This window comes from Streptomyces sp. NPDC048419, assembly GCF_043200415.1.
In the GTDB taxonomy this organism is placed as follows: Bacteria; Actinomycetota; Actinomycetes; order Streptomycetales; family Streptomycetaceae; genus Streptomyces.
This window is the reverse complement of record NZ_JBICXT010000024.1, coordinates 77848-126197: the sequence shown is the minus strand read 5'-3', so window position 1 is coordinate 126197 and position 48350 is coordinate 77848. Positions and strand designations below refer to the sequence as shown.

The window sequence follows — 48350 nt, the reverse complement described above, 5'->3', positions numbered from 1 at the left end:
CCAGTTCGTGAAGCCGGCGAACAGCGGCGTCGCGAACATCAGCAGCATGATCGTGCCGTGCATCGTGAACGCCTGGTTGAACTGCTCGTTCGACATGATCTGCAGACCAGGCCGGGCCAGTTCGGCGCGCATCAGCAGCGCCATCACGCCGCCGATCAGGAAGAACGCGAACGACGTGACGAGATACAGCGTCCCGATCGTCTTGTGGTCAGTGGTCGTCAGCCACTTGATCACGACGTTGCCGGGCTGCTTGCGCCGGACCGGCAGCTCGTCTGAGTAGTGTCCCTCAGCTGCCGCGGCACCCTGGGGTTCGTTGAGGATGCTCACAGGTTGTTCGTCTCCCGGTTCTTCTCGTGGCTCGTCTGCGCGATGCCGGCGGGAACGTAACCGGTCTGCCCCTTCTTGGCGAGGTCCTTGAGGTGCTGTTCGTAGCGCTCAGGGGAGACGACCTTCACGTTGAACAGCATCCGGGAGTGGTCGACGCCGCACAGCTCGGCGCACTTGCCCAGGAAGGTGCCCTCCTTGTTGGGGGTCACCTGGAAGGAGTTGGTGTGGCCCGGGATGACGTCCATCTTCATCAGGAACGGCACCACCCAGAAGGAGTGGATGACGTCACGAGAGGTGAGGACGAAGCGGACCGTCTCGCCCTTCGGCAGCCACAGCGTCGGACCCGGGTTGCCGGTCTGCGGGTTCTTCGTGGCGGGAGTGCCGACGTCGTAGACACCGCCGGCGTTCGCCGGGAAGTCCTTCTTGAACCGGTCCGGAATGTTGGCCAGGTTCTTGTCGGTCTTCGCATCGCCTGTGGAACCCGCGACGGGCGCGATGTAGTTGAAGCCCCAGCTCCACTGGAAGCCCACGACGTTCACCGTAACGGTGGGCTTCTTGTCGGTGAGACTGAGGATCTTCGTCTCGTCACGGGCCGTGAAGTAGAAGAACACGGAGACGATGACGAGCGGAACGACCGTGTACAGCGCCTCGATCGGCATGTTGTACCGGGTCTGCGGCGGAACCTCGATCTTGGTGCGGCTGCGCCGGTGGAAGATCGTGCTCCAGATGATCAGGCCCCACACCAGCACGCCGGTGGCGAGCGCGGCGGCCCAGGAGCCCTGCCACAGGGAGAGGATCCGCGGAGCCTCTTCCGTGGTCGGGGTGGGCATACCAAGGCGGGGGAAGTCCTTGTATGTGCAACCGGTGGCGGTCGCCAGGACCAGGCCCGCGGTCATTGCCTGCAGCAGCTTCCGCCGCATCGGGCGCCGCGGCGAGCGGTCGGAGCCGTTGGGACTCACGTAGCGCCTTCCCGAGAGTCTCGCCCGCGCGGTTGGCTGCGGCCTGCCTTCTCGGTGGTCGGTCGCCGCCCTGCGTCGGGCAGGGGTTTGGATGTTTATGCGGACCAAACCCTAGCCGACGCGTTCTCAGGGTTCGCGGGGAGGGGTGCCTAGTCACTCTGTGGGTTCGCTGGATTGGCGGCTGCGGGTTGTTTGTGGCTGATCGCGCCTTTTTCCGCGCCCCTTTTGGGCGGGCTGCAGTCCGGGCGCTCTAGCGTTTGCGTATGGCCTATTTCGATGCTGCTTCCTCCGCGCCTCTTCATCCTGTCGCCCGTCAGGCGCTGTTGGCCTCGCTCGATGAGGGGTGGGCCGATCCCGCGCGGCTGTACCGGGAGGGGCGGCGGGCCCGGATGCTGCTGGACGCGGCGCGGGAGGCGGCGGCCGAAGCGGTGGGGTGCCGGGCGGACGAGTTGGTCTTCACCTCGTCCGGGACGCGGGCCGTGCACACCGGAATCGCGGGGGCGTTGGCCGCGCGTCACCGGATCGGGCGTCACCTGATCGTGTCGGCGATCGAACACTCCTCGGTGCTCCATGCGGCTGACACGCACGAGGCAGGCGGTGGGAGCGTCACGCAGGTCGAGGTGGACCGGCAGGGCAGGGTGGCGCCGGCGTCGTACGCCGCCGCTCTGCGCCCCGGCACCGCGCTGGCCTGTCTTCAGTCGGCCAACCACGAGGTGGGGACCGAGCAGCCCGTGGCGGAAGTGGCCGCGCTGTGCCGGGAGTCCGGGGTGCCGCTGCTGGTGGACGCGGCGCAGTCGCTCGGGTGGGGGCCGGTCGAGGGCGAATGGTCGCTGCTGACGGGCAGCGCCCACAAGTGGGGCGGGCCCTCGGGGGTGGGGCTGCTCGCCGTACGCAAGGGCGTCCGGTTCGCGCCGCAAGGGCCTGCCGACGAGCGGGAGTCGGGGCGGGCCGCCGGGTTCGAGAACCTTCCGGCGATCGTGGCGGCGGCCGCCTCCCTGCGGGCGGTGCGCGCCGAGGCGGCGGAAGAGGCGCTACGGCTGCGGGAGCTGACGCAGCGGATCAGGGCGCGGGTGCCGGAGCTGGTGGCGGACGTGGATGTGGTCGGGGATCCGGAGCGGCGGCTGCCCGGGATCGTCACCTTCTCCTGTCTCTATGTCGACGGAGAGACACTGCTGCACGAGCTGGACCGGGAGGGTTTCTCCGTCTCGTCCGGATCATCCTGCACGAGCAGCACGCTGACACCCAGCCATGTGCTGAAGGCGATGGGGGTGCTGAGTGAGGGGAATGTGCGTGTTTCGCTGCCGGTGGGAACGGGCGCGGAGGACGTCGAGCGGTTCCTGGAGGTGCTGCCGGGGGCCGTGGCGGGGGTGCGCGAGAAGCTCGGGGCGCCGGCTCCGGCGGCCACCGTGCTGCAGGACGTCCTGGTCGTCGACGCCCTCGGCAAGCGCTGCCCGATCCCCGTCATCGAGCTGGCCAAGGTCATCGGGGACGTGCCGGTCGGCGGCCTGATCCGCGTCCTGTCCGACGACGGGGCGGCCCGCCTGGACATCCCCGCGTGGTGCGAGATGCGGGAGCAGGAGTACGTGGGCGAGGAGCCGGCGGAACGAGGCGCGGCGTACGTGGTCCGCCGGGCGACCTGAACCCCCTGAACGGGCGCGGGGAACTGTGCGACCAGTCCCCACGCGCCCCGACCGGGCGAATCAGGCCAGGTACTTGCGGACCTCGGCCGCGGGCTCGTCGCCGTACGCCTTCATGAAGCGGTCCATGAAGTGGCCCCGCCGCAGCTGGTACTCCTGCGTGCCCACGGTCTCGATGACGAGGGTGGCCAGCATGCAGCCGACCTGCGCGGCGCGCTCCAGCGAGACGCCCCAGGCCAGTCCGGACAGGAAGCCGGCGCGGAAGGCGTCGCCGACGCCCGTGGGGTCGGCCTTGCGCTCCTCGTCGGGGCAGCCGACCTCGATCGGGTCCTCGCCGGCCCGCTCGATGCGGACGCCGCTCGAGCCGAGCGTGGTGACGCGGTGGCCGACCTTGGCGAGGATCTCGGCGTCGCTCCAGCCGGTCTTGGACTCGATCAGGCCCTTCTCGTACTGGTTCGAGAAGAGGTACGTGGCGCCGTCCAGCAGTATCCGGATCTCGTCGCCGTCCATGCGGGCGATCTGCTGGGAGAAGTCGGCGGCGAAGGGGATGCCGCGCGAGCGGCACTCCTCCGTGTGCCGGAGCATGCCCTCCGGGTCGTCGGCGCCGATCAGGACCAGGTCGAGACCGCCGACGCGGTCCGCGACGGTCTTCAGCTCGATCAGCCGGGCCTCGCTCATCGCACCCGTGTAGAACGAGCCGATCTGGTTGTGGTCGGCGTCGGTGGTGCAGACGAAGCGCGCGGTGTGCAGCGTCTCCGAGATACGGACGGAGTCGGTGTCGACGCCGTGGCGTTCCAGCCAGGAGCGGTAGTCGTCGAAGTCGAAGCCGGCGGCGCCGACCAGGATGGGGTCCGTGCCGAGCTGACCCATGCCGAAGGCGATGTTCGCTCCGACGCCGCCCCGGCGGACGTCGAGGTTGTCGACCAGGAAGGAGAGCGAGACCGTGTGCAGCTGGTCCGCGACGAGCTGGTCGGCGAAGCGGCCTGGGAAGGTCATGAGGTGGTCGGTGGCGATGGAGCCTGTGACTGCGATGCGCACGGGGGGACTCTCCTGTGGGGAGACGGGTTGACAGTTCACGCTATCGGGTCGTGACGGGCCTCTGAAGTGGCCAAAACTACCCGATAGTAGATCTTTCTTCGCGGGCTTGTGCGTGCATACGGTTCCGTTATGACGAACCTCAAGGTCCATACTCCGGCACCGGTCGACCTCGAAGGTGACCTCGCGTCGCTGCGCGGCGACTGCGCCCGGATGGTCCCCCACTGGGCCGCCCCCGAACGGATCGTTCCCCTTCCGGTCCCCCTGTCACTCATCCACGGCGTGAAGGTGCCTCCGACCTCGGCCCGCCTGCTGGAGGCCATGTCGGACTACGGCGACTGAACACGGTCCGGCAGCTCCGTTCGGCGCGCTTGAGGGAACCGCGCGCTCCCCCGCTGCGTCCCATCGCCGTCCCCCTTCGAGGGGATGCGCGATACGACCCTCCGGCTGTCCGTTTTGACAGGGCCGGGTCAGGGTCACAGGACAGCAGTGCAGCAGAAGGAGCGATGCGGTGAACACCGAGCGACCCGACAACGACGCCGCCGACTCCGCCGACGAGCGGAGCGACGGGACGGAGCGGCGCGCCGACGGCGCCGAGGCTCCCGGCGCCGCGAAGGCCGGCCCGGACGCTCCGGAGCCGGCACGCGAGGGCGCTGCCGAGGCCCGGACCGAGGCGGACACGGCCGGATCCGACGACGACGCCGAGGCCGAGGCAGACGTCGAGGCCGACGTCGAGGCCGGCGCCGACGACGGGGCCGCCGCCTCCACCGAGGTCCCCGGCCCCCACGAGCTCGACCACGCCACGCCCTCCCGCCGGCGCACCCCCGTGCTCGTCGCCTCCGTCGCCGCCGCCGTGCTCCTCGTAGGAGGTGGTGGTGCATATCTGGCCATGGGGGCCTCCGGAGGGAACGGCTCAGGTGCGGACCCCGGGGCGTCCGGTGACGGTGGCACTCCCCCGCCGCTGGCTCTCGACGGGTACTCCGGGAGCGGTTCGAACGGGATCGCGCCCGGGGAGCCCAATCCGTACGGCGTGACGTACAAGGTCGACGGCTCGCTTCCCGGCGGTCCCGGCTCCGCGCCCGTGTACCGGGCGGGCGGTGAGGTCGGCAAGGAGGAGGTGGCGCGGCTGGCGAAGGCGCTCGGGCTGGACGGTACGCCGGTGGTGCGCGGGCAGTCCTGGCAGATCGGTCCCGCAAAGGACGGGTCCGGTCCGAGCCTGGTGGTGGACAAGCAGGCGCCGGGGACGTGGACGTTCCGCCGGTACGCGGCCGGCACCGACGACTGCAACGGCATCGCCACCTGCACGAAGGATCCCGCGAACCCGGCCGGGAAGCGGGTGAGCCCGGCGGACGCCGAGCGGGCCGCGGCCCCGGTGCTGAAGGCGATCGGGCAGGACGACGCCAAGGTGGATGCGAGCCAGGTCATGGGCGCCCAGCGGGTGGTGAACGCGAATCCCAAGGTCGGCGGGTTGCCCACGTACGGCTGGACGACCGGTCTGACGGTGAGCGCGCAGGGCGAAGTGGTCGGCGGGACCGGCCAGTTGAAGGCACCGGAGAAGAGCGACACCTATCCCGTGCTGGGTGCGCGCAAGACGCTGGAGCTGATGAACTCGGCGCCCACGACCGACCACCGCATGGGCATCGGCGGCTGCGCCAGTCCCGTACCCCTGAAGGACCGGCTGGAGCAGCCGTGCGGGCGGTCGACGGCCGGCACCGCCCCGAAGGAGACCGTCACGATCGAGAGCGCGGTGTTCGGGCTGGCCGCGCGGGCCGTGGACGGGCGGCAGGCGCTGGTGCCGTCCTGGCTGTTCCAGGTGAAGGGCGCGGGCGCGCAGAACGGCTTCACCGTGACGTATCCGGCCGTCGACCCGAAGTACCTGGCCTCGAACTCGGCCACGCCCACCCCGTCGGCCACCGCCCCGGGCGACGAGCCGACCTCGGCGCCGGCCACGCGTGACGTCAAGGTGGACGGCTGGACCGCGGACGGCAAGGAGCTGACCGTGAGCTTCACGGGCGGAGTGTGCGCGGACTACACGGCGACGGCGGGCGAGAGCGCGGACCAGGTGACCGTCAAGGTGACCGAGAAGCCCTGGAAGGGCAAGGTCTGCATCATGATCGCCAAGGAGATCCACAAGACGGTGCAGCTGGACCGGCCGGTCGGTGACCGCACGGTCAAGGGCTCGGACGGCAAGGCGCTTCCGCAGGCGAAGCAGGGGGCTCGGCTGCCCCGGACCGCCGCGGTGCAGTAGTCCCGCGCGCGGGAGGTCCCCTGGAAACGCGAAGGCGGCGGCCCTGTCGGAGGGGGCCGCCGCCTTCGGCTGCGTCAGTGGGCCGGACGGCTCAGCTGAAGGAGTCGCCGCAGGCGCAGGAGCCCGTCGCGTTCGGGTTGTCGATCGTGAAGCCCTGCTTCTCGATGGTGTCGACGAAGTCGATGGAAGCGCCGCCCAGGTACGGGGCGCTCATGCGGTCGGTGACGACCTTGACGCCGCCGAAGTCCTTCACCACGTCGCCGTCGAGCGAGCGCTCGTCGAAGAAGAGCTGGTAGCGCAGGCCGGAGCAGCCGCCAGGCTGAACGGCGACACGCAGGGCCAGGTCGTCACGGCCTTCCTGGTCGAGCAGGGCCTTGACCTTCGCCGCGGCGGCGTCGGACAGGATGATGCCGTCGGTGACGGTGCTGGTCTCGTCCGATACGGACATCTACATCTCTCCCGGGTTGTACGGACACTGCTTGCCGACGAGTGCAACCGGCAAGGCCGCGGATTCATTCCGGGCCGGGCGCCTTACTTTCGGCTCCTCCTTCATGCTCGCACATGCTCCCGGAAGCGGAAAACGGCTCATGGGGATTCACGTCACATCGACGCAATGACCATCGTCAAACTGACGTGAACCGGGTTATGATAGATAACGTCAATTCGACGAAAAGTAGAAAGGGTGCGTGTCGTGACCACCGCCCAGACCCCGGAGCTCGACGTACAGCCGACTCCTCTTGCCCTGCTGCTCCTCGGCCGCGAGGCCGACCCGAAGAGCGAGCGCGGCGTCGAGTGTCCCGGTGACCTGCCCTCGCCGTCCGATCCCGATCTCGTGGCCCGCGCCCGCGCGGCCAAGGAGAAGCTCGGCGACAAGGTCTTCGTGCTCGGCCACCACTACCAGCGCGACGAGGTCATCCAGTTCGCCGACGTGACGGGTGACTCCTTCAAGCTGGCCCGGGACGCGGCGGCGCGCCCGGAGGCCGAGTACATCGTGTTCTGCGGTGTGCACTTCATGGCGGAGTCCGCGGACATCCTGACGTCGGACGACCAGAAGGTGATCCTCCCCGACCTCGCCGCCGGCTGCTCCATGGCCGACATGGCCACGGCCGAGCAGGTCGCCGAGTGCTGGGACGTGCTGACCGAGGCCGGCGTGGCCGAGCAGGTCGTGCCGGTGTCGTACATGAACTCCTCGGCCGACATCAAGGCCTTCACCGGCAAGCACGGCGGCACGATCTGCACCTCCTCCAATGCCCGGCGGGCGCTGGAGTGGGCCTTCCAGCAGGGCCAGAAGGTGCTGTTCCTGCCCGACCAGCACCTGGGCCGGAACACCGCCGTGCGGGACATGGGCATGTCCCTGGAGGACTGCGTCCTCTACAACCCGCACAAGCCGAACGGCGGGCTGACGGCCGAGCAGCTGCGCGACGCGAAGATGATCCTGTGGCGCGGCCACTGCTCGGTGCACGGCCGCTTCTCGCTGGACTCGGTGAACGACGTCCGCGAGCGCATCCCGGGCGTGAACGTCCTGGTCCACCCCGAGTGCCGGCACGAGGTCGTCGCGGCCGCCGACTACGTCGGCTCGACGGAGTACATCATCAAGGCCCTGGAGGCGGCCCCGGCCGGTTCCAAGTGGGCCATCGGCACCGAGCTCAATCTCGTACGCCGGCTCGCCAACCGTTTCGCCTCCGAGGGCAAGGAGATCGTCTTCCTCGACAAGACGGTCTGCTTCTGCTCGACGATGAACCGCATCGACCTCCCCCATCTGGTCTGGGCCCTGGAGTCCCTGGCCGAGGGCAACCCGGTCAACCGGATCGAGGTCGACAAGGAGACGGAGGCGTTCGCGAAGCTGGCGCTGGAGCGCATGCTGGCGCTGCCGTAGGACGTACGAAAGGGCCGGGTCTCGTGCGAGACCCGGCCCTTTCGCGTTCCGTCAGACGCCGGCCGGCTCCGGCGCCCTGTCCGCCTTCTCCGGCTTCTCCGCCTTCGCCTGCCTCTTCGCCGCACGCTTCTTCGCGCGCCGCTCCTTGCGGAGCTCGAGCATCGCGTAGAGCGTCGGGACGAGGAGCAGGGTCAGCAGGGTCGACGTGATCAGGCCGCCGATGACGACCACGGCGAGGGGCTGGGCGATGAAGCCGCCCTCGCCGGTGACGCCGAGGGCCATCGGGAGCAGGGCGAAGATCGTTGCCAGGGCCGTCATGAGGATCGGGCGCAGCCGGTGACGGCCGCCCTCGATGACGGCCTCGACGACGCCGTGACCCTGCTTGCGGTACTGGTTGATCAGGTCGATCAGCACGATCGCATTGGTCACCACGATGCCGATCAGCATCAGCATGCCGATCATCGCGGGGACACCCATGGGGGTGCCGGTGGCGATCAGCAGGCCGATCGCGCCCGTCGCCGCGAACGGGATGGAGACCAGCAGGATCAGCGGCTGGGCCAGCGAGCGGAAGGTCGCGACCAGCAGCATGAAGACGATCGCGATCGCCGCCAGCATCGCCAGGCCCAGGTTCTTGAACGCGTCGTCCTGGTCGGAGGTGACACCGCCGATCTCGGCCGTGGCGCCCGCGGGGAGCTTCAGCGCCTTGATCCTGGCCTGGAGCTTGGTGCTGACCGCCCCGGTGTTGTCACCGGTCGGCTTCGCGGTGATGGTGGCGGCCCGCTGACCGTCGATGCGGGTCATCGACACCGGGCCGTCGACCAGCTTCACCGTGGCGATGTCGCCGAGCTTCACCGGGCCGAGCCGGAGGTTCTTCAGCTGGTCCAGGGTCGTTGCCGGCTTCGCCGACCTGATGACGACGTCGCGCTCGGTGTCGTCCAGGACCGCCTTGGCGGCGGTGGTGCCCTTGACCGTCTCGGCGACGGCCGCGCCCAGGGTCTGGTCGCTGAAGCCGGCCGCGGCCGCCTTGGAGGTGGCCTTGACCGAGATCCGCGGCACGCTCTGCGAGAGGTCGCTGCTGACGTCGGTGACATGGGCGAGGCCCGCCACGGCGGAGCGCACCTGCTCCGACGCCTTGCTCAGCACCGCCCCGTCGGCCGCCTTCACGACGACGCTCAGGTCCTGGTTGCCGAAGCCGTCACCGGCCGAGACGGTGGTCGTGCCGATGCCGGAGAGCTTCTTCAGACCCGACTCGATGTCGTTCTGCACGTCGTCGGACGACGCCTTGTCGTCCAGCATCACCTGGTACGACGCCTGGTTGGTGCCCGTGCCGCCGCCGAAGGCCGCCATGAAACCGGACGAGCCGACCGTGACCTGGTAGTCCTTGACGCCCTTGACGCCGGCGAGCAGCTTCTCGACCTGCTGCGCGGAGGCGTCGGTGGCCGCCAGGCTGGTGCCGGGCCTCAACTCCTGCTTGACGGTGAGGACTTCCTGGTCACCCTGGTCGAAGAAGTTGGTCTTCAGCAGCGGCGCCATGCCGAACGTGCCGACCAGGATCACCGCCGCGAGCAGCACGCTGGTCAGGCGGCGACGGGTGGCGAAGCGCAGGACGGGGACGTAGAGGCGCTGGAGTCTGCTCCTGGCCTCCTTCTCCTCGGCCGTGCGGCGGGCCTCGTCGGCGTCCTCGGGCGTGCCCTTCGGGGCGCGCAGGAACCAGAACGACAGCACCGGCACGACCGTCAGCGAGACCAGCAGCGACGCCAGCAGGGCCGCCGTCACCGTGATGCTGAACGAGCCGAACAGCTCGCCCACCATGCCGCCGACCAGGCCGATCGGGAGGAACACGGCGACCGTGGTGAGGGTGGAGGAGGTGACCGCGCCGGCGACCTCGCGGACCGCCTTGAGGATGGCCTCCTGGCGCTCCTCGCCGTAGCCGAGGTGCCGCTTGATGTTCTCCAGGACCACGATCGAGTCGTCGACGACCCGGCCGATGGCGATGGTCAGGGCGCCCAGCGTCAGCATGTTGAGCGAGAGGTCCCGCGTCCACAGCACGATCAGGGCCAGGACGACCGAGAGCGGGATGCTCACCGCGGTGACGAGCGTCGAGCGGACCGACGCGAGGAAGACCAGGATGACGAGGACGGCGAAGAGCAGGCCGAGGCCGCCCTCGGTGGTGAGGCCGCTGATGGCCTTGGAGACCGCAGGGCCCTGGTCGCTGACGACCGTGATCTTCGTCTCGGAGCCCAGGTCCTTGCGCAGGGCGGGGAGCTTGTCCTTGACCGCGTCCGAGATGGCCACCGCGCTGCCGTCGTGGTCCATGGTGACCATCACGGCGAGGGACGGCTTGCCGTCGGTGCGGGTGATGGAGTCGGCCGCGGCCTGCTCCTGCTCGACCGTGGCGATGTCGCCGAGGCGTACGGGCTTTTGGGCCTGGGCGCCCTCGCCCGTGACCATCAGGTCCTTGATCTGCTGCAGCGAGGTGAAGCCGCCGCCGACCTGGACGGTGCGGTTGTGGCCGCCCTCGTCGAAGGAGCCCGCGGGGACGGTCGCGCCGCCCGCCTGCAGGGACTGCGACAGCGCCTGCGCGGTGAGGCCGGCCGCCGCCAGCTTCTTGCCGTCCGGCGTGACGGAGACCTGGAGGTCTCGTACGCCGTCGACGGTGACCTGGCCGACGCCGTCGACGTCCTTCAGATCCGGTACGACGGTCTTGTCCAGCTGGTCGGCGAGGGCCTGCTGGTCCTTGCCGGAGGTGACGGCGAGGACGACGGTCGGCATGTCGTCGGTCGAGCCGGCGACGACCTGCGGGTCGACGTCGTCCGGGAGCTGGACACGGGCCCGGTTGACCGCCTGCTGCACGTCGGCGACGAGCTGCTTGGTGTCGCTGCCGTAGTCGAAGGACGCCATGATCACGGCGTTGCCCTCACTGGCCTTGGAGGTGACGCCCGAAATGTCGTCGACGGCCTCGAGGTTGTCCTCGATGGGCTCCACGACCTGCTTCTCGACCACGTCCGGGGAGGCGCCCTGGTACGGCACGAGGACGGAGACCATGGGCAGTTCGATGGAGGGCAGCAGCTGCTGCTTGAGCTGGGGTATCGCTATCGCCCCGAAGGCGAGCGCGATGATGGACATCAGCCCGATCAGGGCCCGTTGCGCGAGGCTGAACCTGGACAGCCAGGACATGGGTGAGGGTCTCTCTTCGGTGAGCGGCAGAAGGCAGGTGCGGCGCACATGTGAGCGCCCGCCCCTACACCCTGAGCCATCACTGAGAGGTGATCCGTAGGCCCCAGGTCCACTTTCCTTATCCGGCGCATACTCCGGGCGCAGTACGGAGGGTTGAGTTCACTCCACCCTCGGACGTACCAGTCCGGACTCGTACGCGATCACCACCAGCTGGGCCCGGTCGCGCGCCCCCAGCTTGGACATGGCCCGGTTCACATGCGTCTTCACGGTGAGCGGGCTGACCTCGAGGCGTTCGGCGATCTCGTCGTTGGAGTGGCCGCCGGCGACCTGGACCAGGACCTCGCGCTCACGGACGGTGAGCGTGCCGAGCCGTTCGGAGCGGGCGGGGTCGCGGCCGTCGTCGGCGGAGTCGCCCTGCGCGAGGAAGCGGGCGATCAGGCCCTTGGTGGCGGCCGGGGAGAGCAGCGCCTCGCCGCCGGCCGCGACGCGGATGGCGCTCAGCAGCTCGTCCGGTTCGCTGCCCTTGCCGAGGAAGCCGGAGGCGCCGGCGCGCAGCGACTGGACCACGTAGTCGTCGACCTCGAAGGTCGTCAGGATCACCACGCGGACCTGGGCGAGGGAGGGGTCGGCGCTGATCATGCGGGTGGCGGCGAGGCCGTCCGTGCCGGGCATCCGGATGTCCATCAGGACGACGTCGGCCCGCTGCTCCTTGGCCAGGCGCACTGCCTCCGCGCCGTCGGACGCCTCGCCGACGACCTCCATGTCGGGCTCGGAGTCGACGAGCACACGGAACGCGCTGCGGAGCAGGGCCTGGTCGTCGGCGAGCAGGACGCGGATGGTCGTCATGCAGGGTCCTTCGCAGGGGGCGGGGTGGTGGGTGTCCGGTGTGCCGTCCGGCGGAGGGGCGTGCGGCGGCGGGTCATACGGCTTCTTCCGCGGCGCGGGAGCGGGTCTTGACCGGAAGGATGGCATGGACGCGGAAGCCGCCGCCGTAGCGGGGGCCGGTGGTGAGGGTGCCGCGCAGGGCGGTGACGCGCTCGCGCATGCCGAGCAGGCCGTGTCCGCCGCCGCTCACCGGCTCGTCGTCCTCGGCGGCGCCGTTGTCGAGGACGGTGATCTCCACGTTCGGGCCGACGCGCACCACGCTGACCTCGGCCTTGGCCTCCGTACCGGCGTGCTTCTGGACGTTGGTGAGGGCTTCCTGGATGACGCGGTAGGCGGCCAGGCCGACGGCGGCGGGCAGGTTGGTGCCCTGGTCGGCGCGGGCGACGTCGACGTGCAGGCCCGCGCTGCGGAAGGTGCCGACGAGTTCGTCGAGGCGGTCCAGGCCGGGAGCCGGTTCGGTCGGGGCCTCGGGGTCGCCGGACTGGCGCAGCAGGCCGACGGTGGCGCGGAGTTCGTTGAGCGCGGAGCGGCTGGCCTCACGGACGTGGGCGAGGGCCTCCTTGGCCTGGTCGGGCCGCTTGTCCATGACGTGCGCGGCGACGCCGGCCTGCACGTTGACCAGGGCGATGTGGTGGGCGACCACGTCGTGCAGGTCGCGGGCGATGCGCAGGCGTTCCTCGGCGACGCGGCGCCGGGCCTCCTCCTCACGGGTGCGTTCCGCGCGCTCGGCGCGCTCCCGTATGGCCTGCACCACGGCTCGGCGGCTGCGGACGGCGTCGCCCGCGGTGGCGCCGATGCCGGTCCAGGCGAAGGTGGCGAGGTTCTCCTGGGCGTACCAGGGAAGGGGCCCGGCGAGCATGGCGGCGCCGGTGAGCACGGTCATCGTCAGCAGGCCGAGACGCCAGGTGGTGGGGCGGTCGGTGGTGGCGGCGACGGTGAACAGGGCGACGACCGCGGACATCGCGACCGGTGCCCTGGGGTCGTCGACGACGCTCTCGATCACCGAGAGGGTGCCGGTGAGGGCGAGGACCGTCCGCGGGACGCGGCGGCGGAAGACCAGGGCGAGGGCGCCGAGGGTCATGAGGACCAGGGCGAGCGGGTCGGGGGTGCGGATGCCCCACTCCACGCCGTTCCTGCCGTTCGGGTCCACGAAGGAGCCGGCCACCATGCAGGCGAGCACGCCGGCCGCGAGGGCCGCGTCCAGTGCCAGCGGATGGGCCTTGAGCTGGCATCTGGTGCGGTCTAGTGTGCTCACGCTCTGACAGTACGGGGGTGTACGCCGGGCCGGAACGGGTGGTGCCGGTGCCTTGCGACGGCCGTCGGGGGCTGCGCGCCCGGACCCCGGTGTCAGCCCGGGATCAGGCCGTCGTCGCTGAGCAGTTCCCGGACCTCCTCCAAGGTGGCGTCCGGGGACGGCAGGATCAAATCCGACGGTTCCAGGGAGTCGTCGGGGACGGGGGTGCCGAGTTCGCGGACCTTGCCGAGGAGGGCCTCCAGGGTGCGGCGGAAGCCGGGACCGTCGCCGTTCTCCATCTCCCTCAGGAGTTCGTCGTCCAGCTTGTTGAGTTCGGTGAGGTGGCTCTCCGCCAGCCTCACCTGCCCCTCCCCCATGATCCGTACGATCATGTCGCCCATGTCGGCCTCCTAGGCGTGGCCCCTACTGCTTGTCGAAGCGCGGGGTGTCCGTCGGCTGCTGCTGGGACTGACCCTGACCGGTGCCGCCCTCGATGGCCTGCTGCGAGCTCGACCCTCCGGCCAGCTCCGCCTTCATGCGCTGCAGTTCCAGCTCTACATCCGTACCACCGGAGATCCGGTCCAGCTCGGCCTGGATCTCGTCCTTGTGCATGCCGGACTGGTCGTCCAGGGCGCCGGAGGCGAGCAGTTCGTCGATGGCGCCGGCGCGGGCCTGGAGCTGCGCCGTCTTGTCCTCGGCGCGCTGGATCGCCAGGCCGACATCGCCCATCTCCTCGGAGATGCCGGAGAAGGCCTCGCCGATCCGGGTCTGGGCCTGGGCCGCCGTGTACGTGGCCTTGATGGTCTCCTTCTTGGTACGGAAGGCGTCGACCTTGGCCTGCAGCCGCTGGGCCGCCAGGGTGAGCTTCTCCTCCTCGCCCTGCAGCGTCGCGTGCTGCGTCTCCAGGTCGGTGACCTGCTGCTGGAGGGCGGCACGGCGCGACAGCGCCTCGCGGGCCAGGTCCTCACGGCCCAGCGCCAGCGCCTTGCGGCCCTGGTCCTCCAGCTTGGACGACTGCGACTGCAGCTGGTTCAGCTGGAGTTCCAGCCGCTTGCGGGACGTGGCCACGTCCGCCACGCCTCGGCGCACCTTCTGGAGCAGCTCCAGCTGCTTCTGGTACGAGTAATCGAGGGTCTCGCGCGGGTCCTCGGCCCGGTCAAGGGCCTTGTTCGCCTTCGCGCGGAAGATCATCCCCATACGCTTCATGACACCGCTCATGGGCTTCGCGCGCCCCCTTCTGACCGACTCCGGCTCCAGCTCTGCGACAGAACCCACAGTACGGGCCCTGCATCCATTGACGCACTGTTCGGGGACGGATGCGCTCATCCGCAAGGACGACTGCTGCCGATCCCGATCCGGCGTAGGGAGTAGGTGGCCCCCCAGGGAACCGCAACGTGCGCAACGTCCCCTCTGTCCCTTACATGACGACTGGTGTTGCCGGATCGTTCCCCGCGGGGCTGTGGTCCAACCCCGGCCACCCCGTACCCTTGGGTTTTGTGTTCCGTAGCCGTGCCAAGGAAGAGAAGGTCAGCACCTCCAAGGTGTCCGTGACCGACTCCAAGCAGCCCAGAGACCCGCAGGCCCCGAAGGGTCGGCCCACGCCCAAGCGCAATGAGGCCCAGTCCCAGCGCCGCAGCGTCGCCAACACTTCGATGACGCGCAAGGACGCCTCCAAGCGCCAGCGCTCGGATCGCCGAGCCGCGCTGGAGCGACAGCGTCAGGCGCTGGCGGGCGGTGACGAGCGGTACCTGCCGGCCCGCGACAAGGGCCCGGTCCGCAAGTTCGCCCGCGACTGGATCGACTCCCGGTTCAACGTGGCGGAGTTCTTCCTGCCCATGGCCGTGGTCATCCTCGTGCTGAGCATCGTCCGGGTGCCCGCGCTGCAGAACATCGCGCTGCTGCTGTGGCTCATCGTGATCGTGCTGATCGTGCTGGACGCGGTCGTCAGTGCCGTACGGCTGCGCAAGGCGCTCGCCGCGCGCTTCCCCGACCAGAACACGAAGGGCGCCACCCGCTACGCCCTGATGCGCTCCCTGCAGATGCGTCGCCTCCGGCTGCCGAAACCGCAGGTCAAGCGCGGAGAGCGGCCCTGAGCACGACATCTTTCTCCGGGGGCGCGGCGGATGCCTGGCTGAGCAGGCTGGGCGGGCTGCGGGATGTCGTACGCCAGGAGCTGGTGGCCCGGCAGCTCGACGAGCAGATGGCGGCGCGGTTCCCGGTGGGGCAGCGGCTGCGGGTGCTCGACGTGGGCATGGGCCAGGGCACGCAGGCGCTGCGCCTGGCGCGGGCCGGGCATCAGGTGACCGGCCTCGAGCAGGACGCCACGATGGTCGCGGTCGCGCGCGAGGCGCTCGCCGGTGAGCCGGAGGGCATCCGGGAACGGATGCGGATCATCGAGGGCGACGGCCGGGACACCGGCGTGCACTTCCTGCCGGGCAGCTTCGACGTGGTCCTGTGCCACGGCGTGCTGATGTACGTCGAGGAGCCGGACCCGCTGCTGGCCGGGCTGGCCCGGATGCTCGCCCACGGCGGGCTGCTGTCGCTGCTCGTGCGCAACGCCGACGCGCTGGCGATGCGGCCGGGGCTGTCCGGGGACTGGCCGGCCGCGCTCGGCGCCTTCGACACCGTGTCGTACACCAACCGGCTGGGGCTCGACGTGCGCGCCGACCGGCTGAAGACGCTGACGGCCACGCTCACCGGGATCGCCGCGCCCCTGCACGCCTGGTACGGGGTGCGGGTGTTCACGGACACCGCGGCGGACGGGGCGCAGCTCCCGGCCGACGTGGAGACCCTGCTCGCGGCCGAGGAGCGGGCCGGGCGGACGGATCCCTACCGCGGGGTGGCGGCGCTGCTGCACCTGTGCGGGGTGCGCGGCTGAGCCCCATTCGGGCGTGCACCACGAGCCGGGCATCCGGCCCGCCGTGAGACTCGGGGCATGGACGTTTCCCGTACCCCCGCCTTCCGGCTGCTCGTCTCGGCGGCCGCGCTGTGCTGTTCCCTCGCGCTCGTCTCGGGCTGCTCCGGCTCCGCGCCCCAGGGCGGGAAGGAGAAGTCGACCACCCGGGCCGCGCAGGCGGCCGTACCCATGTCGGGCGAAGACCTGCAGAGCGACTACCAGAAGGTGATCAAGGACGTACTGCCGTCGGTGGTGCAGATCCAGGCGGGCAACGACCTGGGCTCGGGGATCGTCTACGACGACCAGGGGCACGTCGTCACCAACGCGCACGTCGTCGGGGACCAGAAGACGTTCCAGGTGACGACCGCCAACAGCGAGGACACGCTCACCGCCAGGAGCGTCTACTCCTACCCGGCGCAGGACCTCGCCGTCATCAAGCTGGACACGATGCCGAAGGGGCTGAAGCCCGCCGCCTTCGCGGACTCCTCGAAGGTCCAGGTCGGGCAGATCGTGCTGGCGATGGGCTCGCCGCTCGGGCTGTCGTCCAGCGTGACGCAGGGGATCGTGTCGGCGACCGGACGGACCGTCACCGAGAACAGTTCGGGCGGCGGTACGGGCGCGACGATCGGGAACATGATCCAGACGTCGGCGGCCATCAACCCGGGCAACAGCGGCGGCGCCCTGGTCAATCTCGACGGGCAGGTCATCGGCATTCCGACGCTCGCCGCCACCGACCCGAACCTCGGCAACAGCGCGGCGCCCGGCATCGGGTTCGCGATCCCGTCGTCGATGGTGAAGACGGTCGCCGACCAGATCATCAAGAGCGGCAAGGTCACCGACTCGGGCCGGGCCGCGCTGGGCATCACGGGCCGTACGGTCGTCGACGACCAGCTTCAGCCCGCCGGGGTCGCGGTGGTCGAGGTGAAGAGCGGCGGGGCGGCCGACAAGGCCGGTCTGCGGGCCGGGGACGTGATCACCCGGCTGGGCCACACGGACGTCACCACGATCACGTCGCTGACCGAGGCGCTGGCCGCGGAGAAGCCGGGTGACAAGACGTCGGTGACGTACACCCGCAATGGGCAGGAGAAGAAGGCGGACGTGACGCTGGGCGAGCAGTGAGAGCTCGGCGGGCAGTGAGAGCTCGGCGGGCAGTGGAGAGCTCGGCGGGCAGTGGAGAGGGGGGGGGGGGGGGGGGGGGGCCCCCCCCCCGCCCCCCCCCCCCCGCGGGGGGGTGGGGGTGGGGGGGGGGGGGGGGGGGGGGGCGCCCCCCCCCCCCCCCCCCCTCTCCGAATCCCCCGTACCGCCTATGCCTCCTCGGCGTGCAGGCTCATCGGTCCGTAGATCTGCGCGGAATCCTCGAACAGCCGCACCTGGTCGGCGCCGCCTTCCTGAAGGGCCTTCCAGTGCTCCCCGATCCAGGACTCGGCGTCTCCCTGCGTGGTGAACTCCTCGGGCTGCACCGCGGGCTGGACCTCAGCCCCGTCCGCCTTCTCGAAACGCCACGTCCATGCCGCCATGTACGCCTCCCGTGTCTGGGGCACCTGCAGAGCAGAAGCCGGATCTTGGTCCGGCTCCTGCCCAGAAGACTAGTCGGACGGGCAGCACCTGCGCAGACACGCGAAAATCACTGTCGTGGAAGTGACTCTGCTCGGCACCGGTGCCCCCGCGGGCCTGCCCCGCCCCGACTGTCCCTGCGCCGCCTGCGCGACCGCGCTCGGCGGTGACGCGCGGGCGGCGACTGCCGTGCTCGTGGACGGGACGCTGCTGCTCGACCTGACGCCGGGCGCCGCGTTCGCGGCCGCGCGGTCCGGTCATTCGCTGGGCGGCGTACGGCAGGTGCTGCTCTCGCACCCGCACGACGGACCGCCGGTCGAGGTGCCCGCGGGGCTGCCCCACCCCGGACGGGTACCGGACGGGCGGGAGTTGGCGCTCCTGACGGGGCATCGGGTGCGGGCGGTGGCGATGGACGCGCCGGGCACCGGGTACGCGGTGACCGGGCCGAACGGGCAGCGGCTGCTGTATCTGCCGCCCGGCGGCGCACCCGCCGGCCTGGAGAACGGGTCGGCCGAGTCGTACGACATGGTGCTCGTCGACGCCGTGGGGCGCCCCGACGCGCTGGCGAAGCTGCGGGCGGTGGGGGCGCTCGGCCCGACCACGGACGTCGTCGCCGTCCACCTGGACCACGACGTGCCGCCGGGACGCGAGTTGGAGCGGCGGCTCGCCGCCGCGGGGGCACGGGCCGTGCCGGACGGGACGACGCTGACGGTGGGGGTGTACGAGGACGTGCCCGACGTACCGCGGCGGACACTGGTGCTGGGCGGGGCCCGGTCCGGGAAGTCCGTGGAGGCCGAGCGGCGCCTGGAAGCCTTCCCCGGAGTGCTGTACGTGGCGACGGGCGGCTCCCGGGGCGACGACACGGAGTGGGCCTCACGGGTCGCCACCCACCGGGAGCGGCGTCCGGGGTCCTGGCGGACGGAGGAGACCTGCGACCTGGTGCCGCTGCTGAAGGCGGACGGGCCGCCGCTGCTGATCGACTGTCTGTCCCTGTGGCTGACGGACGCGATGGACTCCGTCGGGGCATGGGACGACGCGGAGTGGGCGGACAGCGGGGAGCGCGCGCTGCGTGAGCGGGTGCGGGAGCTGACGGAGGCGGTGCGTGCCACCCGGCGGACCCTGGTCGCCGTGTCGAACGAGGTGGGCTCGGGCATCGTGCCGGCCACGGCGTCCGGGCGGCGCTACCGGGACGAACTCGGCCGCCTGAACGCGGCGTTCGCCGGTGAGTGCGAGCACGTGCTGCTGGTGGTGGCGGGCCAGGCGCTGGTGCTACGCGGCTGACCGGGGCCGGCGCGCGATGATCCGGTACGTGTACGGGAGCCGGTCCAGGACGTGCCGGCTCGCGGCCACGATCACGCAGTCCTGGGCCTCGAGTCGGCGGCGCAGTTCGTACGAATCCTGCGGGGCCGCCTCCACCAGGAGGAGGCCGCCGGGGCGCAGGAGCGTGAGGGCGGCGTGGAGTTCGGTGCGGGGGTCCGGGACGGGTGAGCGGCGGTCGAGGAGGGTGACGACGTCGTAGCGGCCCCGCAGGATCGCCGTGATGTGCCGGTCCGTCACATGGCCCGCGTACGCCTCCTCGATGCGCTCCAGATGGCGGGCGTAGGCCACGCGCGGGCCCGGGTCGAGGCCGTCGATGGAGGTGTACGGGAAGAGTTCCCGCGCCGTCTCGGGGAAGTGGGCCTCGCCCGTGCCGACGTCCAGCCAGCTCTCCGGCTCGGGCAGCAGCCGCTGGATCGCGCGGGCCGTCGAACGGTGGCGTCTGTGCCGGTCGACGGCGCTGACGCGTCTGCGCAGGCTGTTCATGGCGGCTCCCGGAGGCGTACGACAATCCGCTGCAAAACGGAACGTAAGGGATCAAGAACCTGGGGGCAACGACGTCGTGTGCGCGTGGTGCCCCTGTGGCGCTGTCCTGTTCGACCGGTGCCGGTACTGTTCGGCGAATGAGCTCGCTTAATCTCGACGACTTCACCGATCTGATCGAGCGCCCGGACGGCGGGGTGCGGCGCGACGCCGAGGCGCGCAGGGAGCGCCAGATCGTGCCGCCCGGATCGCTGGGCCGGCTCGACGACCTGGGTGAGTGGCTGGCCGCCGCGCAGGCCGCCGTGCCGGTGCGGCCGATCGAACGGCCGCGGGTGGTGCTCTTCGCCGGTGACCACGGAGTCGCCGAACTGGGCGTCTCGGCACGGCCCGCGGGCAGCGCCGGCGAGTTGGTGCGGGAGGTCCTGGAGGGCGGCCGTCCGGTCTCGGTGCTCGCGCGCCGGCTCGGCGTGCCGGTGCGCGTCGTCGACATGGCGCTGGACTGCGACCCCGAGACGCTGCCCGACGAGGTCGTGCGGCACCGGGTGCGGCGCGGCAGCGGGCGTATCGACATCGAGGACGCGCTGACGGCCGAGGAGGCCGAGGCGGCGTTCCGCGCCGGGATCGCGGTGGCCGACGAGGAGGCCGACTCCGGCACGGACCTGGTGGCGCTCGGCGATGTGAGCGTGGGCGGGACGACGGTGGCCGGCGTGCTGATCGCCGCCCTGTGCGGGACCGACGCCTCGGTCGTCACCGGGCGGGGCGGGCTCGCCATCGACGACCTGGTGTGGATGCGCAAGTGCGCGGCGATCCGGGACGCGCTGCGGCGGGCGCGGCCCGTGCTGGGCGACCAGTTGCAGTTGCTCACGGCGGTGGGCGGCGCCGATCTCGCCGCGATGACGGGTTTCCTGCTGCAGAGCGCGGTGCGCAAGACGCCGGTGATCCTGGACGGGGTCGTGGCGGCCGCCTGTGCGCTGGTGGCGCAGCGGGTCGCGTTCCGGGCGCCGGACTGGTGGCTGGCCGCGCACGACAGCGGGGAGCCGGGACAGGCCAAGGCCCTGGACCGGATGGCGCTGGAGCCGCTGCTGTCGCACGGGGTGACCGTGGGCGAGGGCGCGGGCGCCCTGCTCGCGCTGCCGCTCGTGCAGGCCTCGGCGGCGCTCGCCGCGGAGTTGCCGGAGAAGCCGGAGCCCTCGCGCGAGGGTGACGGCGACAAAGACACCGTGAGCGAGAAGAAGGACGAGGAGACCGAGGCGGAAGAGATCGGCTAGGCGGCGCGCCAGAGCCGAAAGTCGACCGACCGGCGACCAAAGATGGAGGGGTTCATCAGGGCATCGCCCATATGATCCTTATCCATGGGAGATGCCCGAATTGCCTCGCGGCGGTCCGCCGCATTCGCCGTCTGGTATTTGCGGGCCGTCGCGTTCGTCAACTTTCTCAGTGCCGTGTGGGTGTCGCTGGGACAGGACGTGCGACGGCACAACCAGGAGAACTTCTTCACGCCGTACCTCCTGACCGCGGGCTTCGCCTCCGGGGTGTTCACGGCCTTCCTCGCCGTCACCATGCGGCGCCGCAAGCGCGCCGCGTGGATCCTCAACCTGGCGCTTGCGGGCCCCTTCCTCGGGCTGTTCGGCTTCGCCATGGTGTTCCCGGAGATCCGGCAGTACGCCCAGAACTGGGTCTCGCTCGGCCTCACCGCCGCCTTCGTCGTCGCCCTGCTGGTCGGGCGGCGGGAGTTCTACGCCAAGGGCGACCGCTCTAATCCGAAGCTCGCCGCCGCGGTCGCGGTGGGCGGCACGCTGGCCGCCTCGCTGTTCGCCGGCCTGCTGGTGACGCTCACCAACCAGGCGCCGGACGCGGCGAGTTCGACGTTCCTGGAGCGCTGGCGCTACGGCACCTTCCGGCTGGTCTCCATCGCCGTCGACGAGTCCCGCTTCCCCGGCGTGGACGCGCCGAACTGGGCCAACGTCGCCATCAACGTCCTCAGCACGGTCCTCGTCCTCGCCGTCTTCTACGCCGCCTTCCGCTCCCGGCGCGCCGTCGACCCGCTCACCGAGGACGACGAGAAGCGGCTGCGGGAGCTGCTGGAGCGGCAGGGGGAACGGGACTCGCTCGGGTACTTCGCGCTGCGCCGGGAGAAGAGCGTGGTGTGGTCGCCGACGGGCAAGGCCGCGGTGGCGTACCGGGTCGTCGGGGGCGTCTCGCTGGCCTCCGGTGATCCCATCGGCGACCCCGAGGCCTGGCCCGGCGCCATCGAGCCGTGGCTCGCCGAGGCGCGGGCGCACGGGTGGATCCCGGCCGTGATGGGGGCGAGCGAGGAGGCCGGGACCGTGTACACACGCCACGGTCTCAACGCCCTGGAGCTGGGCGACGAGGCGATCGTGGAGGTCGCCGAGTTCACGCTGGAGGGCCGGGCCATGCGCACCGTGCGGCAGGCCTACAACCGGGTCAAGCGGGCCGGGTACGGCGTGCGGATCCGGCGGCACGAGGACATTCCGGCCGACGAGATGGCGTATCTGCTCCAGCGGGCGGACGACTGGCGCGACGGGGCCACCGAGCGCGGGTTCAGCATGGCGCTGGGGCGGCTCGGGGACCCCGAGGACGGACGGTGCGTCATGCTCGAATGCACCGACGGAAAGGGCGAGTTGCGGGCGGTGCTGTCCTTCGTGCCGTGGGGCCCGCACGGCCTCTCCCTCGACCTCATGCGGCGCGACCGGGACTCCGAGAACGGGCTGATGGAGTTCATGGTGCTCGAACTGCTGCGCCGCGCCCGGGACATCGGAATCACCCAGGTCTCCCTCAACTTCGCCATGTTCCGCTCGGTCTTCGAACGGGGGGCGCGGCTCGGTGCCGGGCCGGTGCTGCGGCTGTGGCGCTCGCTGCTCAGCTTCTTCTCGCGCTGGTGGCAGATCGAGTCGCTGTACCGCGCCAACGCCAAGTACCGGCCCATCTGGGAGCCGCGGTTCCTGCTCTTCGAGAAGAGCGCGGACCTGCCGCGCATCGGCATCGCGTCGGCCCGGGCGGAGGGGTTCCTGGAGGCGCCGGGACTGCCGAAGTGGCTGCACCGCAAGCATCTGGAGACGCACAGATGAGGACCACCGCGTGAGGGCACTCGCCCGCTGGGCCCGTGGCGAATGGGGTCTCCTGTACGTCACGGCGCGCGAGCCGCTGCTGAAGCGGCGCTGGCGGGCGGTCCCGGCAACGCTCGGGGCGGTGGGGCTGACGGCTCTCGTGCAGCTGGCGCAGAACCAGTCCTGGGGCTACCGGCTCGTGCAGAACGCCGGTGCGGTGCGCGCCGAGGACCCCCTGTGGCTGGCCCTTCTGCGCACACCCCTCTCGCTGTTCGTCCCGGCCCTGGACCTGCCCGTCTGGGGCGCGCTCGTCCAGGTCCTGTTCGTCTTCGGCATCGCGGAACTCTGCCTGGGCCGCCGGCGCACCCTCGTCATCGCCTACGCCGCCACCCTCGCCGGCACGCTCTACGCCCGGGCCGGCATCCGGCTCGGCTTCGACAACCCCCTCGGCCTCCCGCACTCGGACGCCGCCGTGGTCGACACGGGCCCCTCGGCGGCGGTGGTGGGCCTGGCCGTCTTCCTCGGCTGGCGCTACGGCGCCTACACCACGGCCGGCGCCGTGACGGCCGCGATGGCGATCGAGGTCATGCTGAAGGGCAACCTGGCCGGCAAGGAGCATCTGGCGGCGATCGCGGTGGTGATCCTGCTCTGCGCGGTACCGGCGCTGCGGCACCGTCGCCGCAGGCCGGCGCGGGGTGGGCTGGGGGCGGGGTCGCTGCGGAGCGGATTCTGCGGCTTGCGGCGGGCCTGGCTCTCCCGCCGAGGAGCCCTCGGCGAGATCGATCACGTCCGCCGGAGGACCCGGTGCCGGCGCCTGGACCCGCGGGGCTACGCGCACCGTCACCGGCTCAGCACGCGTCCCGGTGCCGGGTCGGGTTTTCCGCCCAGGAAATCCTGGAACCTGCGGCGAGGGCCCAGCCAGCGGCGGTCGTGGTGGTAGGCGCGCAGGAGGGACCTGGCGCGGGCGCGGGGGCGGCGGCGGTAGAAGCGCCTGGCCCAGGGTGAGGTGGGGCGGGCCAGGCGGATGACGCCGATCAGGCCGATGAACGGGACGATCACACTGAAGATCGCCATCCGCGCCTTGCCCTTGCTGAGCACGGCCAGGGAGAACAGGAAGTTGATGACCACGGTCGAGATCACGCTGCCGCGGTCCTGGAGTTCCTGCTGGGTCATGTCGTTGACGCCGAACGGTGAGAAGCCCACGAGGCCCAGGCCCACCAGGGCGGCCGTGAGGACGACCACCTCCACGCTCTTGCGGCCCTCCTCGCTCCAGTAGACGTCGTCGAGGTGCAGGATCAGCGCGAACTCGTCGAGGACCAGTCCCGCGCCGACGCCGAAGACGACCGCGAAGACGGCGGCGCCGAACCCGTACCGGCTGCTGGTCACCGCGCCGAAACCGCCGAGAATGGTCAGGACGACGCCGGGCACCACGTGGTGGATGTGCACGCCGCCCGCGTTGACGTTGCCGAAGGGCCCCTTGCCCGCCCGGATGAGGCGCGTGACGACCCGGGTGACCAGGAACGTCAGCACGAACGCGGTGAGCGCGAGCAACAGAGGCAGCTTGCCCGGCTCGATGATGTTCCGCTGGAGCCAATGTCCCATATGTGCACTGTATCCAGGCCCGTCGCAGCCCTCTCGCCGACTGCCCGGTAACCTGCGCCGGTGCCCGAACCCTCCAAGACGCCCTGGCCCGACGGACTGCGTTTCGCCTTCGGCACGCTCACCGTGCTGCCCGTCCCGGTCACCCGCTGGGACCGGTCCGCGGCCCGCGCCGGCATGCTCTGCGCCCCGCTCGCCGGAGTGGTCGTGGGCGGCTGCGCGGCCCTGATCGGCGTGGCCCTGCTGGCACTGGGCGCGAGCGCCCTCGTCGCCGCCGTCGCCTCGGCCGCCGTCCCCGCAGCCCTCACCCGCGGCCTGCACCTGGACGGGCTCGCGGACACCGCCGACGGCCTGGGCAGCGGCAAGCCCGCCGAGGACGCGCTGCGCATCATGAAGCAGTCGGACATCGGCCCCTTCGGCGTGATCACGCTCGTCCTCGTCCTGCTCGCCCAGGTGGCCGCCCTGGCCCAGGCCTACGGCGGCTCATGGGCCCGCGGCGCGCTCGCCGCCGTCGTCTCGGCGACCGCCGCCCGTCTCGCGCTCACCCTGGCCGCCCGCTCCGGGGTGCCGGCCGCCCGCCCCGAGGGCCTCGGCGCGGCGGTCGCGGGCGTGGTGCCGGTACGGGCGGCGGCGCTCACCGCGGTCCTCGTCACCGGCGCGGCCGCCGCCGCGGGCGCGCTCCTCGGGACGTACGACATCGTCCGCACGGCGGTCGCGGTCGTCGCCGCGCTGCTCGTCGCCGAACTGCTCCTGCGGCACTGCACGCGCCGCTTCGGAGGAGTGACCGGCGACGTGTTCGGCGGGCTGGCCGAGACGGCGGCGACCGTTTGCCTCCTGGTGCTGTCACTGGGGCAGTAGTCTCATCGGCCGTACGGACACAGGGATTTGATCGGGGGACGTTCGTGCCGAAGCTTCGCCGTGCCACGGCCTGGTTCATCGACTTCGCACTGGTGCTGGCGCTGGCCGCCGCACTGGCCGTGCTCACCTTCCACCGCATCTCCGCGCTCGTCGCCGACGTGCCCGAACTCGCCACCCGCGGCGGTCTGGACCTGCTGACCTCGCGCGGCGACGTGATCGGCGCCTCCGAGGGCTTCGGGGTGTCGCTGTGGGACAAGGCCGTGCTCTACGTGGAGGAGGCGTTCGGTCTGCTGATCGTCGTCACCTTCCTCTACCAGTGGGCCTGTCTCTCCTTCGCCGGGCGCACCATCGGCAAGGGGCTCCTCGGCCTGAAGGTCACCCCGAGCCTCCCGCGCCGTGCCGCGGTGCGCGCCGCCGTCACCACCGCCGCCGACATCGCCGTCTACGCCGTCGCCTGCGTGCTGCTCATCGAGGGCGAGTTCCTGCTGTCGGTCGCCGTGTGGGCGCTGGCCGTCGCCGTGTTCTTCCTCAACGCGCTCCCGGTCTTCTCGCCCACCCGCCGCTCCCTCGCCGACCGCCTGGCCGGTACCGCCGTCACCGGCCTCGGCATCCGAACCGGCGCCGCCGCGCCCCCGGTTCGTACCTTCTGAGCGACGCGCGGCCGATGCGAGGACGGCGCGGGGAATGAGCCCGAGCGCGCACGCGCGTAGTCTCGACCCGAGTGTTCGCCGTACCGGGGAAGGCCCCGCTGAGACCGCACCCTGACGTCGGATCTAGGGTCGGCTGTCGGGCCCGGTCGACCCACACAGATCGACCACAGGAACTTCACATCGGAAGCGAGATTTCACCACCGTGACTGCTCTCACTCTCAGCACCGCCGCGGCGCCCGGTCTTCGGGCCGACGCGATCGTGATCGGTGTGGCCAAGGGCGCGAAGGGCCCGGTCGTGGCGCCGGGCGCCGAGGCCGTGGCCAAGGCCTACGACGGCGGGCTCGCCGGCGTCCTGGAAACCCTCGGCGCGTCCGGCGCCGAGGGCGAGGTGACGAAGCTGCCCGCGCCCTCCGGCTTCAAGGCCCCGCTCGTGGTGGCGGTGGGCCTCGGCCAGGAGCCCGACAAGGACGCGCAGGCAGCATTCGACTCCGAGGCTTTGCGCAAGGCCGCGGGCTCCGCCGCCCGTGCCCTCACCGGCGCCAAGAAGGCCGCCTTCGCCCTGCCCGTCGGCGACGCCGCCGACGTGTGCGCGATCGGCGAGGGCGTGCTGCTCGGCGCGTACTCGTTCGACGCCTACAAGGAGAACGGCAAGGACGCCAGGAACGGCAAGGCCCCGCTCGCCGAGGCCGCGCTGCTCGGCGCCAAGCCCCGCGACAAGGAGCACAAGGCGGCCGTCCAGCGCGCCGTCGCCGTCGCCGAGGAGCTCAACCGCGCCCGCGACCTGATCAACACCCCGCCGAACGACCTCAACCCCGAGGCGTTCGCCGCCGTGGCGCTGGCCGCGGCCAAGGAGCACGGCATCAAGGTGCAGGTGCTCGACGTCAAGGCCCTGGAGAAGGGCGGCTACGGCGGCATCCTCGGCGTGGGCGCCGGTTCGGCGTCGGGGCCGCGGCTGGTCAAGCTGTCGTACACCCCCTCCAAGGCGAAGAAGCACCTCGCGTTCGTCGGCAAGGGCATCACCTACGACTCGGGCGGCATCTCGCTGAAGCCGGCGGGCCACAACGAGACGATGAAGTGCGACATGAGCGGCGCGGCGGCCGTCTTCGCCGCCGTGGTCGCCGCAGCGCGCCTGGGCCTGGACGTGAACGTCACCGGCTGGCTGGCGCTCGCCGAGAACATGCCCTCGGGTTCCGCGACCCGGCCGGGTGACGTGCTGCGCATGTACAGCGGCAAGACGGTCGAGGTCCTCAACACCGACGCCGAGGGCCGGCTGGTGCTGGCGGACGCGCTCTGGGCGGCCTCCCAGGAGAAGCCGGACGCCATCGTGGACGTCGCGACCCTCACCGGCGCGATGATGCTGGCGCTGGGCAGCCGGACCTTCGGGATCATGGCGAACGACGACGCGTTCCGCTCCGCGGTGCACGAGGCGGCCGAGGAGGTCGGCGAGCCGGCCTGGCCGATGCCGCTGCCGGAGCACCTGCGTAAGGGCATGGACTCCCCCACCGCCGACATCGCCAACATGGGCGAGCGGATGGGCGGCGGTCTCGTCGCGGGTCTCTTCCTGCGCGAGTTCGTCGGCGAGGGCATCACCTGGGCGCACCTGGACATCGCGGGCCCGGCCTTCAACGAGGGCGGCTCGTTCGGCTACACCCCGAAGGGCGGCACGGGTACGGCGGTGCGCACCCTGGTCCGCCTTGCGGAGCTGACCGCCTCGGGCGACCTGGGCTGATGCAGAAATGAGTGAGGGGGCTCCGCGCGCGGGTAGGGCGGAGCCCCCCTTTTTCCGTCGGGTGCTCAAGTGAACGTGGGACGTCTCACACACCGGCCCGGCGTCTCGTTCACCTCCGACAAGTGCGAAGATGGGCCACGGCAGGACAGGGCCCCCACCACAGGGCCGAAGAAAGAGCGGCCGGACACCAGCCGCCGCCCGGTCACTGCTGACCGGCGTACGGCGCACAGCATGGAGGACGTGACGTGGCGAACGACGCCAGCACCGTTTTCGACCTAGTGATCCTCGGCGGTGGTAGCGGTGGTTACGCCGCGGCCCTGCGCGGGGCGCAGCTGGGCCTGGACGTCGCCCTGATCGAGAAGGACAAGGTCGGCGGTACCTGCCTGCACAAGGGGTGCATCCCCACCAAGGCCCTGCTGCACGCGGGCGAGATCGCCGACCAGGCCCGCGAGAGCGAGCAGTTCGGCGTGAAGGCCACCTTCGAGGGCATCGACGTCCCCGCCGTCCACAAGTACAAGGACGGCGTCATCTCCGGGCTCTACAAGGGCCTGCAGGGACTCATCGCCTCCCGCAAGGTGACATACATCGAGGGTGAGGGCCGGCTGTCCTCGCCCACCTCGGTCGACGTGAACGGCCGGCGCGTCGAGGGCCGGCACGTCCTGCTGGCGACCGGCTCCGTGCCGAAGTCGCTGCCGGGTCTGGAGATCGACGGCAACCGCATCATCTCCTCGGACCACGCGCTGGTCCTGGACCGCGTGCCGCAGTCCGCGATCATCCTGGGCGGCGGCGTCATCGGCGTCGAGTTCGCCTCCGCGTGGAAGTCCTTCGGTGCGGACGTCACCGTCATCGAGGGACTCAAGCACCTCGTCCCGGTCGAGGACGAGAACTCCTCCAAGCTTCTTGAGCGCGCGTTCCGCAAGCGCGGCATCAAGTTCAACCTGGGCACGTTCTTCTCCAAGGCCGAGTACACCCAGAACGGTGTCAAGGTCACCCTCGCCGACGGCAAGGAGTTCGAGGCCGAGTACCTGCTCGTCGCGGTCGGCCGCGGCCCGGTCTCGCAGGGCCTGGGCTACGAGGAGCAGGGCGTGGCCATGGACCGCGGCTACGTCCTGGTCGACGAGTACATGCGCACCAACGTGCCCACCGTCTCCGCCGTCGGTGACCTTGTGCCCACGCTCCAGCTCGCGCACGTCGGCTTCGCCGAGGGCATCCTGGTGGCGGAGCGTCTGGCCGGCCTGAAGACCGTCCCGATCGACTACGACGGCGTGCCGCGGGTGACCTACTGCCACCCGGAGGTCGCCTCCGTGGGCATCACCGAGGCCAAGGCCAAGGAGATCTACGGTGCGGACAAGGTCGTCGCTCTGAAGTACAACCTCGCGGGCAACGGCAAGAGCAAGATCCTCAACACCGCGGGCGAGATCAAGCTCGTCCAGGTCAAGGACGGTGCCGTGGTCGGCGTCCACATGGTCGGCGACCGCATGGGCGAGCAGGTCGGCGAAGCCCAGCTGATCTACAACTGGGAGGCGCTGCCCGCCGAGGTCGCGCAGCTCATCCACGCCCACCCGACGCAGAACGAGGCGATGGGCGAGGCGCACTTGGCCCTGGCCGGCAAGCCCCTGCACTCGCACGACTGACCCCTCGGTCGAACAAGCGACGACTCAGACTTCCGCAATTCGTAAGGAGCAACCGAAACCATGGCGGTTTCCGTAACCCTTCCGGCGCTCGGCGAGAGCGTCACCGAGGGCACTGTCACCCGCTGGCTGAAGGCCGAGGGCGAGCGAGTCGAGGCCGACGAGCCGCTGCTCGAGGTGTCGACCGACAAGGTCGACACCGAGATCCCCTCGCCCGCCGCCGGTGTCCTCGCCAGCATCAAGGTCGCCGAGGACGAGACCGTCGAGGTCGGCGCCGAGCTCGCCGTCATCGACGACGGCACCGGCGCGCCGGCTGCCGCGCCCGCCCCGGCCGCTGCGGAGGCTCCGGCCCCCGCCGCCGAGCCCGCCCCGGCGCCCGCCGCCGAGGCCCCGGCCGCCCCTGCCCCCGAGCCTGCCGCCGCCGCTCCGGCCGCTCCGGTGGGTGGCGCGTCCGGCACGGATGTGGTCCTGCCCGCGCTCGGCGAGTCCGTCACCGAGGGCACCGTCACCCGCTGGCTGAAGTCGGTCGGCGACTCCGTCGAGGCCGACGAGCCGCTGCTCGAGGTCTCCACGGACAAGGTCGACACCGAGATCCCGGCGCCCGCCTCCGGCACGCTGCTGGAGATCGTGGTCGGCGAGGACGAGACCGCCGAGGTCGGCGCCAAGCTCGCCGTCATCGGCGCCGCCGGTGCCGCTCCCGCGGCCGCTCCGGCGCCCGCCGCCCCGGCGCCCGCACCCGCCGCCGAGGCCCCGGCCCCGGCCGCCCCCGCGGCCCCGCCGGCGCCCGCCGCTCCGGCTCCCGCGCCCGCCCCGGCCGCCGCTGCTCCGGCTCCGGCCGCCCCGGCGCCCGCGCCGGCCGCTCCGGCTCCGGTCGCCCCGGCCGCTCCCGCGCCCGCCGCGGGTGCCACGGACGAGGGCGCCTACGTCACCCCGCTGGTGCGCAAGCTCGCCGCCGAGAACGGCGTCGACCTGGCCGGCGTCAAGGGCACCGGCGTCGGCGGCCGTATCCGCAAGCAGGACGTCATCGCCGCCGCCGAGGCCGCGAAGGCCGCCGCTGCCGCCCCGGCTCCGGCCGCCGCCGCTCCGGCCGCCAAGAGGGCGCCGGCCCTGGAGGCCTCTCCCCTCCGCGGCCAGACCGTCAAGATGCCGCGCATCCGCAAGGTCATCGGCGACAACATGGTCAAGGCGCTGCACGAGCAGGCGCAGCTGTCCTCGGTCGTCGAGGTCGACGTCACGCGTCTGATGAAGCTGCGCGCCCGCGCCAAGGACGCGTTCGCGGCTCGTGAGGGCGTCAAGCTCTCCCCGATGCCGTTCTTCGTCAGGGCCGCGGCCCAGGCGCTGAAGGCGCACGCGCCCATCAACGCCAGGATCAACGAGGGCGAAGGCACGATCACCTACTTCGACACCGAGAGCATCGGTATCGCGGTGGACTCCGAGAAGGGCCTGATGACCCCGGTCATCAAGCACGCGGGCGACCTCAACATCGCCGGCATCGCGAAGGCCACGGCGGAGCTGGCCGGCAAGGTCCGCGCCAACAAGATCACGCCCGACGAGCTGTCCGGCGCGACCTTCACCATCTCCAACACGGGTTCGCGCGGCGCGCTCTTCGACACGATCATCGTGCCGCCGGGCCAGGTCGCGATCCTCGGCATCGGTGCCACGGTCAAGCGCCCGGCGGTCATCGAGACCGAGGAGGGCACGGTCATCGGCGTCCGCGACATGACCTACCTGACCCTCTCCTACGACCACCGTCTGGTGGACGGCGCCGACGCGGCCCGTTACCTGACCTCGGTCAAGGCGATCCTGGAGGCGGGCGAGTTCGAGGTCGAGCTCGGCCTGTAAGGCTTCCAGCAGGTCCTGCAGACGCGCCCCCGTCCGGAACTCCGGACGGGGGCGCCGTCCTAGTGCGGTGCCAGGGAGTGGTCGCTCCAGTCCCACAGTGTCTCCACCCACACGTTCGGGATGTCCAGGTGCGGCGCGTAGGTGAGGTGCCGCGCCCGGTAGGCGTGCAGTACGTCGTAGGTGGCGTCGAGGCAGTCCCGCGAGGTCAGGTCGCCGGTCGTCCGGTCGGGGCCGACGAGGAAGCCGCGGCTCTCCACGGTGCGGATCATCTTCCGGGCGGCGTCCACGTCACCGGCCGGGGACGAGACGCAGCGGTAGCGGCTGTACGGGTGCGTGGACTTCCCCGGGTAGTGCGCGTCCCGGGACATCTCACCGAGCATGCGGGCGTACGAGCCCTGCGCGTGCCAGGCGCCGATGTAGCCGCCGGGCGGGGTGTAGAGCTCGTTCGTGGGGTTCTCGACGGCGCCGTAGACCCATCGGTCCGTGCCCGTGACCCGGAAGCCCCAGCCGACGTGGCCGAACTTCTGCGCCCCGTCCGGCTTGACGAAGACGCAGGCCCCGCCGGGCCCGGCGGGCCGTCCGGGGGCCACGGCCGAGCCGGCCATGCCCTGGACGTGCTCGCCGTTCGCCGCCGCGGCGGTGGCCGCCGGACGGGTGCCTCCGCCGGACGCCGCGGTGGGGGTCGGCCGGCACCCCGTGACGCCGATGACGGTGCCCGCGAGGGCCACCGCGACCGTCCAGCCGAGCCTGCTGCGCCGTTCCCCGATGTTCATGCCGTCCCCCAGATGGTGCGGGGGCGCCCCGTCCGGACACCCTTGCCGACCGCGACGGCACGGGGCGCCCGGGGGTTCTCGCCGTGACACGGCGGTGACGGCTCCGGGTCGGGTCCGGTACGGGTCTTTACACGCGACAACGCTCTGTTCGGCGTGTAAGTCTCGTCTCACCTGCACGAAAGCGCCCCCGTGCGCCCCTCCCGAGAGGCCTCGCGGCCTTATTGTCTAAACGTCAAACGCCCGCGGGGCCGATGGGCGGCCCCTCCCTAAGGAGCCCTCATGACCGCGCCCGTCATCCACTCGCTGCGCGAACAGATCCGCGAGCACATCGTGGAAGGGATCGTCAGCGGGCGCTGGCAGCCGGGCGAGCGGATCGTGGAGCGGCGCATCGCCACCGAGCTGGAGGTCAGCCAGACGCCGGTGCGGGAGGCGCTGCGCGAGCTGGAGTCGCTGCGGCTGATCGAGTCGGCGCCCAACAAGGGCGTGCGGGTGCGCAATCTGACGGCCGCCGACCTGGAGGAGAGCTACCCGGTCCGGGCCGGCCTGGAGGCGATCGCGGCGGAGCTGGCGGCGGACCGCCTGGCCGAGGACTGCTCGGCCCTGGAGCCGCACGTCGCCGCCCTCTACCAGGCCGACCGCGCCGCCGACGGCACCGGCCAGGTGCGGCACACGGTCGGCTTCCACCGCGAACTGGTGCGCGCCGCCGGGAACTCCGTGCTGCTGCACACCTGGGAGGGCCTGGGCATCGAAGTCTTCACGGCACTGTCCATCCGCTGGCTGGGAACCGTTCAGCAGTCGTACGCGGAGGAGCACGAGGAGCTGGTGCAGGCGTTCCGCAGGAGGGACCCGAGGATCGCCGAGCTGGTGAAGTCCCACGTGCTGGGCTGCGCGCCGCGGGCTTGACACAGCCGAGCATCCCCTCGCTCACCTGCGGAAACCCTTCCAACACGCGGCACCCGGTGCCACCGACCAAGGCACCGCATGCCGACTTTCTCGTAATCAAGAGATTTTGCCCTGGAACCCTTTGATCGATCATCGATCAGGGAGTTATTGTCGCCCTCGGGCCTGAACCGAGGCCCAGCGCCCTGTCCTGCCAAAGACAAAGGGCACCCCCGAACCCTTACCGATGAGGGAACCCCCTTCGACTGAGGAAGGCGGCGACATGACCGACCCCAACGCCATCCAGCCGAGCGAGCTCGACCAGCTCCCCGACCGGGACCCCGAGGAGACCGCCGAATGGCAGGCCTCGCTGGACGCGGTCGCCAAGGCGGCGGGCCCGCACCGTGCCGCATACCTGATGCGCCGCACGCTGGAGCGCGCGGAGGGCAACGGCATCGCGCTGCCCAAGCTCCTGGAGACCGACTACGTCAACACCATCCCGACCGCCACCGAGCCGAGCGTGCCCGGTGACGAGGAGATGGAGCGCCGTATCACCGCGTGGAACCGCTGGAACGCGGCCGCGATGGTGACCCGGAGCAGCAAACTCGGCGTCGGCGGCCACATCGCCACCTTCGCCTCCGCGGCCTGGCTCTACGAGACGGGCTTCAACCACTTCTTCAAGGGCAAGGAGGGGGACGGCTCCGGCGACCAGCTGTACATCCAGGGCCACGCCTCCCCCGGTATCTACGCCCGCGCCTTCCTCGACGGCCGCCTCACCGAGGCGCATCTCGACAGGTTCCGCCAGGAGGCGGGCGGCGGCGGCCTCCCGTCGTACCCGCACCCGCGGCGCCTGCCCTGGCTGTGGGAGTTCCCGACGGTGTCGATGGGCCTCGGCCCGCTGTCGGCGATCTACCAGGCGCGCTTCAACCGCTATCTGACCGCGCGCGGCATCAAGGACGTCTCCTCGTCCCACGTCTGGGCGTTCCTCGGTGACGGCGAGATGGACGAGCCGGAGTCCACGGCCGCCCTCGCACTCGCCTCCCGCGAGGGCCTGGACAACCTGACCTTCGTCATCAACTGCAACCTGCAGCGCCTCGACGGCCCGGTGCGCGCCAACTTCAAGATCGTGCAGGAGCTGGAGGCCCAGTTCCGCGGCGCCGGCTGGAACGTGGTCAAGTCCCTGTGGGGCTCCGCCTGGGACGAGCTGTTCCAGCTGGACACCACGGGCGCGCTCGTACGCCGCCTGCGCGAGGTACCCGACGCCCAGGTGCAGACGTACCAGACGCGCGACGCCGCCTACATCCGCGAGGACTTCTTCGGCAAGGACCCGGCGCTCGCCGAGATGGCGAAGCTGCTGAGCGACGACAAGATCCTCGAGTGCTTCCACCTCTCCCGCGGTGGCCACGAGGCGCGCAAGGTCTACGCCGCCTACAAGGCCGCCGTCGAGTTCAAGGGCGCGCCGACCGTGATCCTGGCCCAGACGGTCAAGGGCCACACCCTCGGCGAGGGCTTCGCGTCGAAGAACGCCAACCACCAGATGAAGAAGCTGACGGTGGACGAGTTCAAGACGATGCGCGACCTGCTCGAACTCCCCATCTCGGACGCGCAGTTCACCGACGGCCAGGTTCCCTACGGCCACCCCGGCGCCGACTCCCCCGAGGTCCGCTACCTCCAGGAGCGCCGCGCGGCCCTCGGCGGCCCGGCCCCGGCCCGCCGCTCGCACGCGCTCGCCCCGCTGCCCGCCCCCGCGGACAAGGCCTTCGCCGCCTTCGACAAGGGCTCCGGCTCGCAGAACGTGGCGACCACGATGGCCTTCGTCCGCCTGGTCAAGGACCTGGTCCGCGACAAGGAGACGGGCAAGCGCTGGGTGCCGATCGTCCCGGACGAGGCGCGCACCTTCGGCATGGAGTCGCTGTTCCCCTCGCTCGGGATCTACTCCCCCAAGGGCCAGACGTACGAGCCGGTCGACCGCGACCAGCTGATGTACTACAAGGAGGCCAAGAACGGCCAGATCCTCAACGAGGGGATCACCGAGGCCGGTTCGATGGCCGACTTCATCGCCGCGTCCAGCGCGTACGCGACGCACGGCGAGGCGATGATCCCGTTCTACATCTTCTACTCGATGTTCGGCTGGCAGCGCACGGCCGACCAGATGTGGCAGCTCGGCGACCAGCTCGGCCGCGGCTTCCTGGTGGGCGCCACCGCCGGCCGGACGACGCTGACCGGTGAGGGTCTGCAGCACGCCGACGGTCACTCGCCGGTCATCGCCGCGACCAACCCGGCGGCGCTGACGTACGACCCGGCGTTCGCGTACGAGATCGCGACGATCGTCAAGGACGGTCTGCGCCGTATGTACGGCGAGGCGGCACCGGGCGAGGACCCGAACGTCTTCTACTACCTCACCGTCTACAACGAGCCGATGCCGCAGCCGGCGAAGCCGTCCGCGGCGGGTATCGACCAGGGCATCGTCAAGGGCCTGTACCGCTTCAACACGGCCGAGGAGGCGGGGCTCGCGCCGGCGGCCAACGCCCCGCGCATCCAGCTGCTCGGCTCCGGTACGGCGATCCACTGGACCCTCGAGGCGCAGAGGCTGCTCGCCGAGGAGTGGGGCGTGGCCGCGGACGTCTGGTCGGCGACCAGCTGGACCGAGCTGCGCCGCGACGCGATGGAGGCCGACGAGGCCCTCCTGCGCGGCGAGGAGCGTGTCCCCTTCGTCCGCCAGGCGCTGAACGGCGCCGAGGGCCCGGTGCTCGCGGTCTCCGACTACATGCGCCAGGTCCCGGACCAGATCGCCCAGTGGGTCGAGCAGGACTACTCCTCCCTCGGCGCCGACGGGTTCGGCCTCTCGGACACCCGTGACGCGGCCCGCCGCCACTTCGGCGTCGACGCCCCGTCGATCGTCGTCGCGGCGCTCGCCCAGCTGGCGCGGCGCGGCGAGGTCAAGGCGACGGCGGTGAAGGAAGCGCGCGAGAAGTACGGGCTGTAACAGGCGGAGCCTGCACGGACCCGAGTGACGAGGCCCCCGCCGCGGCGGGGGCCTCGTTGCATCATGACCGTATGCGCGCTGCCCGCCTCATCAAGATGGTCCTGCTCCTGCAGGCACGGCATTCCATGACCGCCGCCGAACTCGCGCGGGAGCTGGAGGTGTCCGAGCGGACCGTGACGCGGGACGCGCAGGCGCTGTCCGAGGCGGGGGTGCCGGTGTACGCGGACCGGGGGCGGGCCGGCGGGTACCGGCTGGTCGGCGGGTACCGCACGCGGCTGACGGGGCTCGCGCGGAGCGAGGCGGAGGCGCTGTTCTTGAGCGGGGTGCCGGGGGCGCTGCGCGAGATGGGCCTGGAGGACGCGGCCTCGGCGGCCCGGCTGAAGGTGTCGGCGGCGCTGCTCCCGTCGCTGCGGGACGCCTCCCGCAGCGCCGCGCAGCGCTTCCACCTGGACGCCCCGAACTGGTTCACCGAGCCGAAGGCGCCCGGCCTGCTGCCCGCCGTCGCGGACGCGGTGTGGGACGACCGCCGGATCACCGCGCGCTACCGCAGCCGGGAGGCGGAGGTGGAGCGCGAGCTGGAGCCGTACGGGCTCGTGCTCAAGGCCGGGGTCTGGTACCTGTGCGCGCGGGTGCCGGAGCGGGAGTCGCACCGGGTGTACCGCATCGACCGGTTCACGGCCGTGGAGGCGGCCGGGGAACGGTTCGCGCGGGACGAGGGGTTCGACCTGCCCGCCTTCTGGGAGGAGCGGGCCGAGCAGTTCGCACGGTCGATCCTGCACGCCGAAGTCGTCGTACGTCTGTCGCCGGCCGGGGCGCGAAGACTGCCGTACGCCGTCGATCCGGCCTCCGCCCGGGACGCCCTCGCGGTCGCGGGCGCTCCGGACGAGGACGGGTGGCTGACGCTGACGCTCCCCGTGGAGTCCGAACAGGTCGCCCACGGCCAGCTCGCCGGGCTCGGCCCCGAGGTGGAGGTGCTGGCCCCCGAGAGCCTGCGGACGCGTTTCGCCGACGACACGGCACGGCTGGCCCGCCTGTACGGGACATAACAATCCGTTGCACTCCACGTGCGCCCCACCCGCCCAGGGCCGATGCTGGACCCGTGATGGACGAGACGGAGTTCTGGGAGCTGGTGGACGCCACCCGCGCGGGCGCCGAGGGCGACCCCGAGGAGCAGGCCGACCTGCTCGTGGACCGGCTGCTCCAGCTGGACCCGGACATGGTCCTGGACTTCGCCCGTCACTTCGAGGCCCGCTACAACCGCGCGTACACCTGGGACCTGTGGGGCGCGGCATGGGTCCTGCTCGACGGCGCGAGCGACGACGCGTTCGACTTCTTCCGGTGCTGGCTGATCGGCCAGGGACGCGAGGTGTACGAGGGCGCCGTGCACCAGCCCGACACACTGGCCGAACTCCTCGGCGACTTCGACGAGGAGATCGACGGCGACGGCGAGGAGCTGGGCTACGCGGCGGACGAGGCCTACGAGCAGCTCACCGGGACCGTCGCGCCCGACCTAGGCATCCCGCCCGCGGCCTCCGAGCCTCAGGGCACGCCCCTCGACTTCGAGAACGAGCGGGTGCTGGAACAGCGCTATCCCAAGCTCTGGGACCGGTTCAGGGCTTGACGACCGCCATTTCGACGTCAGGGGGATCAGTGGCCCGCATTCCGTACCCGGAACGTGTCGCCGACGCCGTCAGCAAGCTGCCCGTGCAGCTCAACGCCTTCCGTATGCTCTCGCACGCCCCGCCGATGACGGGCCCGGCGATCGACCTGGGCCTGGCCGTGCTGCTCGAGTCCACGCTGCCGGTCCGGCTGCGCGAACTGGTCGTGCTGGCGGTCGCGTCCGGCACGCAGTGCACGTATCTGTCCGTCCAGCACAGCCCGATCGCGCTCAACGCGGGTGCCACGCCTCAGCAGTTGGCGGCGATCGCCGAACAGCGCACCGACGGGCGGGAGTTGGACGCCACCGAGTCGGCGGCGGTGACCGCGGCGTTCGAGCAGGTGTCCCGGCACACCCTGTCCGAGGGCACGCTGGCGGCTCTGCGTGCCCGGGTCTGTGACCGGCAGGTGATCGAGATCGTGACGACGACCGGCTACTACGTCATGCTGGCGGGCCTCATGAACGGGCTGGCTGTGGACGTCGATCCGTCGGGCGAGCAGTTCCTGGGACTGGTCGGCGGCGGCCCGGCTGAGCGTCAGGCCCCGGCTGTCCGCCTGCGGACGGAGTCCGAGGGGATGTAGGCCTGCGTCCGGTCCGCCTTCACCGCGTGGTGCATCGGGGCCGCGTTGGCCTGGTCGAGCGCGGACGCGGTGACGGCCGCCGGGCCGAGCACGACGGCCACGGCCGCGCAGAGCGCCGCCCAGGGGCCGCGGGCGGCCCGGGCCGTACTGCCGTTGCGACTGCTGTTCATGTCTTCCCCACCTCCGGTCAGTGCGTGTGCATGACCATAGGGAGGCAGTCTCGGCGCGTTCGGTGAGGCGGCTACGAGAAGCCTGTGAGCCGGGACTTGCGCGACAGCCCAGGGGGTGTCTGACAATTCCCGCCCTCCGGGCGGACGACGGGAATTGTCAGACACCCCCTAGGAGGTCCGCCCCTGCAGCCGCGCCGCCTGCCGTCTGATCCCCGGGAGGCGGGAGCTCAGCGCCTCGCCCGGGCAGGACGTCATGTAGGCGTCCTTGTGGCCGGCGAGCGCCGGGAGGGTGGCGGCGGTGCCCGAGGGGTAGCGGCTGAGGCTGTTGCTGGAGACCAGGTGCGCCTCGCTGCGCGGGTCGACGTCGGCGAGCCCCAGCTTCCAGGCGGCCAGGGCGGCGATCGCGTTCGTCATGGCCTTCGGCACCGGGACGCCCGCCGTGAAGGTGCCGATCGCGGCGATGCCGGCCGTGCGGTGGTTGAAGCCCTGCGTGTGGGCGCCGGTGACGGCGCGGTCGACGCCGCCCGCACGGCCCTCGTAGATGGTGCCGCAGCGGTCGACGAGGAAGTTGTAGCCGATGTCGTCCCAGTTCCGGGCGCCGGTCTGGCCGGCGTAGAGGTAGCGGATGATGCGGGGCACGTCGGCGCAGTCGTAGCCGTTGGGCGAGTCGGTGTGGTGGACGAAGACCGCGACGACCTCGTCGTCGTAGCGCGGGGGCGGTTGGGCGTGCCGGGAGAGCGGGTCCAGCCAGGCCGACCGGGGCACGATGTGCGGCTTGGGCGCGGCGTGCCGGGTGAGGGCGCGTGCCTCGACGGGCGGGCCGCCACCCGGGCTCCGGTGTCCGACGCCGTCGGCGCACAGGATCAGTCCGAGGACGGCGGCCAGTCCGGGCAGCCAGGAGAGCAGCATGAGCGCGGGGCGGGGTATATGCGCTGTGTGCGCCCGCCCTGATCCGCGCGGTCTTCGGACACGCATGACTTCACTTTCGGTCCGATCCGCCCCGTCCGCGATGTGTGCTGTGCCACCCGGTGGAACCATCGTCCTGGTCCGAGGCGTTTCTCCCGATGCACGCACGCCTGCGGCCGGTTCCCGGCTCCGCGTGCGCGTAACTGATCACTGGGCCCGTCCCGCCCGTAATAACGCGTAACAAGGGGTCTGAGAGGAAGGCGGCTCCGTGGACCTGCTCGACATCCTGCTGCTGCTGGTGGTTGTGGCCTACGCGGCGTCCGGCTACCGGCGCGGGCTGGTGGCCGGCTGCGTCTCGCTCGCCGGGTTCGTGGGCGGTGCGGTCCTCGGCGTGTGGATCCTGCCGTGGGTGATGGACCTGGTGACCCCGGGCACCACCCGGGCGACCGTGACCGCGGTGCTGACGGTGCTGGTCCCGGCCGCGGTGGGGCACGAGCTGGCCGGGCGGCTGGCGCTGCGGCTGCGCCGGGAACTGGACCGGGGCCCGCTGCGGGTGGCCGACGGGGTCGGCGGCGCCGCGGCCAACTCGGTGGCGGTGCTGATCGTGGCGTGGGTCGCCGCGAGCGTCCTGGGCGCGTCCTCCTCACCGCTGGTCACGAGCGCGATCCGGGACTCGGCGGTGCTCGGCGCGGTCCAGGACGCGATGCCGGACACCACCCCCGCCTGGTTCTCGCGGGCCACCTCGGCGCTCACCCAGGCGGGCTTCCCGCAGGTCTTCAATCCCTTCGAGAACGAGTCGACGGCCCGGGTCGCCAAGCCCACCGGCGACAGCGTCACGGCGAGCGCCACGAACGCCGCCAAGCTGAGCACGGTGAAGATCGAGGGCGTCTCCGGCGACCAGGGCCGCGAGGGCAGCGGGTTCGTGTACGCGCGCGACCACGTGATGACCAACGCGCACGTGGTGGCCGGCATCGACGACCCGAACGTGCGCATCGGCGGGGTCGGGCGGTCGTACGACGCGCGGGTGGTGCTCTTCGACCCCGACCGTGACGTGGCGGTGCTGTACGTGCCCGGGCTGCGCGCCCCCGTGCTGCACTTCGACCACGGCGCGGCGCGCGGGGACACGGCGGTGGTGGCCGGCTATCCGCAGGACGGCGACCTGAACCTGCAGGCGGCGACCGTCGCGGGCCGGGTGCAGGCGACCGGCCAGAACATCTACAGCGACGCCACGGTGACGCGCGAGATCTACTCGATCCGCTCGACGGTCCGGCCCGGCAACTCCGGCGGCCCGCTGCTGACGACCGGCGGCCGGGTCTACGGCGTGGTGTTCGCCCGCTCGACCACCGACGACGAGACGGGCTACGTGCTGACGGCGGACGAGGTCTCCTCCGACGCCCGGCGCGCGGCGGCCTCGACGGCGGCGGTGGACACGGGCGACCTGGTCACGTCGTAGCGCGATCCGCCCGCGTCAGAGGCTGCACCCCATGAGGACGTCGTCCACGTACGCGCCCTCCAGCAGGAACTCGCCCGGCAGGACGCCCTCCACGGCGAAGCCCTCGGTCTCGTAGAGCTTGCGGGCCGGGGTGTTGTGGCCGAGGACGCGCAGGGTGAGCCGGCGCGCGCCGTGGCGGCGGGCCTCCTCGCGCACCGCCCGCAGCAGCGCCCGCCCGGCGCCGGCGCCCCGGGCCTCCTCGGCGACGACCAGTCCCTGGATCTGGCGGACGTGGGAGTTGCAGACGAGCGGAGTGGGCGAGCCGAGGCGGATGTAGCCGACGACCTCGCCGTCGATCTCCGCGACCAGATGGTCCCGCGGCCCGAACCGCTCGTTGTAGAAGGGCTCGTACGGGGGCTGGGGGCGCGGCTGCACGGAGTGCAGCGAGGACCAGGTGTCACGGTCGAGGCGGCCCAGCGTCTCCTCGTCGTCGAGGGTGGCGTGGCGTATGTACGGAACGGGCATGACAGTCACCTTATGAGGCCGGTGCGCCGAGCAGAATGGGTCCATGGAACGTTCCCGAATCGCGGTGGCAGGTGCGTCCGGTCTCATCGGTGCTGCTCTGGTGCGGTCCCTGACCGCCGACGGGCACGAGGTGGTGCGGCTGGTGCGCCGGCCGCCGCGGGCTCGGGACGAGGTCCGCTGGGACCCGGAGGGCGGAAGTGTGGACGCGGCCGGGCTCGCCGGGTGCGACGCCGTGGTCAACCTCGCGGGCGCCGGCGTGGGCGACCACCGCTGGACAGACGCCTACAAGGCGCGCATCCGCGGCAGCCGGGTGTTCGGCACCACGGCGCTGGCCGAGGCGATCGCCGGGCTGGAGGAGAAGCCGCGGGTGTTCGTGAGCGGCAGCGCGATGGGCTACTACGGGGAGACCGGCGGGCGCGCGGTCGACGAGAGCGCGCCGCCCGGAGAGGGCTTCCTGCCGGAGCTGTGCGTGGAGTGGGAGGCGGCGGCGGCGCCCGCGCGGGAGGCGGGCGTACGGACCGTGTTCCCGCGGACGGGGCTGGTGGTGGCCCGCGGGGGCGGGGCCTGGGGCAGGCTGTTCCCGCTGTTCGAGGCGGGGCTCGGGGGACGCATGGGCGACGGGCGCCAGTACTGGTCGTACATCGCGCTGCACGACGAGGTCGCCGCGATCCGCCATCTCATCGACACCGACGGGCTGTCGGGGCCGTTCAACCTCACCGCCCCGGACCCGCTGACGAACCGCGAGGTCACCGCGGCCATGGGGCGCGTGCTGCACCGGCCCACGCTGTTCGCGGTGCCCGCACCGGTGCTGCGGGCCGCGCTGGGCGAGCTGGCCGGGGATGTCCTGGGCAGCGCGCGGGTGCTGCCGAAGCGGCTGCTGGAGTCCGGCTTCACGTTCGCGTTCCCGGACATCGAGGGGGCGCTGCGGGCGGCGTAGCGACGCCTGCGGCGGCGGCGCGGCGAACCCTCACGACCGTATGCGACCGCTGTGCGACCGTGCCCTGTCCATGCGCGACTGCCCTTGACCGATCACAGCCCTAACCTCGACCCGAACTCGGGTATCCCTGGAGCCTGTTGGGGGCATGACGTCTCCACCGGCCGCGCAACCTCGAGGAGGGGCACGTGCTTGAGCCCGCGTACCAGGCAGACGTCGTGATCGTAGGAGCCGGGGTCGCCGGACTCTCGGCGGCACATCGGCTGACCAGCGCAGGAGTGTCGACGGCGGTCCTGGAGGCCGCCCCCTGGGCCGGGGGCCGGATGTCGACGGAGAAGGTCGACGGGTTCCGGCTCGACCGGATCGGGCAGCTGCTGTCCACGGCGTATCCGGAACTACGCCTGACACCCGGGCTCGACGCGCTGGTACTGCGCCGGTTCGCGCCGGGCGTGCTCCTGCACAGCGACGGACGTCACTGCCGTGCGGTCGCTCCGGCGGCCACGGGGGGCGCAAGGGGCGCACTCCACGCGGTACGCGCCCTGGCGAGCGCCCCCGCCATGAGCGCCCCCCGGGCCGGTGCCCCGCTCGGCAGTGCCGTCGACCAGGCCCGGCTCGGCACCGCGCTCGCCCGGCTCGCGGCCACGCCCGTCGAGCGGCTGCTGTCCCGGCCGGAGCTGCCCGCGGCACAGGCCCTCGCGGCCCGCGGTCTGCCCGCGCGCACGGTCGAAGGCTTCCTGCGCCCGCTGCTCGCCGCCCTGTTGTGCGACCCGGAGCTGGCGACCTCCAGCCGGTGCGCCGACCTCGCGCTGCGCGCCTTCACCTGCGGTCGGCTGTGCCTGCCGGAGGGCGGTGCGGAGATGCTGCCGGAGCTGCTGGCCCGGGCGCTGCCGCCGGGCACCGTGCACACCGGCGTCCGCGTCACCTCCGTCTCCACGAGCGCGGTGACCACCGCCGAGCTCGGCGAGATCCGCTGCCGCGCCGTGCTGCTGGCGACGGACGCGCGCGCCGCCGCCGAGCTGCTCCCCGGCCTGCGCGTACCGGACTTCCACCCGCTGACGGTGCTGCACCACACGACGGACGAGCCGCCGCGGACCGGTGCGGCCCTGCTGCTCGACGCGGACCGCGGCGGCCCGGTCGCGCACACGTCCGTGGTGAGCGCGGTCGACCCCAGCCGCGCGCCCGCGGGCCGCACGCTCATCTCCTCCACGGTCCTCGGCCCGCCCCCGCCGGAACTCGACACCGCCGTACGCATGCATCTCTCACGCCTCTACGGCACCTCGACCGCGCGCTGGGAGACCCTCGCCGTCCACCACACCCCGGAGGCCGTCCCCGCGATGCGCCCGCCCCACGACCTGCGCCGCCCGGTCCGCCTCCTGGCCGGCCTCTACGTCTGCGGCGACCACCGCGACACCAGCACGGTCCAGGGTGCCCTCCACTCCGCCCACCGCGCGGCGTCGGCGATCCTCACGGACCTGGGGGCGGGCTCCATGCACCGGGCGGACCCGCCGCGCAGCGCGGTGAAGGAGGCGGCCTGAGCGGTCAGCCGAAGGCCGCGACCCGATCGCGATAGCCGCGCACGGGCGCCGCGTCCTTGTACGGCTCCAGCCGCCGCTCGAAGTCCCGCACATACTCCACGGCCCGCACCGACCGCATCTCCACGGCGGCAGCGGCGGCCTCCGCGCCGAGCGCACAGGCCTGATCGAGCTCACCGAGCCCGAGCCGCGCGGAGGCGAGGACGACGCGGCAGAAGAGCCGGCTCCGGGCGAACGCCGGCGCGCGCAGCTGCAGAGACCGCTCCGCGTGCTGCGCCGCCGCCCGGAACTGCTGCAGGTCCCGGTGGCAGTGGCCGAATTCGTCCGCGAGCTGCGCCTCGTCGAAGAACCGCGCCCAGAACGGCACTTCGTCGCCGGTCCGGACCGCTTCCAGCGCCCGCTCGGCCCGCACGAGCGAGGCGGTGCAGTTGCGCACCTCGCCCAGCACGCCGTGCCCGCGCGCCTCGGCGCAGTGCAGCAGGGCCTGCACGACGGGCGGGGCGTTGGTCGCGACGCCCTGCTGGGCGACCCGCGCGAGCTGCACCGCCTCCCGGCCGTGGCCGAGATAGACGGCCTGGCGGCTCATGGTGACCAGCACGTACGAGCCGTACGCCCGGTCGCCCGCCGCCTGCGCGAGGCGCAGCGCCTGCACGAAGTAGCGCTGGGCGAGCCCGTGCGCCGCGATGTCGTACGAGGTCCAGCCGGCCAGCCTGGTCAGGTCGGCGGCGGCGCCGAACAGCCGGCGTCCGGTCTGCTCGCCGTAGGTGCCGCGCAGCATCGGCTCGCACTCGTGCTCCAGGTAGCGCACGAGGGCCTGGCGGGCGTGGCCGCCGCCGTACATGTTGTCCAGGGTGCGGAAGAGCTCGCCGACCGAGCGGAGTGCCGCGATGTCGCCGGAGGTGACCTTCTGGCCGGGGCCGCGTTCGGCCTGGCCGCGCTGGCGGGGCACCACCGCGCGGCCCTGGGCGGGGACGGTGGGGGTCCCTCCCGCTCGAGCGAAGCCGAGAGGGGGGGAGGGCTGCTCGCCGCGGGCCACCCGGTCGTCGGCGCGCCCGATCAGCCAGTCGCGGCTGGGCACCACCAGCCCCGCCGGGGTGAACGCGATCTTGCGGAGCTCGGCGTGCGAGCCGGAGTCCTTGCGCCACAGGCCGCCGACGATGTCGACGGCCTCCTCGGGGCCGGCGGCGAACTCCAGTCCCGCGTAGACGGGGGCGCAGGCGTCGAGCCCGAGGTCCTGGGCGGTGAGTCTGCGACCGAGGCGCCGGGTGAAGACCTCGGCGATCAGGGCGGGCGTGGTGCCTCGGGGCTGCTGGCCGCGGAGCCAGCGGGTGACCGACGTCTTGTCGTAGCGCAGATCAAGTCCGTGTTCGAGACCGAGCTGGTCGACCCGACGGGCGAGACCCGCGTTGGAGAACCCGGCTTCTGCGATGAGCGCGGCGAGCTGGCGGTTGGGAGTGCGCTGCGCGGGTCGTTCCGTCATCTGCGGTGCGGTCTCCTGCCTTTCGGGCCTTCTGGGACCGCCATCGGCCCTGTTGTGCCCGGATTGCCTGTGAGCTGCCCTTATGGACCTCTGCGAACGGCGCGAATGTAGCGGAGAGTGAGCGGCCGATCGCACACTTCGACGCTCGTTCATCCGATCGTGTGAGGATTGCCCGCAGGGCTGACGCGAAGCCGACGGTCGTACAGTGGCGTAGGCACGTTTCGTGCCTTACCACCTTCTAGGGAGGCGCTTGCCGTGAGTGAGCTGCGGTTCGTCCGCATGGGATTCGGTGCCGAGGCGGTCGAGTACCAGGTGGCGTGGGACGAGCAACGCCGGGTGCACGCGGCACGCTTCACCGACGAGATCCCCGACACCGTGCTGCTCCTGGAGCACCCGCCGGTCTACACGGCAGGCCGGCGCACGGCGGACAACGAGCGGCCCCTGGACGGCACCCCGGTCATCGACGTGGACCGCGGCGGCAAGATCACCTGGCACGGCCCGGGCCAGCTGGTGGGCTATCCCATCCAGAAGCTCCCGCGCCCGGTGGACGTCGTCGCCCATGTACGGCGCCTGGAGGACGCGCTGATCCGCACCTGCGCGGAGTTCGGCCTGGAGACCACGCGCGTCGAGGGCCGCAGCGGGGTGTGGGTGCTCGGCGACCCGGTCGAGCAGCGCCCGGCGCTCGGCGGGCTCTCCCTCGACTTCGACCCCCGGCTCACCGACGAGGAGTTCGACCCGCGCCTGAACGGCCCCGAGTACGCCCCTTCCAACGCCGGCCAGCGCCGCGAGGACCGCAAGATCGCGGCGATCGGCATCCGCGTGGCCAAGGGCGTGACCATGCACGGCTTCGCGCTGAACGTGAACCCGGACAACAAGTGGTTCGACAAGATCATCCCGTGCGGCATCCGGGACGCCGGAGTGGCCTCGCTGGCGAACGAGCTCGGCCGGGACGTGACCATCGCCGAGGTGCTGCCGGTCGTGGAGCGGCACTTGACGGACGTACTGGAGAACGCGGACCTTCAGCCGAGGGTGATCGAGAAGACACCGGCAGCCTGAACACCACGCCGGGCATTCAAATCAACGGGCGTACCCTTGAGCACGCCGAAGAATCAATCGCTAGGGAGCCGGTCGTGTCCGCAGTCGCACCCGACGGACGCAAGATGCTGCGCCTGGAGGTCCGCAACGCTCAGACCCCCATCGAGCGCAAGCCCGAGTGGATCAAGACCCGGGCGAAAATGGGTCCCGAGTACACGAAGATGCAGAACCTCGTGAAGAGCGAGGGGCTGCACACCGTCTGCCAGGAAGCCGGCTGCCCCAACATCTACGAGTGCTGGGAGGACCGCGAGGCGACCTTCCTCATCGGCGGCGACCAGTGCACCCGGCGCTGCGACTTCTGCCAGATCGACACGGGCAGGCCCGAGGCGCTCGACCGCGACGAGCCGCGCCGCGTCGGCGAGTCCGTGGTCACCATGGACCTGAACTACGCCACCATCACCGGCGTCGCCCGCGACGACCTGGAGGACGGCGGCGCCTGGCTGTACGCCGAGACCGTGCGCCAGATCCACGCGCAGACGGCCGGCCGCGAGGGCGGTCACACCAAGGTCGAGCTCCTCGCCCCCGACTTCAACGCGGTCCCCGAGCAGCTGGCCGAGGTCTTCTCATCCCGCCCCGAGGTCTTCGCGCACAACGTCGAGACGGTGCCCCGGATCTTCAAGCGCATCCGCCCCGGCTTCCGCTACGACCGCTCGCTGAAGGTCATCACCGAGGCCCGCGACGTCGGCCTGGTCACGAAGTCGAACCTCATCCTCGGCATGGGCGAGACCCGCGAGGAGGTCAGCGACGCGCTGCGGCAGCTGCACGAGGCCGGCTGCGAGCTGGTCACCATCACGCAGTACCTGCGCCCGTCGGTGCGCCACCACCCGGTGGAGCGCTGGGTCAAGCCGCACGAGTTCGTGGAGCTGAAGGAGGAGGCCGAGCAGATCGGCTTCTCCGGCGTGATGTCCGGACCGCTGGTGCGTTCCTCGTACCGCGCGGGCCGCCTCTACCAGATGGCCATCGAGAAGCGGGGCAGCTACGTCGCCTCGCAGGCCGTCTGAGTCCTGACGCACCGTCACCCGCCTTGCCACCCCGGCGCGAGGCAAGCGTGTGAAGTCGCGCACAAGAAGCTACCGCCGAGTAGTGACTGATTTGACGCGGCCCTGACCGTCCGCCCTGATGAGGGCGTACGTCAGGGCCGCGTCAGGGTTCGGCGGCCGCGCATCAAGGCTTCATTCGCGTTTGACCGGTCGGTCACGCCCTGGTAACACCAATCAGTGACGCTGGACTCACGCCACGTACACCCACGCCGAGCCCGTACCCGAGGGGGGACCTCCACCATGCAGGCCGCGCCGGTTCGCGCCACCGCAATCCCGTCGTTCACCACTGCACTGCGTGCAGTCGAGTCGCTGCTGATGAGCGGGGGCCAGCGCACCGCCCGTCGCAACGCCTGGACCTCCGTCCTGGAGGACCGCCGCCGCGCCAAGGACCGCGTCGAGACCCAGCGCGTCCTGGACCAGAGCGTCCTTCGCCGCCCCTGAATCCCGTCTTGCGGATACTGCCGTCGTACGGCGCTCCCCGGGCCACGTAGACTTCGTGCCATGGCGAGGAAGGAACCTGCAGCGGACGCTGCAAACCCCGGGCGACTGAAGCAGATCGCTCTGACCTACAAGATGACGCGCAAGGTCGACAAGAAGATCGGTCTTGTACTCGCGGCGATCGGCATCGTCACCTTCGGTGTCTTCCTCGCGATCGGTTTCTTGATCGGTCACCCCATCTATCTCGGCATCCTGGGCCTGCTGCTCGCCTTCCTCGCGTCGGCGATCATCTTCGGGCGCCGGGCCGAGCGGGCGGCCTTCGGGCAGATGGAGGGCCAGCCGGGCGCGGCCGCCGCGGTGCTGGACAACATCGGCCGGGGCTGGACGACGACGCCCGCGGTCGCCATGAACCGCAGCCAGGACGTGGTGCACCGGGCCGTCGGCAAGGCCGGCATCGTCCTGGTCGCCGAGGGCAACCCGAACCGGGTGAAGAGCCTGCTGGCCGCCGAGAAGAAGAAGATGAACCGCATCGTCGTGGACGTCCCGGTGCACGACATCATCGTGGGCGGCGGCGAGGGCCAGGTGGAGCTGAAGAAGGTGCGCACCACCATGCTGAAGCTGCCGCGCGTGCTCACCGGCCCGCAGGTGACCGCGACCAACGACCGGCTGCGCGCCATGGGCGACCTGATGAGCAACATGCCGCTGCCGAAGGGGCCGATGCCGAAGGGCATGAAGCTGCCCAAGGGCGGCGGCAAGGCCCGCTGATTTCCTTCTACGGCAGAGGGGGGGGGGCGGGGGGGGGCGGGGGGGCCCCCCCCCCCCCGGCTGGACCACCAGCCCCAAGCCCGCGCCGACGGGCGGCACCTAGACGCACTCGTGCCCCCCGAGCCCACCCTCGGGGAGGAACTCTTGAAACA

45 protein-coding genes are annotated in these 48350 nt (G+C 71.6%); 28 read left to right on the top strand and 17 right to left on the bottom strand.

Annotated features, from left to right (window positions below; translation table 11 throughout):
• Both ACGFYN_RS36915 and coxB read right to left on the bottom strand, forming a co-directional pair.
• A partial coding sequence (locus ACGFYN_RS36915) for a cbb3-type cytochrome c oxidase subunit I (RefSeq protein WP_393870327.1) occupies positions 1 to 327 on the bottom strand: 327 nt, incomplete at its 3' end.
• Positions 324 to 1286 (bottom strand): cytochrome c oxidase subunit II, encoded by a 963-nt coding sequence (gene coxB / locus ACGFYN_RS36910; RefSeq protein ID WP_393870326.1) that lies wholly within the window; start codon positions 1284 to 1286, stop codon positions 324 to 326. The genes ACGFYN_RS36915 and coxB, both read right to left, overlap by 4 nt.
• A 263-nt stretch (positions 1287 to 1549) precedes the next feature.
• Between coxB and ACGFYN_RS36905 the strand changes: the two genes are divergently transcribed.
• Positions 1550 to 2926, top strand: coding sequence for a cysteine desulfurase/sulfurtransferase TusA family protein (locus ACGFYN_RS36905; RefSeq protein WP_393870325.1), 1377 nt, complete (start codon positions 1550 to 1552; stop codon positions 2924 to 2926).
• A 60-nt stretch (positions 2927 to 2986) separates the two neighbouring features.
• On the opposite strand, the gene ACGFYN_RS36900 is transcribed toward ACGFYN_RS36905, so the two are convergent.
• Positions 2987 to 3961 (bottom strand): carbohydrate kinase family protein, encoded by a 975-nt coding sequence (locus tag ACGFYN_RS36900; RefSeq protein WP_393870324.1) that lies wholly within the window; start codon positions 3959 to 3961, stop codon positions 2987 to 2989.
• Positions 3962 to 4090: 129 nt separating this feature from the next.
• Here ACGFYN_RS36900 and ACGFYN_RS36895 point away from each other — a divergent pair, with 129 nt between their 5' ends.
• Both ACGFYN_RS36895 and ACGFYN_RS36890 read left to right on the top strand, forming a co-directional pair.
• The gene (locus ACGFYN_RS36895) at positions 4091 to 4300 is read left to right on the top strand and encodes a hypothetical protein (RefSeq protein ID WP_393870323.1); all 210 of its coding nucleotides are present in this window, start codon (positions 4091 to 4093) and stop codon (positions 4298 to 4300) included.
• A gap of 169 nt (positions 4301 to 4469) precedes the next feature.
• Complete coding sequence (locus ACGFYN_RS36890; RefSeq protein ID WP_393870322.1) at positions 4470 to 6206, top strand: hypothetical protein; 1737 nt, start codon at positions 4470 to 4472, stop codon at positions 6204 to 6206.
• A gap of 91 nt (positions 6207 to 6297) precedes the next feature.
• On the opposite strand, the gene ACGFYN_RS36885 is transcribed toward ACGFYN_RS36890, so the two are convergent.
• Positions 6298 to 6654 carry an iron-sulfur cluster assembly accessory protein gene (locus ACGFYN_RS36885; protein WP_030582488.1) on the bottom strand — a complete coding sequence of 119 codons (357 nt, stop codon included), beginning with the start codon at positions 6652 to 6654 and terminating at the stop codon, positions 6298 to 6300.
• 243 nt (positions 6655 to 6897) lie between these two features.
• On the opposite strand from ACGFYN_RS36885, the gene nadA reads away from it, so the two are divergent.
• Positions 6898 to 8082 (top strand): quinolinate synthase NadA, encoded by a 1185-nt coding sequence (gene nadA / locus ACGFYN_RS36880; RefSeq protein WP_393870321.1) that lies wholly within the window; start codon positions 6898 to 6900, stop codon positions 8080 to 8082.
• 51 nt (positions 8083 to 8133) lie between these two features.
• Here nadA and ACGFYN_RS36875 read toward each other — a convergent pair whose 3' ends face one another.
• From ACGFYN_RS36875 to ACGFYN_RS36855, 5 genes are all read right to left on the bottom strand, one after another.
• Positions 8134 to 11259 carry an efflux RND transporter permease subunit gene (locus ACGFYN_RS36875; protein ID WP_393870320.1) on the bottom strand — a complete coding sequence of 1042 codons (3126 nt, stop codon included), beginning with the start codon at positions 11257 to 11259 and terminating at the stop codon, positions 8134 to 8136.
• Positions 11260 to 11418: 159 nt separating this feature from the next.
• Complete coding sequence (locus tag ACGFYN_RS36870; RefSeq protein WP_393870319.1) at positions 11419 to 12105, bottom strand: response regulator; 687 nt, start codon at positions 12103 to 12105, stop codon at positions 11419 to 11421.
• A gap of 73 nt (positions 12106 to 12178) precedes the next feature.
• Positions 12179 to 13399, bottom strand: coding sequence for a sensor histidine kinase (locus ACGFYN_RS36865; RefSeq protein ID WP_393870318.1), 1221 nt, complete (start codon positions 13397 to 13399; stop codon positions 12179 to 12181).
• A 92-nt stretch (positions 13400 to 13491) separates the two neighbouring features.
• A complete protein-coding gene (locus ACGFYN_RS36860; RefSeq protein WP_393870333.1) occupies positions 13492 to 13770 on the bottom strand; it encodes a hypothetical protein in 279 nt (92 codons plus the stop codon).
• A gap of 31 nt (positions 13771 to 13801) precedes the next feature.
• Positions 13802 to 14596: a PspA/IM30 family protein gene (locus tag ACGFYN_RS36855; RefSeq protein WP_393870317.1), complete on the bottom strand. Its 795-nt coding sequence runs from the start codon at positions 14594 to 14596 to the stop codon at positions 13802 to 13804.
• A gap of 203 nt (positions 14597 to 14799) precedes the next feature.
• Between ACGFYN_RS36855 and ACGFYN_RS36850 the strand changes: the two genes are divergently transcribed.
• The 3 genes from ACGFYN_RS36850 to ACGFYN_RS36840 all read left to right on the top strand — a co-directional run bounded on the left by ACGFYN_RS36850 (position 14800) and on the right by ACGFYN_RS36840 (position 17393).
• On the top strand, positions 14800 to 15471 hold the full coding sequence (locus ACGFYN_RS36850) for a DUF3043 domain-containing protein (protein WP_393870316.1): 672 nt from the start codon (positions 14800 to 14802) through the stop codon (positions 15469 to 15471).
• A gap of 83 nt (positions 15472 to 15554) precedes the next feature.
• Positions 15555 to 16256, top strand: a complete 702-nt coding sequence (locus ACGFYN_RS36845; protein ID WP_393870315.1) for a class I SAM-dependent methyltransferase — start codon at positions 15555 to 15557, stop codon at positions 16254 to 16256.
• 57 nt (positions 16257 to 16313) lie between these two features.
• Positions 16314 to 17393 (top strand): S1C family serine protease, encoded by a 1080-nt coding sequence (locus ACGFYN_RS36840; RefSeq protein WP_393870314.1) that lies wholly within the window; start codon positions 16314 to 16316, stop codon positions 17391 to 17393.
• 185 nt (positions 17394 to 17578) lie between these two features.
• Here ACGFYN_RS36840 and ACGFYN_RS36835 read toward each other — a convergent pair whose 3' ends face one another.
• Entirely contained in the window at positions 17579 to 17791 is a 213-nt protein-coding gene (locus ACGFYN_RS36835) for a hypothetical protein (protein ID WP_393870332.1), read from the bottom strand.
• A gap of 115 nt (positions 17792 to 17906) precedes the next feature.
• On the opposite strand from ACGFYN_RS36835, the gene ACGFYN_RS36830 reads away from it, so the two are divergent.
• Positions 17907 to 19109, top strand: a complete 1203-nt coding sequence (locus ACGFYN_RS36830; RefSeq protein WP_393870313.1) for a bifunctional adenosylcobinamide kinase/adenosylcobinamide-phosphate guanylyltransferase — start codon at positions 17907 to 17909, stop codon at positions 19107 to 19109.
• Here ACGFYN_RS36830 and ACGFYN_RS36825 read toward each other — a convergent pair.
• Complete coding sequence (locus tag ACGFYN_RS36825) at positions 19098 to 19631, bottom strand: class I SAM-dependent methyltransferase (RefSeq protein WP_393870312.1); 534 nt, start codon at positions 19629 to 19631, stop codon at positions 19098 to 19100. The two genes, ACGFYN_RS36830 and ACGFYN_RS36825, sit on opposite strands and share 12 nt — an antisense overlap.
• Positions 19632 to 19768: 137 nt before the next feature.
• Between ACGFYN_RS36825 and cobT the strand changes: the two genes are divergently transcribed.
• From cobT to ACGFYN_RS36810, 3 genes are all read left to right on the top strand, one after another.
• Positions 19769 to 20896 (top strand): nicotinate-nucleotide--dimethylbenzimidazole phosphoribosyltransferase, encoded by a 1128-nt coding sequence (gene cobT, locus ACGFYN_RS36820; RefSeq protein WP_393870311.1) that lies wholly within the window; start codon positions 19769 to 19771, stop codon positions 20894 to 20896.
• 84 nt (positions 20897 to 20980) lie between these two features.
• The gene (locus ACGFYN_RS36815) at positions 20981 to 22717 is read left to right on the top strand and encodes a phosphatidylglycerol lysyltransferase domain-containing protein (RefSeq protein WP_393870310.1); all 1737 of its coding nucleotides are present in this window, start codon (positions 20981 to 20983) and stop codon (positions 22715 to 22717) included.
• Positions 22718 to 22727: 10 nt separating this feature from the next.
• The gene (locus tag ACGFYN_RS36810) at positions 22728 to 23636 is read left to right on the top strand and encodes a hypothetical protein (protein ID WP_393870309.1); all 909 of its coding nucleotides are present in this window, start codon (positions 22728 to 22730) and stop codon (positions 23634 to 23636) included.
• On the opposite strand, the gene ACGFYN_RS36805 is transcribed toward ACGFYN_RS36810, so the two are convergent.
• Entirely contained in the window at positions 23537 to 24298 is a 762-nt protein-coding gene (locus ACGFYN_RS36805) for a hypothetical protein (RefSeq protein ID WP_393870308.1), read from the bottom strand. The genes ACGFYN_RS36810 and ACGFYN_RS36805 overlap by 100 nt on opposite strands.
• Positions 24299 to 24358: 60 nt before the next feature.
• Between ACGFYN_RS36805 and ACGFYN_RS36800 the strand changes: the two genes are divergently transcribed.
• The 5 genes from ACGFYN_RS36800 (at position 24359) to sucB (ending at position 31005) form a co-directional block, all read left to right on the top strand.
• On the top strand, positions 24359 to 25153 hold the full coding sequence (locus ACGFYN_RS36800; protein WP_393870307.1) for an adenosylcobinamide-GDP ribazoletransferase: 795 nt from the start codon (positions 24359 to 24361) through the stop codon (positions 25151 to 25153).
• 44 nt (positions 25154 to 25197) lie between these two features.
• Positions 25198 to 25803 (top strand): RDD family protein, encoded by a 606-nt coding sequence (locus tag ACGFYN_RS36795; RefSeq protein WP_393870306.1) that lies wholly within the window; start codon positions 25198 to 25200, stop codon positions 25801 to 25803.
• 202 nt (positions 25804 to 26005) lie between these two features.
• Complete coding sequence (locus ACGFYN_RS36790) at positions 26006 to 27532, top strand: leucyl aminopeptidase (protein WP_393870305.1); 1527 nt, start codon at positions 26006 to 26008, stop codon at positions 27530 to 27532.
• 245 nt (positions 27533 to 27777) lie between these two features.
• Positions 27778 to 29166: a dihydrolipoyl dehydrogenase gene (gene lpdA / locus ACGFYN_RS36785; protein WP_393870304.1), complete on the top strand. Its 1389-nt coding sequence runs from the start codon at positions 27778 to 27780 to the stop codon at positions 29164 to 29166.
• Positions 29167 to 29226: 60 nt separating this feature from the next.
• Positions 29227 to 31005, top strand: coding sequence for a 2-oxoglutarate dehydrogenase, E2 component, dihydrolipoamide succinyltransferase (gene sucB / locus ACGFYN_RS36780; RefSeq protein WP_393870303.1), 1779 nt, complete (start codon positions 29227 to 29229; stop codon positions 31003 to 31005).
• Between the two features lie 59 nt (positions 31006 to 31064).
• Here sucB and ACGFYN_RS36775 read toward each other — a convergent pair whose 3' ends face one another.
• Positions 31065 to 31778: a hypothetical protein gene (locus ACGFYN_RS36775; protein WP_393870302.1), complete on the bottom strand. Its 714-nt coding sequence runs from the start codon at positions 31776 to 31778 to the stop codon at positions 31065 to 31067.
• Positions 31779 to 32057: 279 nt separating this feature from the next.
• Here ACGFYN_RS36775 and ACGFYN_RS36770 point away from each other — a divergent pair, with 279 nt between their 5' ends.
• The 5 genes from ACGFYN_RS36770 (at position 32058) to ACGFYN_RS36750 (ending at position 37881) form a co-directional block, all read left to right on the top strand.
• Complete coding sequence (locus tag ACGFYN_RS36770) at positions 32058 to 32681, top strand: GntR family transcriptional regulator (protein WP_393870301.1); 624 nt, start codon at positions 32058 to 32060, stop codon at positions 32679 to 32681.
• Positions 32682 to 32940: 259 nt separating this feature from the next.
• On the top strand, positions 32941 to 35643 hold the full coding sequence (aceE, locus tag ACGFYN_RS36765) for a pyruvate dehydrogenase (acetyl-transferring), homodimeric type (RefSeq protein WP_393870300.1): 2703 nt from the start codon (positions 32941 to 32943) through the stop codon (positions 35641 to 35643).
• A gap of 71 nt (positions 35644 to 35714) precedes the next feature.
• Complete coding sequence (locus ACGFYN_RS36760) at positions 35715 to 36689, top strand: helix-turn-helix transcriptional regulator (RefSeq protein WP_393870299.1); 975 nt, start codon at positions 35715 to 35717, stop codon at positions 36687 to 36689.
• Between the two features lie 56 nt (positions 36690 to 36745).
• On the top strand, positions 36746 to 37264 hold the full coding sequence (locus ACGFYN_RS36755) for a DUF4240 domain-containing protein (RefSeq protein WP_393870331.1): 519 nt from the start codon (positions 36746 to 36748) through the stop codon (positions 37262 to 37264).
• A 29-nt stretch (positions 37265 to 37293) separates the two neighbouring features.
• Entirely contained in the window at positions 37294 to 37881 is a 588-nt protein-coding gene (locus ACGFYN_RS36750) for a carboxymuconolactone decarboxylase family protein (protein ID WP_393870298.1), read from the top strand.
• On the opposite strand, the gene ACGFYN_RS36745 is transcribed toward ACGFYN_RS36750, so the two are convergent.
• Positions 37836 to 38051, bottom strand: coding sequence for a hypothetical protein (locus ACGFYN_RS36745; RefSeq protein ID WP_393870297.1), 216 nt, complete (start codon positions 38049 to 38051; stop codon positions 37836 to 37838). The two genes, ACGFYN_RS36750 and ACGFYN_RS36745, sit on opposite strands and share 46 nt — an antisense overlap.
• 168 nt (positions 38052 to 38219) lie before the next feature.
• Complete coding sequence (locus ACGFYN_RS36740) at positions 38220 to 38960, bottom strand: peptidoglycan recognition protein (protein WP_393870296.1); 741 nt, start codon at positions 38958 to 38960, stop codon at positions 38220 to 38222.
• 265 nt (positions 38961 to 39225) lie between these two features.
• Here ACGFYN_RS36740 and ACGFYN_RS36735 point away from each other — a divergent pair, with 265 nt between their 5' ends.
• On the top strand, positions 39226 to 40410 hold the full coding sequence (locus ACGFYN_RS36735) for a MarP family serine protease (protein WP_393870295.1): 1185 nt from the start codon (positions 39226 to 39228) through the stop codon (positions 40408 to 40410).
• A gap of 15 nt (positions 40411 to 40425) precedes the next feature.
• Here the strand turns inward: ACGFYN_RS36735 and ACGFYN_RS36730 are convergent, their stop codons facing one another.
• Positions 40426 to 40914, bottom strand: coding sequence for a GNAT family N-acetyltransferase (locus ACGFYN_RS36730; RefSeq protein ID WP_393870294.1), 489 nt, complete (start codon positions 40912 to 40914; stop codon positions 40426 to 40428).
• Between the two features lie 43 nt (positions 40915 to 40957).
• Here ACGFYN_RS36730 and ACGFYN_RS36725 point away from each other — a divergent pair, with 43 nt between their 5' ends.
• Both ACGFYN_RS36725 and ACGFYN_RS36720 read left to right on the top strand, forming a co-directional pair.
• Positions 40958 to 41851 carry a TIGR01777 family oxidoreductase gene (locus ACGFYN_RS36725; RefSeq protein WP_393870293.1) on the top strand — a complete coding sequence of 298 codons (894 nt, stop codon included), beginning with the start codon at positions 40958 to 40960 and terminating at the stop codon, positions 41849 to 41851.
• A gap of 185 nt (positions 41852 to 42036) precedes the next feature.
• Complete coding sequence (locus tag ACGFYN_RS36720) at positions 42037 to 43383, top strand: NAD(P)/FAD-dependent oxidoreductase (protein ID WP_393870292.1); 1347 nt, start codon at positions 42037 to 42039, stop codon at positions 43381 to 43383.
• 4 nt (positions 43384 to 43387) lie between these two features.
• Here ACGFYN_RS36720 and ACGFYN_RS36715 read toward each other — a convergent pair whose 3' ends face one another.
• Positions 43388 to 44860 carry a regulator gene (locus tag ACGFYN_RS36715; RefSeq protein ID WP_393870291.1) on the bottom strand — a complete coding sequence of 491 codons (1473 nt, stop codon included), beginning with the start codon at positions 44858 to 44860 and terminating at the stop codon, positions 43388 to 43390.
• A gap of 255 nt (positions 44861 to 45115) precedes the next feature.
• On the opposite strand from ACGFYN_RS36715, the gene lipB reads away from it, so the two are divergent.
• The 4 genes from lipB to ACGFYN_RS36695 all read left to right on the top strand — a co-directional run bounded on the left by lipB (position 45116) and on the right by ACGFYN_RS36695 (position 48198).
• Positions 45116 to 45916: a lipoyl(octanoyl) transferase LipB gene (lipB, locus tag ACGFYN_RS36710; protein WP_393870290.1), complete on the top strand. Its 801-nt coding sequence runs from the start codon at positions 45116 to 45118 to the stop codon at positions 45914 to 45916.
• 74 nt (positions 45917 to 45990) lie between these two features.
• A complete protein-coding gene (gene lipA / locus ACGFYN_RS36705) occupies positions 45991 to 46956 on the top strand; it encodes a lipoyl synthase (RefSeq protein ID WP_393870289.1) in 966 nt (321 codons plus the stop codon).
• 279 nt (positions 46957 to 47235) lie between these two features.
• Positions 47236 to 47436: a hypothetical protein gene (locus tag ACGFYN_RS36700; RefSeq protein ID WP_393870288.1), complete on the top strand. Its 201-nt coding sequence runs from the start codon at positions 47236 to 47238 to the stop codon at positions 47434 to 47436.
• 60 nt (positions 47437 to 47496) lie between these two features.
• On the top strand, positions 47497 to 48198 hold the full coding sequence (locus ACGFYN_RS36695; protein WP_393870287.1) for a DUF4191 domain-containing protein: 702 nt from the start codon (positions 47497 to 47499) through the stop codon (positions 48196 to 48198).
• Positions 48199 to 48350: the final 152 nt, after the last annotated feature.

What these genes read in the sequence shown, in the direction of transcription:
- ACGFYN_RS36730 (WP_393870294.1), bottom strand. Translation starts at nt 40,914, where the DNA reads ATGCCCGTTCCGTACATACGCCACGCCACCCTCGACGACGAGGAGACG.
- ACGFYN_RS36695 (WP_393870287.1), top strand. Translation starts at nt 47,497, where the DNA reads ATGGCGAGGAAGGAACCTGCAGCGGACGCTGCAAACCCCGGGCGACTG.
- ACGFYN_RS36875 (WP_393870320.1), bottom strand. Translation starts at nt 11,259, where the DNA reads ATGTCCTGGCTGTCCAGGTTCAGCCTCGCGCAACGGGCCCTGATCGGG.
- ACGFYN_RS36885 (WP_030582488.1), bottom strand. Translation starts at nt 6,654, where the DNA reads ATGTCCGTATCGGACGAGACCAGCACCGTCACCGACGGCATCATCCTG.
- ACGFYN_RS36725 (WP_393870293.1), top strand. Translation starts at nt 40,958, where the DNA reads ATGGAACGTTCCCGAATCGCGGTGGCAGGTGCGTCCGGTCTCATCGGT.
- ACGFYN_RS36895 (WP_393870323.1), top strand. Translation starts at nt 4,091, where the DNA reads ATGACGAACCTCAAGGTCCATACTCCGGCACCGGTCGACCTCGAAGGT.
- ACGFYN_RS36855 (WP_393870317.1), bottom strand. Translation starts at nt 14,596, where the DNA reads ATGAGCGGTGTCATGAAGCGTATGGGGATGATCTTCCGCGCGAAGGCG.
- ACGFYN_RS36825 (WP_393870312.1), bottom strand. Translation starts at nt 19,631, where the DNA reads ATGAACAGCCTGCGCAGACGCGTCAGCGCCGTCGACCGGCACAGACGC.
- ACGFYN_RS36745 (WP_393870297.1), bottom strand. Translation starts at nt 38,051, where the DNA reads ATGAACAGCAGTCGCAACGGCAGTACGGCCCGGGCCGCCCGCGGCCCC.
- ACGFYN_RS36850 (WP_393870316.1), top strand. Translation starts at nt 14,800, where the DNA reads ATGACGACTGGTGTTGCCGGATCGTTCCCCGCGGGGCTGTGGTCCAAC.
- aceE (WP_393870300.1), top strand. Translation starts at nt 32,941, where the DNA reads ATGACCGACCCCAACGCCATCCAGCCGAGCGAGCTCGACCAGCTCCCC.
- ACGFYN_RS36860 (WP_393870333.1), bottom strand. Translation starts at nt 13,770, where the DNA reads ATGATCGTACGGATCATGGGGGAGGGGCAGGTGAGGCTGGCGGAGAGC.
- ACGFYN_RS36840 (WP_393870314.1), top strand. Translation starts at nt 16,314, where the DNA reads ATGGACGTTTCCCGTACCCCCGCCTTCCGGCTGCTCGTCTCGGCGGCC.
- ACGFYN_RS36700 (WP_393870288.1), top strand. Translation starts at nt 47,236, where the DNA reads ATGCAGGCCGCGCCGGTTCGCGCCACCGCAATCCCGTCGTTCACCACT.
- ACGFYN_RS36815 (WP_393870310.1), top strand. Translation starts at nt 20,981, where the DNA reads ATGGGAGATGCCCGAATTGCCTCGCGGCGGTCCGCCGCATTCGCCGTC.
- ACGFYN_RS36770 (WP_393870301.1), top strand. Translation starts at nt 32,058, where the DNA reads ATGACCGCGCCCGTCATCCACTCGCTGCGCGAACAGATCCGCGAGCAC.
- ACGFYN_RS36715 (WP_393870291.1), bottom strand. Translation starts at nt 44,860, where the DNA reads ATGACGGAACGACCCGCGCAGCGCACTCCCAACCGCCAGCTCGCCGCG.
- sucB (WP_393870303.1), top strand. Translation starts at nt 29,227, where the DNA reads ATGGCGGTTTCCGTAACCCTTCCGGCGCTCGGCGAGAGCGTCACCGAG.
- ACGFYN_RS36905 (WP_393870325.1), top strand. Translation starts at nt 1,550, where the DNA reads ATGGCCTATTTCGATGCTGCTTCCTCCGCGCCTCTTCATCCTGTCGCC.
- ACGFYN_RS36760 (WP_393870299.1), top strand. Translation starts at nt 35,715, where the DNA reads ATGCGCGCTGCCCGCCTCATCAAGATGGTCCTGCTCCTGCAGGCACGG.
- ACGFYN_RS36740 (WP_393870296.1), bottom strand. Translation starts at nt 38,960, where the DNA reads ATGCTGCTCTCCTGGCTGCCCGGACTGGCCGCCGTCCTCGGACTGATC.
- ACGFYN_RS36835 (WP_393870332.1), bottom strand. Translation starts at nt 17,791, where the DNA reads ATGGCGGCATGGACGTGGCGTTTCGAGAAGGCGGACGGGGCTGAGGTC.
- ACGFYN_RS36805 (WP_393870308.1), bottom strand. Translation starts at nt 24,298, where the DNA reads ATGGGACATTGGCTCCAGCGGAACATCATCGAGCCGGGCAAGCTGCCT.
- ACGFYN_RS36755 (WP_393870331.1), top strand. Translation starts at nt 36,746, where the DNA reads ATGGACGAGACGGAGTTCTGGGAGCTGGTGGACGCCACCCGCGCGGGC.
- ACGFYN_RS36775 (WP_393870302.1), bottom strand. Translation starts at nt 31,778, where the DNA reads ATGAACATCGGGGAACGGCGCAGCAGGCTCGGCTGGACGGTCGCGGTG.
- cobT (WP_393870311.1), top strand. Translation starts at nt 19,769, where the DNA reads ATGAGCTCGCTTAATCTCGACGACTTCACCGATCTGATCGAGCGCCCG.
- ACGFYN_RS36870 (WP_393870319.1), bottom strand. Translation starts at nt 12,105, where the DNA reads ATGACGACCATCCGCGTCCTGCTCGCCGACGACCAGGCCCTGCTCCGC.